This window comes from Derxia gummosa DSM 723 (assembly GCF_000482785.1).
In the GTDB taxonomy this organism is placed as follows: Bacteria; Pseudomonadota; Gammaproteobacteria; order Burkholderiales; family Burkholderiaceae_E; genus Derxia; species Derxia gummosa.
Genome location: NZ_AXWS01000013.1, coordinates 225,101 through 282,771 on the forward strand (window position 1 = coordinate 225,101; position 57,671 = coordinate 282,771).

Sequence of the window (57,671 nt, forward strand, 5' to 3'; positions counted from 1 at the left end):
GGACGGCCTCGCGCGGCTGCTGCATCGCGCGGCCGACGCGCTCGGCCGCCGCCCACGCGCCCTGACCGGGCCGGCGCCACACCGGCGCCCAGGCTGAGCCGCGCCGCCAAAGCCGCCTTCCCGATACCGCTTTCCCATCCCTCGACCGCCCGGCCATGACCGGCGCGGCAGGCCCCGCTCGTCCCTGCCACAGGCACCCAGGAGAACCGTCATGACCCGTCTCAACCGCATCGCCGCCGCGCTCGCGCTCGCCGGCAGCCTGCTCGCCGCCCAGGCGCCCGCCCAGGCCCAGGCGAAGGAACAGTACTTCCCGCTCCAGAGCTACCGCGTCGGCCCCTATGCCGCCGGCGGCAGCGGCTTCTTCGGCGGCTTCATCGACTATCTGCAACTCGTCAACGCGCGCGACGGCGGCGTGAACGGCGTGAAGCTGACCTGGAGCGAATGCGAGACCGAATACGTCGTCGAGAAGGGCGTCGAGTGCTACGAGCGCCTCAAGAAGGGCCTCAACGGCGCGCCCGCCGCCGCGACCAATCCGCTCAGCGTCGGCATCGCCTACGCTACGCTCGACCGCTCGACGGCCGACAAGCTCCCGCTCATCACGATCAACCACGGCCGCACCGACTCGACCGACGGCCGCGTCTTCCCCTACGTGTTCCCGCTCCAGCTCAACCCGTACAGCGAGGTGTCGGCGATCGTGAACTGGATCGGCGCGCAATCGGGCGGCCTCGACAAGCTCAAGGGCCGCAAGATCGTCACGCTCTACCACGGCTCGCCCTACGGCAAGGAGACGATCCCGGTGCTCGACCAGCTCGCGAAGAAGTACGGCTTCGAGCTGACCCAGATCGAGGTGCCGCACCCCGGCAACGAGCAGCAGTCGCAATGGCTCACGATCCGCCGCATCAAGCCCGACTGGGTCATCCTGCGCGGCTGGGGCGTGATGAACCCGGTCGCGCTCAAGACCGCCAAGAAGACCGGCTTCCCGGTCGATCACATCATCGGCAACATCTGGAGCAACTCCGAGGATGACGCCGCGCCGGCCGGCGATGCCGCCAAGGGCTTCATCTCGATCACGACGCATCCGTCGGGCACGAACTTCCCGGTGCTCAAGGACATCGACAAGTTCGTCGTGCAGCCCGGTCACGGCAACCTGTCGGACGCGAAGCGCTTCGGCACCGTGTACTACAACCTCGGCGTCGTGAACGGCATCCTCAATGTCGAGGCGTTGCGCGTCGCCCAGGCGCGCTTCGGCAAGCGGCCCCTCACGGGCGAGGAAGTGCGCTGGGGCTTCGAGAACATCAATCTCGACGACAAGCGTCTGGCCGAACTCGGCGCCACCGGCCTCGTGCAGCGCCTCAAGCTCAGCTGCGCCGACCATGAAGGCGGCGGCGCGGTGCGCTTCCAGCAATGGGACGGCCAGAAGTGGAACGTCATCAGCGACTGGGTCCAGGCTGACCGCGCGCTGCTGCGCCCGATCATCGAGGCGTCGGCCGCGAAGTACGCCGCCGAGACCGGCACCAAGGTGCGCGATTGCGCGAAGGAGGCGCAAACGCTTGCAAGCACCGGGGGCAAGTGATGGCCGCGCCGCGTGATGCCGTGCCGGCCGACCCGGCGCCGGACGCAGCGGGTGCGCCGGACGCTCCAACGGCCCGCGACCGGCCCGCGCCGCCGCTGCTGCGCGTGCGGGACCTCGAAGCCGCCTACGGCGGCGCGATCGTCGCGCTGCACGGCGTGAGCTTCGATGTGGCGGCGGGCAGCATCGTCGCCCTGCTCGGCGCCAACGGCGCGGGCAAGAGCACGACGCTCAAGGCGATCTCGCGCCTGCTGCCCGCGAGCCGGGGCGAGCTGACGGCCGGCCGCATCGAGCTGCGCGGCGAGGACATCGCGCGGCTCGCGCCCGACGCGCTTGTGGCGCGCGGCGTGTCGCAGGTGCTCGAAGGCCGGCGCTGCTTCGCCCACCTGAGCGTCGAGGAGAACCTGCTCGTCGGCGGCTTCGTGCGGCATGCGTCGCGCGGCCGGCTGCGCGAGGCGCTCGCGCGCATCTACGAGCTGTTCCCGCGCCTGAAGGAGCGGCGCCGCTCGCTCGCGGGCGTGACCTCGGGCGGCGAGCAGCAGATGGTCGCGATCGGCCGCGCGCTGATGGCCGAGCCCACGCTCGTGCTGCTCGACGAGCCGTCGATGGGCCTCGCGCCGCTCATCGTCCACGAGATCTTCGAGGCGGTCGGCCGGCTCAACCGCGAGGCCGGCACGACCGTCGTGCTGGCCGAGCAGAACGCCACCATCGCGCTGCAATACGCCCACGCCGGCCATGTGCTGGAGACCGGCCGCGTCGTCGCCTCGGGCAGCGCGGCCGAGCTGTCGGCACGCGCCGACGTGCGCGAGTTCTACCTCGGGCGCGCCGGCGGCGAAGGCGGCCTGCTGCCCGAGCACCTCAAGCGGCGCGCGCCCTTCGGCGGCGTCGCGGCCTGAAACCGGAGCCATTCCAATGACCTCTCTCCTCCGTCCGGGGACGCGCCTGCGCGTCCTCGCGGCCGCGCTCGCCCTCGCGGGCCTCGCGGCCACCGCCCCCGTCCATGCCGCCGGCGAGCAGTTCGTGCCGATCCCGATCTACCGCGTCGGCCCCTATGCCGCCGGCGGGACCGGCCAGGGCGGCGGCTTCATGGACTACTTCGAGCTCATCAACCGCCGCGACGGCGGCGTGAACGGCGTGAAGATCACCTTCGAGGAATGCGAAACGCAGTACGAGGTCGAGCGCGGCGTCGAGTGCTACGAGAAGCTCAAGGGCAAGGGGCCGACCGGCGCCACCACCTTCAACCCCTTCAGCGTCGGCATCGCCTACGCGGTCATCGACCGCGCGACGAAGGACAAGATTCCGGTCATCACGCCCAACCACGGCCGCACCGACTCGACCGACGGCCGCGTCTTCCCCTACGTGTTCCCGGTCATCCTCAACCCGTGGAGCGAGACCTCGGCCATCGTCAACTACCTCGGCCAGCGCGCCGGCGGGCTCGACCGGCTCAAGGGCAGCAAGCTCGTCGTGCTGTACCACGGCTCGCCCTACGGCAAGGAGACGATCCCGATCTACGAGCTGCTCGCGAAGAAGTACGGCTTCGAGGTGACGCAGATCGAGATTCCGCATCCGGGCAACGAGCAGCAGTCGCAATGGCTCCAGGTGCGCCGCATCAAGCCCGACTGGGTGGTGCTGCGCGGCTGGGGCGTGATGAATCCGGTCGCGCTCAAGACCGCCAAGAAGACCGGCTTCCCGGTCGATCACATCATCGGCAACGTCTGGAGCAATTCCGAGGAGGACGCCCAGCCGGCCGGCGACGCCGCCATCGGCTACATCGCCGCGACCACACATCCCTCGGGCCAGCAGTTCCCGCTGGTGCAGGACATCCGCAAGTTCGTCTATGGCGCGAAGGCCGGCCATCTCGACGACCCGGCGCGCGTCGGCACGACCTACTACAACATGGGTCTGCTCGACGGCATCCTGCATGTGGAGGCGATCCGCGTGGCGCAGGCGCGCTTCGGCAAGCGGCCCCTGACGGGCGAGGAGGTGCGCTGGGGCTTCGAGAACCTCAATCTCGACGACAAGCGCATCGCCGAACTCGGCGCGACCGGCCTCATGCAGCCGATCAAGCTGAGCTGCGAGGACCACGAAGGCGGCGGCGCGCTGAAGTTCACGCAATGGGACGGCAGGCAATGGAAGGTCATCAGCGACTGGGTCGCGGCCGACCGCAAGCTGCTGCGCCCGCTCATCGAGGCCTCGTCCACCGAGTACGCGAAGAGCAAGGGCATCCCGATCCGCGATTGCGCGAAGGAGGCGGCCCAGGTTGCGACGAAGGGAGAACGGCAATGACGCTCGCCCTGCCGCCTCATCTCGAACCGGTGCGCTTCGCCTACTGGGTGTCCAACCTCAGCGGCGGCCAGGTCGTGAGCCGCATCGAGCAGCGCACCGGCTGGGACTTCGACTACAACGTGAAGCTCGCGCGGCTGGCCGAACAGGCCGGCTATGAATTCGCGCTGACCGCGACGCGCTTCGTCGGCGGCTACCGCGCCGACGGCCAGCACGAATCGACGACCTTCGCGACCGCGTTGCTCGGCGCGACCACGAAGCTCAACGTGATCGTCGCGATCCTGACCGGGCTCTGGCATCCGGCCGTCGTGGCCAAGCTCGGCGCCACGGCCGACCTGATCTCGGGCGGGCGCTGGCACATCAACATCGTGAGCGGCTGGTTCCGGCGCGAGTTCGAGGCGCTGGGCCTGCCCTGGCCCGACCATGACGCGCGCTACCGCCGCAGCGAGGAATTCATCCGAGTGCTGCGCGGCATCTGGACCGAGGACGAGTTCAGCTTCGACGGCGAGCATTTCCGCATCGACCGCTACCACCTCAATCCGCGCCCGAGCTTCCAGCCGCATCCGCTCATCTTCCAGGGCGGCTCGTCCACCGCCGCGCGCGAGATGGCGGGCCGTGTGTCGGACTGGTACTTCACCAACGGCGGCGCGCTCGACGAACTCGCGGCCCAGGCCGCGCAGGTGAAGGCGCTGGCCGCCGCCAACGGCCGCACGCTGCGCGTCGGCGCCAACGCCTTCGTGATCGCGCGCGACACCGAGGCCGAAGCGCGCGAGCTGCATGCCGAGATCGTGCGCCAGGCCGATGCGGACGCGGTCGCGGGCTTCCATGCCGCGACCCGCGAGGCCGGCGCCGCGACACGCGATGGCGTGGGCAACTGGGCGAAGTCGGGCGCGGCCGACCTCGTGCAGCCCAATGACGGCTTCCGCACCAACCTCATCGGCACGCCCGAGCAGGTGGCCGAGCGCATCGTCGCGCTCAAGCGCGCGGGCATCGACCTGATCCTCACCGGCTTCCTGCACTTCCAGGACGACATTGAGTACTTCGGGCGCAAGGTGGTGCCGATCGTGCGCGAGCTGGAGCGGGAGCAGGGTCCGCGCTGACGCGGCGCGGGCGGTCGTTCCGGCACCCGCCGGTCTCCCAGGCGTCCGCAAGACGGGAACACGACCGCGGCACCGCGCCGGCCTCAGCGACAGGGCCGGCACCCTTCTCCACTGCCGCAGCCTCTCAACGATCCATGGTCGCGGCATGCGCCGGACACCCTCCGGAGCCGAAGCGGACGCAGGCTCCTCGCCCGCGCGACCTCGCTGCCCCCCACGCCGACGCCCCCCTTTCCTCTCCGCATGCTTTGTCGCAAACGCATCAACTTTGTTATATACTCTACAACATAGCGACAAATCGTCCCGAGCCCGCGGCTCTTGCATCGACGTCCAGCCCGATCTCTTCCCTAGTAAAGAAGCAGCAATCTCCCGGCTCGCCCCGGCCTTGGCACCTTGCTTGCTGTATTCACAACTACATAAGGCTTTCTGCGTCGTGACATGCGGCGCGGACCCCGTCACACACACGGGCTGCGATCCATTCCTTCCATGACCAAGCGTGGCGCCCCCTCCGGCGACACGAGGGAATCTGGTCCCGCCCGGCAACAACAGGCCGCGCCCATGAAACGACCGTCGTTGAACCACTGCTTCCGCCTGATTTGGAGCGAGAGCCACGCCGCCTGGATGGCGGTGCCCGAGGTCTGTCGCGGTCGCGGCAAGGCCGGCCGCGGCCTGCTGGCGGCGGTGCTGCTGGCGCCGGCGCTTGCCCTGGCCGCCCCCTCCGGCGGCACCGTCACCAGCGGCAGCGCGTCCATCACGCAGTCCGGCCCGGTCACCGACGTCAACCAGGCCAGCCAGCGCGCCGTCATCAACTGGCAGGGCTTCTCCGTCGCCGGCGGCGAGACGGTCAACTTCCATCAGCCGGGGCGCTCGGCCGTCACGCTCAACCGCGTCATCGGCAACGAGCGCAGCGTCATCAACGGGGCGCTCAACGCGGACGGGCAGGTCTTCCTCGTCAACTCGAACGGCGTGCTCTTCGGCCAGGGCAGCAGCGTCAATGTCGGCGGGCTGGTGGCGAGCACGCGCGATCTGGGCGATGACGATTTCAATGCCGGGCGTTATGTCTTCCGGGGCAGCGGCACGGCGGCGGTCGTCAACCAGGGGGCGCTGCATGCACGGGACGGCGGCTATGTCGCGCTGCTCGGCGGCAGCGTGTCGAACCAGGGGGTGATCTCGGCGACCAGGGGGACGGTGGCGCTGGCCGCGGGTGACCGCATCACGCTCAGCTTCAACGGCGATTCGCTGCTGGGACTGACGCTCGATCAGGGGACGCTCGATGCGCTGGTCGAGAACCGGCAGGCGATCCAGGCCGATGGCGGGCAGGTGATCCTCACCGCGCTGGCGGCCGATCAGGTGCTGGGGGCGCAGGTGAACAACGGCGGCCTGATCCGCGCGCGCACCCTCGATGACCTGACGGGCAGCATCACGCTGTATGCCCACGGCGGCACGACCCGCGTGGACGGGACGCTCGATGCGAGCGCGCCGGTCTCGGGCAACGGCGGAGCGATCGAGACCAGCGGCAAGGTCGTGAAGGTGGCCGACGGCGCGCAGGTGACAACGCTTGCACACGAAGGCCGCAGCGGGACCTGGTTGATCGATCCGACGGACTTCACGATCGCGGCGTCGGGTGGCGACATCTCCGGCGCGACGCTGTCGAGCCAGCTGGCCCACGGGAATGTGGCGATCAGTTCGACGATGGGCGCCGGCGGCACCCAGGGCAACGTGAACGTCAACGACGCGGTCAGCTGGGATGCGCCGACGACCCTGACGCTGACGGCGGCCAACGACATCAACGTCAACCGCGCCGTCACCGCCGGCTACAGCGCCTACAGCAGCGCGGCCCCGGCCGCCGTCGCGGGCCTCGCGCTCGATGCGGGCCATGACATCAACATCAACAACGCCGTCAGCCTGACCAATGCCGCCCTGGTCATGAATTACGGCAATGACTACAACATCCGCACCAAGGCCAGCTATAGCGGCACGGTGCTCGATGCGAATGGCCTGCCGATTGCCAATACCGATACCAGCGGTGGCGTGTACGGCAGCATCAGTCTCCACGGCGGCACCGGCAGCGGCGATTCGCTCACCATCAAGGGCGATGCCTATACGCTGATCTACAGCATGGCCCAGTTCGATGCGCTGGATAACACCGATTCGGTCACCGGCAATGGCAGTTTCGATGCGGTGACCGGCCATTACGCGATTGCGCATGATCTGGAGGCAGGCGGCACCACCTATGCCTTTGCGCCCGTGTATTTCTTCAGCGGCACCCTCGCCGGGCTCGGCAACAAGATCGACCATTTCACGATGGACAGCCCGCAGTACAGCGTCGGGTTGATCGGCAATGGTAGCGATTATGGTTCGGTCAATATTCGTGATCTGGGCTTGGTGAATATCAGCTTCACCAATGTCAATACTTCCAATGTCGGGGCGTTTCTCGGGGAAGGCGCCGGCTCGATCACCAATGTCTATAGCACTGGAACAATCAGCGGGCCGTGGACGGCTTCAACCGGTGGCCTGGTCGGCCGCTTCTATACCGGCAGCGCGACCAGCAATGTGATTCAGTCATCATTCTCCAGCATCGACATCATTTCGGAGGGAGGAGGCAATATCGGCGGGCTGGCTGGTTGGATGAGCGGCAGCATCACCAATTCGCATGCGACAGGCAATATCACGATCACTTTCCCTCGCAATAACGGCACCACTCAAGAAATCGGTGGCCTGGCCGGTAATTTTGGAGGAACTGTATCTGGCACGTATGCCACCGGAAATATACTGGCACAGTATGCCAGCGACGCCATTGTCGTGACTGAAATCCAATATTTGAACTTCATTTCATCTCTCGGCGGATTGATCGGCAGTTATTCCGGACTTGGCACCGACAGTCTGACCAATTCATTCGCGACGGGCAATGTCACTGGCGGATCCGTACTGGGCGGACTGATCGGAAGTGCGTACGGCTCCAAAGGACTTCGTATTGATAACGTCTATGCAACTGGAAACGTCACCGGGACAATCAAGGCCAACACCAGTTATTCGGATGCATATATTGGCGGCCTGATTGGCAGGGTTGGCCAGACCTCCTCATATCGTGGCGAAGAATTCTCCATCGATATCAGCAATGCATTCGCGACCGGAAACGTGACGGCACTTGGTGGCGGAAATGCCGTCGGCGGCCTGATCGGCTACATGCGTAGCTATGGCCGCACTGGCAGCCTGACCAATGTCTATGCCACGGGCAAGGTGACCGTGGCTTCGGTGGACGGCGTTTATACCGACAGCGCAGGCGGCCTGGTTGGAGTGATTCATGGCTATGACGTTTCCAATGCATATGCCACCGGCGATGTCAGCGCAAATAGCCATGTCGGGGCTTTGATCGGCACGGCCATCGACTCGACCGTCACCAATTCCTATTCAACCGGGGCCGCCACCGCAGTTGATCAGACCCATTATGGGGCGGCTGGACTGATCGGCTATGCGAACAACACCAGCACTTCAAATACCTATTTCAACGCGGATCGCAATAGCCGAGGCATTTTCGACAGTTGGGGCAATGGCAGCCACGACACCACTGGCCTCAGCGGAACACAGTTGCCGGACTCGCAGTATTACGCCAACGGCACGATCAGCCAGGTGATTGCCGCCCGAAACGAAGCCGCAGCCGAGCAGCGAAGGCTCCAGGAATCGGCAATGACCAATGGCGCCAATCAAGCCGCGCGCAGCAGCGCCAACTCCGCACGGCAGAACCTCACCGGCAATTCGCCGTCCGTTTCCCCGATCGCGGCGGTGCTCGATCAGAACATCAGCTTTGCGGATACACGCTATTCCGCCGGCATCCGCAGCATCGAAGTCGATGACGACATGACGTCTCAGCCCGAGGAGGAAAACAAGACGAAAAGATAAGGATTCGAGCTTCATTCATCAGCAGTCCCAGTGGTTAGGCAATTTCCGTTTGTTCACCAGGAGAATCAGCATGAAGTTGAATTCGCAGTTGCGTGTATTAGGTATTGCGGCAATCTTGATGGCCTCGGCGGCCGCCCATGCGGCGCCCACCTGCACCACCGTGGGCTCCTCCGGCAGCGTCGGTTTCACGATGGCGGTTGCCTCGAATTTCTATGCTCCCGCCATTTCGCTGGCAACGCCGTATGCCAACAGCCAGGGCTACAAGATCCAGATCTGCCAGGATTCGTCGGGCAATCTGTACAACTCCATTGTTCCGAGCAATTCGCCGCAGTACGCCATCTTCATGTCGGCGGATACGACGCGACCGGCGAATCTCTCCAGCAGCTATCCGACACTCGTTGCCGCCGGCCCGACCAACTACGCAAAGGGCATTCCCGCCTTCCTCCTCTCGCCCAACGCCTATTCGGCGACGAGCGGGACCTATCGCGCGGTCAATTACCTGACGACCGGTCTGGCGGCCGGCGCCGGTGCAAACGGGGTCCGGTCGACTTCCAGCCTCCCTGCTGTTTCCAATCGGGTGAAACTGAAGCGCTCGCCCTCCACGCCCGCGGTCTCGACGCTCGCGATCGGTGATACGGGCCTGGCGCCCTATGGCTTGGCCGCAGCCTGGATCATGGGCAGCACCATCGGCGGTGCAAATCCTCCGACGGCGGCGTTCTCCGACAACATGAATCAGTGGAATACCAGCAATGTCTATTCCGCTACCACCAACGTCTCGGCCACTTGCTCGTCGATGGTGTCCGGCAGCCAATGGATCTGCTCGTACAGCAACATCGACTACACGCTCCAGGCGATCACGAACAACAAGGCCACGGCCGGCTTTGTGTCGTATGCGCAGGTCTGCCCGACGTGGGCCGGCAGCACCTATCAGGTCGACCAATACGTGCTGTTCCCGGACTACAACACCACCCAGTCCTATGTGCAGCTGAACGTCACCGACTCCACCGCGCAATCGCGTGCCGGCGCCTTCCTTTCCTATCTGGCCATCGGCACGAGCACCTGGAATACCTGGCTGAGCAGCAATTGCTACAAGTCGCTGTAATACCCTGCTGACAGCGTGAGCCTTCTCCGTCGGCAATCGACGGAGAAGGTTTTCAATGCCGGCGTCAGCCATCTGATCATTCGGGCAATAACGACAGCATTTCCATTCCTTCCGGCCGAGCATTCGCCGGCACTCCCCCGCATTTTTACGAATCCCGTCCTTTTTCATTCGCTCCGCATTTCGATCAAGCCGATACCGCGTCAGTAACGGACACGCCTTCTGTCCGCGACTCTCCTGACCAACTGAACAGCCGTCCCGCCGCGCTCATGCGGACGCCCCGGTGCGGCGCGCCTTCCCTGCATCACCCTCCATCCGCGACAGGGGCAGCGATCGCGAGCGCCTCTCGCCTCACAATTGCCTCCTCGGCTGGTCACGGCCGCGTTCCGCCGTTGCAAGCGATTGCAATCGACTCACGCCAGTCCCCGCCGCCTGCAACCGTCGCCCCAGCAAAGCGCTGATGCGCTGCTGCCATGACCGCAGCCGGACCGTCTTCACCCGGCGAAAAACCTGCCCGAGCCGGTCGCTCCGAACGGAATGGAGCTTGCGGAAGCTGCATCGGCAATGCCGCTTCCAAGACCATTCCATTCCTCAGGAGCAAGATCCCATGCAAGTCCTTCGTCCCGCCCGCATCGCCCTCGTCGTGGCCCTCGGCCTCGCCTTCCAGGGCAGCGCATCCGCCGAAACGTCCTCGGTCACCCTCTACGGCCGCGTGGTGGCCGGTCTCGACTACATCACCAAGGCCGACAGCCGCGCCGACGGCAGCGAGGCCGGCAAGTCGGTGTGGCGCGGCGCCTCGAACCAGTGGAATCCGAGCCTGCTCGGCTTTCGCGGCGAGGAACAGCTCGACGGCGATCTCAAGACCGTGTTCCTGCTCGAGAACGGCTTCCAGGCCACCAAGGGCACCGGCAACGCCGACGGCCTGTTCAACCGCCGCGCCTATGTCGGCTTCGACAGCCGGCAGTGGGGCCGCCTCACCATCGGCAAGAACCTCTCGATCAGCAACGACGTCTACTACATCGACCCGACCGGCCAGCAGTTCATCGGCACGGCGACGCTGGTGCGCGGCCGCAACTGGCAGATCCCGAACAACATCGTGGAGTACCAGAGCCCGACGCTCGCCGGCTTCCAGGTCGGCGTGCAGACCAGCCTCGGCGAACAGACCAGCTATCCCGCGCAACACCGCGACGCGGTGTCGGCCGTGTACCGCGCGGGCAGCGCCGAGCTGCGCGCGATCTGGGACACGAGCCGCGACGCCGACGGCCGCTACAGCGACCTCTTCCTCACCTCGCGCGAACTGACCCTCGGCGGCGCCGTCACCCTCGGCGACGTGAAGCTGCTCGCGGGCTGGCAGGACCTCGCCGCCCCCGATGCCGCGCCCGGCGCGCCGACGCGCGGCCGCCACGGCTGGATCGGCACGAACTGGCAGGCCACGCGCCGCGTCACCGTGATCGGCGCCGCCTACCGCGTCGTGCTCGACCGCGACAACGGCCACGCCAACCTGTTCGCGCTCGGCGCCAACTATGCGTTCTCGCCGCGCACGCTCGCCTACTTCACCGTCGGCACGGTGCGCAACAGTGATCGCGCGAACTTCTCGGTCGAGACCACCGACAACCGCCCGGGCTTCGGCGCGAGCCAGCTCGGCAGCTACGCAGGCTTCGCGCATTCGTTCTGACGCCTGCAAAGGCGAAGGGGCCGGCGCCCTGACGGCGGCCGGCCCCTCGCGGTCGGTGCGCGCTTCAGGCCGCCGCGCGCGCCGCCTCGGCGGCCTTCACCGCCTCGATGTCCCGATAGCCCGCCGCCGGATGACCGGCGCCCAGCGTCGGCCCCGCGCCGAACAGCTTCTCGCGCAGCGTGCCCGGCCGGTAGGCCGTCGGATAGACGCCCCGCCGCTGCAACTCGGGCACGAGCAGGCCGACGATGTTCTCGAAGGTCTCGGGCGTGACGGCGTAGGCGAGGTTGAAGCCGTCCACGTCGGTCTCCTCGACCCATTGCTGGAGCAGGTCGGCCACCGTCGCGGGCGAGCCGACCAGCACCGGCCCGAGACCGCCGATGCCGCCGAACACCGCAAGCTCCTCGATCGTCCAGCGCTTGTCGGGATCGCCTTCCGACAGCGCATCGACCGCCGAGACGATGGCGTTGGTCTCGACCTTGCGCACGAGGTCGGTCGGCGCATAGGTGCCGAAGTCGATGCCGGTCCAGCCCGACATGAACACCAGCGAGCCGTCGAGGCTCACATGGCGCCGGTAGTCCTCGAAGCGGGCCTGGGCCCTGGCGTCGGTCTCGTCCACGATGATCGTGAGCAGCGTGTACACGAGCAGGTCGTCGGGCTTGCGCCCGGCCGCGACGGCGAGCCGGCGCATGTCGCTCACGTAGTTGCGCAGCACGGTGCGGGTCGGCGCGGCGACGAACACGCATTCGGCATGCTGTGCCGCGAAGCGCCGCCCGCGCGACGAGGCGCCGGCCTGGTAGAGCACCGGCGTGCGCTGCGGCGACGGCTCGCAGAGGTGATAGCCCGGCACCTCGTAATGCCGGCCCTTGTGGCCGATCTCGTGCACCTTGTCCGGGTCGGTGAAGACGCGGCGCTCGCGGTCGCGCAGCACCGCGCCGTCCTCCCAGCTGCCTTCCCAGAGCTTGTAGAGCACCTCCAGGTACTCGTCCGCCACGTCGTAGCGGTCGTCATGCCGCGTCTGCGTGCCACCGAGGTTGCGCGAGCCGCTTTCGAGGTAGGAGGTGACGATGTTCCAGCCCACGCGCCCCTTGGTGAGGTGGTCGGCCGTGGAAAGCCGGCGCGCGAACGGATAGGGATGCTCGAAGAAGATCGACGAGGTGATGCCGAAGCCGAGATGCTCGGTCACGAGCGCCATCGGCGCCGCGAGCTGGAGCGGATCGTTCACCGGGATCTGCGCCGCCTGCTCGATCGCATGCCGGGCGCTGCCCTTGTACACGTCGTACACGCCCAGCACGTCGGCGATGAACACGCCGTCGAAGATGCCTTTTTCGAGCGTCTTCGCGAGGCCGGTCCAGTAGTCGAGGTCCTTGTACTGCCAGGACCGGTCGCGCGGATGGGTCCACAGCCCGGGCGACTGGTGGCCGACGCAGTTCATCTCGAAGGCGTTGAAGCGGATGGGCTTGCTCATGCCGGCCGCCTCAGTTCCACGGATGGCGTGGTGCGTTCACGCCGTTGAGCGCATGGTTGCCGAGGTGGAAGAACTTCCAGCGCACCGGGTCGTGCAGCGTGTGCGTGCGCGCATTGCGCCAGTAGCGGTCGAGGTTGTGCGACAGCAGCGTCGCGCGCGTGCCCGCCAGCTCGAACAGCCGGCTCGCGGCGTCGAGCGCGGCCTCGGTGGTGAGCACCTTGGCCTCGGACACCGCGAGCGTCGCGGCATTGACGTTGTGCTCGGTCGGCTCGGCCACGGCCGCGTCGATCAGGCGGCCGGCGCGTTCGAGCAGCGCATCGGCCGCATGCTGGTTGAGCACCAGCCGGCCGACGAGGGCGATCGTGAACGGGTCCTCGCTGGCCTTGTCCTTGCCGCTGTCGATCCACGGGCGGCTGCGTTCGCGCACGAAGGCGATTGTCTCGGCGAGGGCGCCGCGCGCGATGCCGCCGTCGATCGCGGCCTGGATGATCTGCGAGATCGCGCCGGCGGCGGTCGGCCGCTCGAAGGCCGCGATCGGCACCACGCGCGACTTCGGCACGCGCACGTTCACGATCTTCGTCGTGCCCGAGGCCGTGGTGCGCTGGCCGAAGCCCGACCAATCGTTGATGACCGTGAGGCCCGGCGCGGCGCGGTCGGCAAACACCAGCGCGCCCTGGCCGGCCTCGCCCACCGCGACGATCGGCACGTAATGCGCGAGCAGCGCGCCCGTGGTGTAGAACTTCTCGCCGTTGACGATCACGTCGTCGCCGTCCTCCACGAAGCGGGTCTCGAAGCTCGCGACATTCTTGCTGTGCAGCTCACTGAAGGCATTGCCGAAGCGATGGCCCGCGAGCGCGAGGCCGAACAGCTCGCGCTTCTGCGCCTCGCTGCCGTCGAGGTCGATGTGGGCGAGGATGGTCAGATGGTTCTGCGTGATCTGGGCGATGCTCGAATCGGCCGCCGCGAGCGTGGCGATCACCTCGGCCAGCGTCGCATAGCTCACGCCGGCGCCGCCGTATGCGCGCGGCACGTTGATGGCCCACAGGCCGCTCTGCGAATAGGCGTCGATCTCCTCGATCGGCAGCCAGCCTTCGCGGTCGCGCTCGGCGGCGCCGGCCGCGAAGCGGGCTGCAAGCGCTTGCGCGATCTCGATCGCCTCGGCGTCGCTGGTGATCACATGGGCCGGCGCGCTCGGGCGCGGCAGCGCGGGAAAGGGCTCGCGCGTGTTGACGCGGGGGCGGGCGTGGGGCGTGGTGTCGGGCATGTCGGACTCCTGGAGGATGTCGGAATTCAGTTCGCGCCCTTGCCGGCGCCGATCTGCCAGACATAGGGCGGCTCGGTGCCGTTGACGGCGTGGTCACCCGCGATGCGCGACTTGTAGATGAGCGGGTTGTGGCTCGCGACCGTGCGCGCGTTGCGCCAGTGGCGGTCGAGCGCCTTGGGGCCGCTCGCGGCCGAGGCGCCGAGGGCGTTAAACAGGTCGGTCGTCGCGCGCAGCACGAGGTCGGCCACCACCACCTGGGCCTTGCCCGATTCGAGTTCGGCGTCGATGTTGGCCTGCTTCTCGGCCGCCGCGTCGCCGCCGAAGCGCGCGAGATAGGCGCGCTGGGCCGGCTCGGCGGCGCGCACCGCCAGCACCTCGGCCGACCAGGCGCGCGCCGCGACCTCGCCCACCACCTGGAGGATCTGCGGATCGCGCGCGACCGAGTCGGCATTGCCGGTGCTGAAGATGCGCGTGCGGTTGCGCACCTCGTGCGCGATGTCGCGCTCGGCCGCGCGCGCGATGCCGGCGAGCGTGGCGAGCAGCACGAGCTGGTAGAAGGCGGTCTGGTACCTGAAGCGTTCGCCGAAGGGCGTGACATGGCCCGGCGCGACCTCGGCGTTCTCGTACACGGCCGTGCCGCTGCCCGTCGTGCGCTGGCCGAAGCCGTCCCAGTCGTCGGCGATGCTCACGCCGGGCTGGCGCGTGCTGACGGCTGCGATCACGTCGGCGCCGGTGTCGCTGCGCTGGGCGTAGGTGTCGATCCAGTCGGCGAAGATGCTGCCGGTCGTGTAGTACTTGCGGCCGCTGATGCGCCAGGCGTCGCCGTCGGGCGTCACCTTGGTGATGACCTCGCCGATCTTCACGCTGCCGACCTCGGTCCAGCCGTTGCCGACGAGCTGGCCCTCGACGAAGCGCGAGAACCACAGCGCGCGGTCGGCCGCGTCATGCGAATTGAGCTTGTCCTCGACGAAGGCGAAATGCCCGCGTAGCGCCTGCGGCAGGTTGGAATCGGCAGTGGCGAGTTCGACCAGCAGCTGGAACAGCTGGGGCAGCGAGGCGCCGTCGCCGCCGTGTTCCTTCGGCACGCGCACCGCGCCGAAGCCGGCCGCCTTGAGCCAGCCGATCGGTTCATACGGCAGGGTGCGGTTGCGCTCGCGGTCGAGCGCGCCCTCGGCGATGCGGGCGAAGACGGGCCGGAAACGCGCGGCCAGGCGGTCGTAGTCGGTACCGGTGGAAAGGGGAAGTTGCTGTGCCATGGTTGCCTGCAAGTGCTGGATTGACAGCGCTTGCAACGGCAGCATCCGTGCCACGGGCGATATGCGGCGCGCGGCCGGCCATCGCCGGCATTCCGGAGCGCCGACCCTGCTTCAGCAGCAGCGGCTGCTGCGTGCTTGCTGGCGCAGCAGCAACCGACAGCTTCCCGATGCCCGGAAACCGCCTTCAGGGGCTGGCACGGATGCCGCGTCTGCGCGGGCGGTGGCGTCGGCCCTGCCCGGCGCCTTCCGCCTCTCATCCGAACCGGAGCGCCCCATGTCCATCACCTTCATTTCCGGCAGCCCGCAGGCCCGTTCGCGCTCGAACGCGCTGCTCGATGTCATCCGCCATCAGGTCGTCGCGCGCGGCGCGACCGTCGAGGATGTGCGCGTGCGCGAACTGCCGGCCGACGCACTGTTCGGCCTCGACATCGAGCAACCGCCGCTCAAGGCCGCGCTCGGCCGCGTCGCGCGGGCGAGTGCCGTCGTCATCGCCACGCCGATCTACAAGGCCAGCTATACCGGCCTGCTCAAGAGCTTTCTCGACCTGCTGCCGCAGGACGGGCTGAAGGACAAGATCGTGCTGCCGATCGCCACCGGAGGCTCGCCCGCGCATCTGCTCGCGATCGACTACGCGATCAAGCCGATGCTCGCCGCGCTCGGCGCGCGCTGGATCGTCGGCAGCGTGTACGCGAGCGACGCCCAGATCGGCAAGCGCGACGACGGCGGCTACCAGCCCGACGCCGAGATCGCGGCGCGGCTCGACGAGGCGTCGCGCCAGCTGCTGCATGCGCTCGACTGGGCGCGCGAGCATCGGGTCGCGCCGGCGCGCGCCGTGCTGGCGGCCTGAACCGGCCCGAGGCGCCGGGGCGCGGACCACACGCCCGCGCTCAGGGCCGGCGCGCCCGCACCGCCTCCGGCCCCGCCGGCGGCGCATGCAGATCGAGCCGCCGCCCCGCCTTCGCCACCTGCCCCGGCGTCTCGCGCCCGATCAGCGCCGGCAACCGGCGCGACGCGGCGATCAGCCCTTCGAGGTCGATACCGGTGTCGTAGCCCATGAGCGCGAGCGCGTGCACGACATCCTCGCTGCACACATTGCCGGTCGCGCCCGGCGCGTAGGGGCAACCGCCGAGGCCGCCGAGCGCCATGTCGAAGCGCGTCGCGCCCGCGCCCGCCGCCGCGAGCAGATTGGCGAGGCCCAGCCCGCGCGTGTCGTGGAAGTGCAGCGTCAGCTCAAGCCCCGGCCAGCGCGTGAGCACCGCGCCCACCAGCGCCTCGACCTGCGGCGGAAAGGCCATGCCGGTCGTGTCGCAGAGCGCGACGCGCGTCACGCCCAGTTCGCCCGTGAAGCGCTCGACCCAGCCGAGCACCTCGGCCGCCGCCACCTCGCCCTCCATCGGGCAGCCGAAGCTGCAACTGAGCGACACATTCACCGCCCGCCCCGCCGCGCGCGCGAGCGCGACCACCGCGCCGAACTGCGCGAACGACTGCTCGCGCGTCATGCGCAGGTTGGCGAGGTTGTGCGTCTCGCTCGCCGACATGACAAGGTTCAGCTCGTCGGCGCCGGCCGCGATCGCCGCCTCGGCGCCGCGCGCGTTCGGCACCAGCGCGGCATAGACGACGCCCGGCGCGCGCCGGATGCCGCGCATGACCTCGGCCGCGTCGGCGAGCGCCGGCACCGCCTTCGGCGACACGAAGGCCGTCGCCTCGATCTTCGCGAAGCCGAGCGCCGACAGCGCGTCGATCAGCGCGATCTTGTCGGCCGTGGGCACGAACACCGGCTCGACCTGAAAGCCGTCGCGCGGGCCGACCTCGTTGAGCCACAGCCGCCGCCCCGCGACGTGCCAAGGCGAGGCCGGTTCTGCAAAGGTTTGCAATCCCGCGTCCGACGGTACAGGTGCCGGGCCGACGGTCGCCGCCACGCCCCGCGCCGCGCTCATGCGATCACCCCGCGCTCGCGCATCGCCGCGATCTGCGCCGGCGTGATGCCGAGGCCCGCGAGCACCGCGTCGGTGTCGTCGCCCAGCCCCGGCGCCGACGACCGCACACGCCCCGGCGTGCCGAGCAGCTTGGGCACGATGCCCGGCACCTCGACCTCGTAGCCGTCGCGCGTCGGCTGCCTGAGGATCATGCCGCGCGCGCGGTAGTGCGGGTCTTCGGCGATGTCCTTCGCGGTATAGACCTTGCCCGCCGGCACCTCGGCCGCCGCGAGCACCTCCAGCACGCCCGCGACCGTGCGTGGCGCGCACCAGTCGCCGATCGCGCCGTCGATCTCGTCCACGCGCGCGACGCGGCCGGTGTTGCTGCCGAGCGCCGGATCGTCGGCCAGGTCGGCGCGGCCGATCGCGGTCATCAGTCGTTTGAAGATGCTGTCGCCATTGCCCGCCACCAGCACCCAGCCGTCGGCGCAGCGATAGGCGTTCGACGGCGCGATGCCCGGCAGCGCGCTGCCCGCCGGCTCGCGCACCGCGCCGAAGGCGCTGTACTCGGGCAGCAGGCTTTCCATCACGTTGAACACCGCCTCGTGCAGCGCCACGTCGATCACCTGCCCCTTGCCGCCATTGGCCTGCCGGTGGTGCAGCGCGAGCAGCACGCCGATCACGCCGTGCAACGCCGCGAGCGTGTCGCCGATGCTGATGCCGCAGCGCACCGGCACCCGGCCCGGCTCGCCGGTGAGATGGCGCAGCCCGCCCATCGCCTCGCCGATCAGGCCGAAGCCCGGCTTGTCGCGGTAGGGCCCGGTCTGGCCGTAGCCCGAGATGCGCAGCATCACGAGCTTCGGGTTGAGGGCGCTCAGTTCGTCCCAGCCCATGCCCCAGGCTTCGAGGGTTCCGGGGCGGAAGTTCTCGACCAGCACATCGGCCTCGGCGACGAGCCGGCGCGCGATGTCGCGGCCCTCGTCCGTGCGCAGGTCGAGCGCGACGGACTTCTTGTTGCGCGACTGCACCTGCCACCACACCGAGGTGCCTTCCTTGATGAGGCGCCAGTTGCGCAGCGGGTCGCCGCCCTTCGGCGGCTCGATCTTGACGACCTCGGCGCCGAAGTCGGCGAGGGTCTTGGCGGCGAAGGGGCCGGCGATGAGCTGGCCCATCTCGACGACGCGCAGGCCGGCGAGGGCATCGGGCGCGACGGAAAGCGGAGTGGCGGCGGTCATGGGGCTTGCGGTCCTGTGTGCGGGCGTGCCGGGGCGCGCGAGGGCCGGATGATCGCGCAGGCCGCGCCTCAGGCGGCCGACGGCGGCAACACCAGCCAGCCGCGCCACAGCAGCCACCAGAACGCGCCCGTCACCAGCGAGGGCAGCAGCATCGCCGCGAGCGCCACCCAGCGCCACACGCCGTGCCCCGGCGGCAGCGGCAGCGCGCCCAGCTCGTGCGCGCGCCGCTGGTAATGCGCGAGCAGCTGCGACACCCGCCATTCAAGCAGGCCGAACAGCAGCGAGGTGAGCCCGCCCGCCACGCACAGCACCAGCAGGTTGCGCGGTCCGGCGTGCGCGAAGGCCGCGCCGCCCGCAGTGAAGGGCGCCGCGAGCAGCGCGCCGCTGATCGTCGTGAACACGGTGAACATCGTGAAGCGCATCGCGCCGTAATGCCGCGCGGTCTGCGCCGCCTCAGCGCGCTCGGGGGATTCGCTCATGTTCCGCCTCCTGTTCCCACGGCCGGCCGGGCAAACCCGCGGCGGTCGCGCAATCGCGCGCGGCCCCTCGCGCCGATGACCTGATATCGGCGGTTTATCTCACTCAATTCGGCGCCTGCCCTGTAGGACACATCGGGTTTCATACCTGTCGCCGGCAGCGCAAGCCGCCGCACCACGGAATCGCGCAGGCGCCGAAAGCGCTTGCACGGCCCGGCAGTGAACCGAGCTCACCCGTGCCTTGCCTGAGTCGCGATGTCGCCGGCCCGCCAGCCGCGCGGAATGCCGTCATCGCGCCTCATGCCGCGCACGACCTCGGGCCAGGATGGCCCGGCAACTCCTCTCCGAGAGGCATCGATGGCAGACAGTCTTCAGAAATGGGTCGGCAACAACCGCCCGCCCCGCGTGCAGATCACCTATGACGTCGAGATCGGCGACGCGGTCGAGAAGAAGGAACTGCCGCTCGTGGTGGGCCTGCTGGCCGACCTGAGCGGCCAGCCGCTGAACCCGCTTCCCAAGCTCAAGGAGCGTCGCTTCGTCGACATCGACCGCGACAACTTCAACGAGATCATGACCAAGATCGCGCCCCGGCTCGATCTGTCGGTGCCCGACACGCTCAAGGGCGAGGGCAACCTCAAGGTGGAACTCAACTTCACCGAGTTCGACCACTTCCGCCCCGAGGCCATCGTCAAGCAGGTGCCGCGTCTGGCGCGCCTGCTCGAAGCCCGCCAGCAGCTGCGCGATCTGCTCGCCAAGCTCGACGGCAACGACGAACTCGACGCCCTGCTCGAAGCCATCGTCAACAACAGCGCCGAGCTGCAATCGCTCAAGTCGCAGGCCGGCGAAGCCGCGCCCGTGGCCCAGTGATGCCCGCCTTCCGCCGTCCCGCCAACTCCCGAGTGTGAGCACCTATGGCCAACGAACTTGAACAAGAAGGCGGCGCCGCCGTCGCCACCGCAGAAACCAGCCTGCTCGACCGCATCGTCCAGGAAGGCCGCATGGCCGTCGATCCGTCGCAGGGCCAGTACGCCAAGAAGCTGCTGGGCCAACTGGCGACCCAGATCCTCGACGAAGGCATGAAGACCAGCCCCGACAAGGGCGTGGTCGCCGCGATCAACGAGCGCATCGCCGAGATCGACAAGATCCTGTCCGACCAGCTCAACGCGATCATCCACGACGATGCCTTCCAGGCACTCGAATCGTCGTGGCGCGGCCTGCACGACATGGTGCACGGCACCGACACCAGCTCGCGCCTCAAGCTGCGCCTGCTCAACGTGAGCAAGAAGGACCTGCTCAAGGATCTCGAATCGGCGGTCGATCATGACCAGAGCGTGCTGTTCAAGCATGTGTACGAGGCCGAGTACGGCACCTTCGGCGGCCAGCCCTATTCGCTGCTGATCGGCGATTACGAGTTCGGCCGTCATCCCCAGGACATGGCCCTGCTCGACCGCATGTCGAAGGTAGCCGCCGCCGCGCACGCGCCCTTCATCTCGGCCGCCGCCGCCTCGCTGTTCGACCTCAAGAGCTTTGCCGACCTCGGCGTGCCGCGCGATCTGGCCAAGGTGTTCGAGAGCCTCGAACTCGCCACCTGGCGCAGCCTGCGCGAGAGCGAGGACAGCCGCTATCTCGCGCTCGTCGTGCCGCGCTATGCCGCGCGCCTGCCCTACGGCGCCAAGACCTCGCCGGTCGAGGGCTTCAACTTCGAGGAAGACGTCGACGGCAGCGACCACGACAAGTACCTCTGGGCCAACGCCGCCTACCAGCTCGGCCTGTGCATCACCGACTCGTTCTCGAAGTACGGCTGGACCACCGCGATCCGTGGCGTCGAGGGTGGCGGCAAGGTTGACGGCATCGCCGCCCACACCTTCAAGACGGCCGAGGGCGACGTGGGCCTCAAGTGCCCGACCGAAGTCGCCATCACCGACCGCCGCGAGAAGGAGCTGAACGATCTCGGCTTCATCGGCCTGGTCAATGCCAAGGGCACGGACTACGCCGCCTTCTTCGGCGGCCAGACGGTCAACAAGCCCAAGGTGTACGCGAAGGACTCGGCCAACGCCAACGCCGCGCTGTCGGCCCGCCTACCCTATGTGCTCGCGGCCTCGCGCTTCGCGCACTACCTGAAGGTGATCATGCGCGACAAGGTGGGCAGCTTCCAGTCGCGCGGCGAGATCGAGACCTACCTCAACAACTGGATCGCCGACTACGTGCTGCTCAACGAGAGCGCGCCGCAGGCGACCAAGGCGCGCTTCCCGCTCGGCGAGGCGCGCGTGGACGTGACCGAGGTGCCCGGCAAGCCCGGCGCCTACCAGGCCACCGTCTTCCTCAAGCCCCACTTCCAGATGGAAGAACTGACCGCCTCCATCCGCCTCGTCGCCCAGCTGCCGGCCTGATCCGGACACGACACAGCGAACCGGCCGGCCCGCCGTGAGCGCGGCGCCGGCCCACTCCAACAAGCCAGGGAAACATCCAGATGGACGTGATCATTCTTGAAATCAAGGACGTGAAGGGCAACTGCCAGATCGACAAGTACCAGGGTCAGATCATCATCCAGTCCTTCAGCCACGGTGTGCATCTGCCGCTGCAGATGGACACCTCCAACACCGAGCGCACGGCCGGCCGCCCCGTCTTCACCGAGATGACCTTCTCGAAGATGAGCGACATGGCGACGCCGGTGCTCTACGCCGCCTGCGTGCAGGGCAAGAAGCTCGGCGACGCCAAGATCCACATCGGCCGCAACGAGAACGGCGTGTTCATGTCGGTGCTCGAATACGTGCTGACCAGCGCGATGGTTTCCAACATCACCACCTCCGGCGGCGCCGGCGGCGGCACGATCCCGATGGACACCTTCTCGCTCAACTTCACCAAGATCACGATGGACTTCACGCAGCAGAAGTCCGACTCGACCAAGAAGGGCACGGCCAACTTCGGCTGGGATCTGGAAACCAACAAGGCCGCCTGATCCCCCGCCGGCGCGGCCCGCGCGGCGGGCGGCGCCGGCACCGCCGAGGAAGCACCATGCCCGCCGCCCTGCCCGCCGCACCGATGCCGCTGTTCGACCGCCTCTGCTCCGATGACGAGACGGCCGACGGCGCGGTGCTCGATGCGCGGGGGCTGCGGCAATCGCTCGCGGGCGAACTTTCCCGCCTGCTCAACACCCGCTCGCGGCTCGGCCTGGCCGAGTACGCAGACAAGGCCGCGACCGTGCTCGACTACGGCCTTCCCGATTTCAGCGCGCTGTCGGCGCGCTCCGCCGACGACCTCGCCGCCCTGCGCGACGCCATCGCGCATGCGATCCGCCTGTTCGAGCCGCGCCTCATGCATGCCGAGGTGACGCTCACCGACGACCCCGCCTCGCCCCAGCGCGCGCGCGTCCACATCGACGCGGCCGTGCGCCTCGGCCACGAGCTGCGCCGCGTGCGCTTCGACCTCGACGCCGAGCCGGGCACTGCCAGCATCGGAGCCGCCTGATGCGCGTCAGCGACGATCTGCTCAGCTACTACGAACGCGAACTCGTCTATCTGCACGACCGTGGCGCCGAGTTCGCGCGCCGCTATCCGCGCGTCGCCGGCCGGCTCGGCCTCGGCGGCGCCGAATCGCCCGATCCGCATACCGAACGGCTGATCGAGGCCCAGGCCTTCCTCGCCGCGCGCGTGCACCGCGACCTCGACCGCGAGTTCCCACAGATCGCCGCCGCGCTGCTCGACAACCTCTGCCCCACGCTCGCCCAGCCGGTGCCGGCGATGAGCGTGGCCGCCTTCGCGCTCGATCCGTCGCAGGGCAAGATCACCGCCGGCCTGCCGGTGCCGCGCCATACCGTGCTCGTCGCCCACGGCGCGGGCGGCGAAGCCTGTCGCCTGCGCACCGCCTGGGACAGCCTGCTGTGGCCGGTGCAGATTGCCGAAACCCGCCTCGTCGATGGCCGCGAGCTGCGCCTGCGCCTGCGCTGCGACGCGGGCAACGATCTGGCCGAGCTTGAGCTGGACCGCCTGCGCCTGCATCTGCACGGCGACTGGACCCAGACCATGCCGCTCTACGACCTGCTCGCGAGCGGCGTCGCCGGCATCAGCCTGCACACCGCCGACGGCGTGCAACGGCTTGCGGCGCGCCACTGGCGCGAGCTGGGCTTCGGCGCCGACGAGACCGTGCTGCCCGTGCCGCCGCATGCCGACCCGGCCTATGCGCTGTTGCAGGAGTACTTCGCCTTCGCGCGCAAGTTCCATTTCTTCGAGATCGACGGGCTGCGCGGCCGGCTCGGCGCCGGAACGGAATGCGAGATCGGCCTGCATCTGCGCCCTGGCGTCGCGCTGCCCGCGCGCATCGACCCGGCCGTGCTGCGGACCGGCTGCGTGCCCGTGGTCAACCTGTTCCCGCGCACCAGCGAGCCGATGCGCACCGACGCGCGCCGGCACGACTACCTGCTCTGCGGCGACCGCGAGCGGCCCGAGGTCGAGGTGCATTCGATCGTCGCCGTGCATCTCAACGAGCCCGACGCGGCGCGCGACGTGGTGCTGCCGCCCTTCGCCGCGCTCGACGCCGACGCGGCCGAAGCGGGCCTGTACTGGTCGGCGCGACGCGAGCCGGCCGGCGCGCCCGAAGCGCGCGGCAGCGAGATGTGGCTCAGCTTCGTCGATGCGCGCCACGGCCTCGCCAACCCCGGCCATGCGGTGCTGCATGCCGATCTGCTGTGCAGCTCGCCGCGCCTGGCCGAGCAGCTGCCGCCCGGCGCACGCCTCCAGGCCGAAGGGCTGTCGAGCGCGCTGCATGCGAACAACCTCTACCTGCCGTCGGCCCAGCGGCCCGCGCCGCTCGCCGCCCAGGCGATGTGGCAGCTCGTCTCGCTGCTGCGGCTCAACCACGGCTCGCTGTTCGACGGCGATGACGACGGCGAGCGCCTGCGCGCGCTGCTGCGCCTGTTCGGCGACGGCAGCGCCCATGACCTCGCCCAGGTGCGCGGCCTGCGCCGCCTGTGCGCGCGGCCCGGCATCGCCCACGTCGGCCACGACGCCTGGCGCGGCCATCGGCGCGGCACCGACATCGAGATCGAGTTCGACGAGGAAGCCTTCGTGGGCGGCTCGCCGCTGCTGCTGTCGGCGGTGCTCGCGCGCTTCTTCGGCCTCTACACCACCATCAATTCCTTCGCGCGCCTGACCGTGCGGCGCCGTGACGAGGTCTGGCAGCAATGGCCACCGATCAGCGGACGACAAGCCCTGCTCTGACGCCGGACGCCCGGCGTCTGCTGCTCGGCGCCGAGCTGTTCCAGGCGATCAGCCTGCTCGAACGCGCCGCGCCCGAGGCGACGCCGCTCGGCCACGGCAACGGGCGCGGCGAGGCGATCGCGCTCGCGGGGCAGGTGACGCTCGCCTTCGCGCCGAGCGATGTGGCGGCGGTGCGGGCGCTGGGCGCGGAGGCGGAATCCGGCGCCGATGCATCGCCGCGCGCCGGCGCGCCCGCCACCGGCGCCGAGACTTCGTCGAGTACCGGCGCGGCTTCGACCGCCAGTGACGAGCTCCCGCGCTGGAAGCTCACAACGCCGGTCATGGCGCTCGCCGGCGCGACCGGCCCGCTGCCGCTGCCCATGGCCGAGCTGCTGCTGCAACGCCGCGCCCAGCGCGACATGGCACCGCTCGACTTCCTCGACATCTTTCATCACCGCTGGCTCAGCTTCCTGTACCGGGGCCGCAAGCAGCATCGCGCCGGCCTGCAATGGGAGCCGCCCGCGCAGCGCCCGCTCGCGCGCGTACTCGACGCGGTGGCCGGACTCGGCCTCGCGCGCGGCGCCGCCGGCCCGGCCGGCGAGACGATGTGGCTGCGCGACGGCGCGCTGCTCGGCCCGGCACCGCGTTCGCTCGCGCGGCTCGAAGGGCTGCTCGCCGACCGGCTCGGTCTCGCGGTGCGCGGGCGCGGCTTCGTCGGCGGCTGGCTCGATCTCGGTGATGCGCAGGTGTCGGTGCTCGGTCGGCCCGGTCGCGCGGGCATGGCGGGCGCGGCCGACGGCGACGGCCGGCGCCACGCCACCGGCATGCGCGGCCTCGGGCGCCAGGCCGTGCTCGGCCAGGGCGCGGTGCTCGGCCGCCGCGCCTGGAATGACGACGCCGGCATCGCGCTGCGGGTCGGCCCGATCCCCGCCGACCGCTGGGACGGCTTCCTGCCCGGCGGCGCCGAACTCGCGCGCCTGCAATGGCTTGCAGGTCGCCATGTCCAGCAGCAGCTCGACCTCACCGTCGAACTCCAGCCCGCCGCCGAAGGCCGCGCCCGCGCCGCCACGCTCGGCCGCAGCCGCCTCGGCTGGCACGGCTGGCTCGCCGGCGGCGCCGCGAAGCGCGAGCTGCCGCCCGTCACGCTGCGCCTCGGCCCGGCCGCGAGCACGCCGGCGCACGCCGCCGCCGCGAGCACCGCCGCGCATCCGAACGCCACCGCCCCGACCGCCACCTGAGGACCGAACCGCGATGGACATCGACATCCGCACCCTGCTCTCGCGACTGAACGCCGAGTGCAAGACCGCGATGACCCGCGCCGCCGAGCTGTGCGTGCGCGAGACGCATTTCAATGTCGATCCCGAGCATCTGCTCGTGAACCTGCTCGATCCGATCGCGCCCGACCTCGCGCTGATCCTGCCCGCCTTCGGCATCCAGCCCGAGCTGATCCAGGGCCAGCTGCGCAAGGCGCTCGAAGGCTTCAAGCGCGGCAACGGCCGCACGCCGGCGCTGTCGGCCCACCTCGCGCCGCTGCTGCAGGAAGCCTGGCTCATGAGCTCGATGCTGCTCGGCCAGCAGCAGGTGCGCTCGGGCACGCTGATGCTCGCGCTGCTGGAGGTGGACAGCCTGCGCGGCCTGCTGCTCGACAGCGCGCCCGGCCTGCTCGTGATCCCGCGCGGCCAGTTGCGAGAGCGCCTCGCCGCGCTGCTCGCCGAGTCCACCGAGTCCGGCGGGCTGCCGGCGGCGGTCGCCGCAAGCGCTGTCAGTCCGGTAGCGCCGGGCGCCGTCGCCGAGGGCGCGCGCATGCCGAGCCTCGCGGCCGGCGCCGCGACGCCCGCGCTCGACCAGTACACGGTGGACGTGACGCGTCAGGCGCGCGAGGGCCGGCTCGACCCGGTGCGCGGCCGCGACGGCGAGATCCGCCAGATCATCGACGTGCTGCTGCGCCGCCGCCAGAACAACCCGATCCTCGCGGGCGAGGCCGGCGTGGGCAAGACGGCGGTGGTCGAGGGCTTTGCCCAGCGCGTGATCGCGGGCGACGTGCCGCCGGCGCTGCGCGAGGTGTCGGTGCGCGCGCTCGATCTGGCGCTGCTCCAGGCCGGCGCGGGCGTGAAGGGCGAGTTCGAGAACCGGCTCAAGTCGGTCATCGCCGAGGTCAAGGCCTCGGCCACGCCGGTGATCCTGTTCATCGACGAGGCGCACCAGCTCATCGGCGCGGGCGGCGCCGAGGGCCAGGGCGACGCGGCCAACCTGCTCAAGCCGGCGCTCGCGCGCGGCGAGCTGCGCACCATCGCCGCGACCACCTGGGCCGAATACAAGCGCTATGTCGAGCGCGATCCGGCGCTCGCGCGCCGCTTCCAGGTCGTGAAGGTGGACGAGCCCGAACCCGAGGCGGCGATGGAAATGCTGCGCGGCGTCGTGCCCACGCTCCAGAAGCATCACGGCGTCGAGATCATCGACGAGGCGGTGCGCGAGGCGGTGCTGCTGTCGCACCGCTACATCTCGGGCCGGCAACTGCCCGACAAGGCGGTGAGCGTGCTCGACACCGCGTGCGCCCGCGTCGCGCTCGGCCAATGCGGCACGCCCGCGCCGATCGAGGCGCTCGCGCGCCAGATCGAGAGCCTGCGCGGCAGGCTCGGCGTGCTGCGCCGCGAGCGCGCGACCGGCGCCGACCACGCCGCCGCCATCACCGACGCCGAAGCCGAACTCGCCGACCTCGTCGCCCGCCGCGACACGCTCCAGGCCAAGCTCGACCAGGAACGCGCCGCCGTCGCCGAGATCGTCGCGCTGCGACGCCAGGCGCAGGAACAGGCGGACGCGGCCAGCGGCGCGGCCACGGGCGCGGGCCGCGCCGGCATCGCCCAGCCATCGCGCGCCGCCGCACCCGCCGACGACGACAGCCCCGACTACGCCGCCCGCCTCGGCCGTCTCATGAAGGGCCTCGAAGCCCTGCAGGAAGACGACCCGCTCATCCCCGTCAATGTCGATGCGGCCCAGGTCGCCGAGGTCATCTCGGGCTGGACCGGCATCCCCGTCGGCAAGATGCTCGCCGACGAGCTGCACACCGTGCTCCACCTCAAGGACCGCCTCGCCGAGCGCGTCGTCGGCCAGGACCCGGGGCTGGACGCGATCGCGCGCCGCGTGCGCACCTTCCGCGCCGAGCTGGACGATCCGGTCAAGCCCGTGGGCGTGTTCATGCTCGTGGGGCCGAGCGGCGTCGGCAAGACCGAGACCGCCTGCGCCCTCGCCGACCTGCTCTACGGCGGCGAACGCAACATGGTCACGGTCAACATGAGCGAGTTCCAGGAGGCGCATTCGGTGTCGAGCCTCAAGGGCGCGCCGCCGGGCTATGTCGGCTACGGACGCGGCGGCGTGCTGACCGAGGCGGTGCGGCGCCGGCCCTATTCGGTCGTGCTGCTCGACGAGATGGAGAAGGCCCATCCCGACGTGCTGGAGCTGTTCTTCCAGGTGTTCGACAAGGGCACGATGGACGACGGCGAGGGCGTGTCGGTGGACTTCCGCAACACGCTCATCGTGCTCACGTCCAACGCGGCGCAGGACGTCATCACCGATGCCTGCGCCGGCGGCCGCCGGCCCGCGCCCGAAGAACTCGTGGCGAAGCTGCGGCCCGCGCTGCTGCGCCAGTTCAGCCCGGCTTTCCTCGCGCGGCTGGTGCTCGTGCCCTACTACCCGCTCGCCGACGCGCAGATCCGCCGCATCGTCGGCCTCAAGCTCGGCCGGCTGGCCGAGCGCTTCGACGCCAACCATCACGCGCGCTTCAGCTGGGACGAGGCCGTGACCGACGCGATCACGCGCCGCTGCACCGAAGTCGATTCGGGCGCGCGCAATGTCGATGACATCCTCACCCAGTCGGTGCTGCCCGAACTCTCGACGCTCGTGCTCGAACGGCTGTCGATGGCCGAGCCCTTCGACCAGATCCACATGAGCCTCGGCGCCGACGGCCGATTCGCCTTCCGCTTCGGCGCGCGCGGCGCGGGAGTCCGGGCATGAGGGACGGCTTCGTTCAGACCGGCAACTTCCTGCAGGTGACGACGCCCTTCGGCAAGGACGTGCTCATGCTCGACGCGCTGGAGGCGAGCGAGGGCATCTCGGAACTGTTCAGCATCAACCTCCAGATGCGCTCGTCCAACACCGCGCTCGACGCCAGCAAGATCATCGGCAAGAGCGTGACCGTCACGCTCAAGGCAGCCGACGGGCCGGCGCGCTACTTCAACGGCATCGCGAGCCGCTTCGTGCACACCGGCGGCGACCGCGACTTCGCCCACTACTCGGCCGAGATCGTGCCGACGGCCTATCTGCTCACGCTGGACCGCGACCGCGCGGTCTGGCAGAACAAGTCGGCGGCCGACATCGTCAAGGCGGTGCTCGGCGACTTCGGCGTCACCTTCAGCAGCAAGCTCACCGGCACCTACACCGCGATCGAGTACTGCGTGCAGTACGACGAGACCGCCTTCGAGTTCATCTCGCGGCTCATGGAATCGGCCGGCATCTGCTACTGGTTCACCTTCGCCAACGGCAGCCACACGATGGTGCTGGCCGACGCGTCGACCGCGCACCAGCCCTGCACCGACGCGGCGACGATGCGCTTCCTGCCCGAGACCGGCACCCTGAGCCAGACCGACACCATCACGAGCTTCGCGGTCGAGGACCGCCTCGTGCCGCAGAAGCATGTGCTGAGCGATTTCGACCCGCTCAAGCCGAGCACCGCGCTCAAGGCCGAGGCCAGCGGCACGACCGGCAAGGGCGAGCTGTTCGAATGGCCGGGGCGGCATGCGAGCAGCTCGGCCGGCACGGCGCTGGCCAAGCTGCGGCTCCAGGCCAGCCAGGCCGACAGCCATGTGCTGCGCGGCCAGGGCTATGCCTACAGCTTCGCGGCCGGCACCAAGTTCACGCTCAAGGATCACTTCCGCAGCGCGCTCAACACCTCGCATGTGCTGCGCCGCGTGCATCACTCGGCGCGCGACCAGCGCTACTGCAACAGCTTCGAGGCCTTCCCGGCCACGACCACCTTCCGCCCGCCGCTCGTCACGCCGCGCCCGCGCGTGCACGGCAGCCAGACCGCCACGGTGGTCGGCCCCAAGGGCGAGGAGATCTGGACCGACAAGTACGGCCGCATCAAGCTCCAGTTCCACTGGGACCGCGTCGGCAAGAAGGACGACACCAGCTCCTGCTGGGTGCGCGTCGCGCAATCGACCGCCGGCTCGGGCTTCGGCTCGCTGTTCCTGCCGCGCATCGGCCAGGAGGTGGTGGTGACGCATGTGGACGGCGATCCCGACCGGCCGCTCGTGACCGGCGCGGTCTACAACGGCGAGCACCTGCCGCCCGTGACGCTGCCGACCAACCAGACCCAGACGGTCATCAAGACGCGCTCGTCCAAGCAGGGCAAGGCCGGCAACGAGATCCGGCTGGAGGACAAGAAGGACGCCGAGGAGTTCTACCTGCATGCCCAGAAGGACATGAAGGTCGAGATCGAGAACGGCCTGACCGTCACGCTCACCGAGGGCGCCGAGAAGCACACCCTCACCAAGGGCGACCGCACGGTCGATGTGCAGAAGGGCAAGGAGACGCACAACGTCAAGGGCACGCGCACGCTCACGATCACCGGCGACGAGTCGCACACCAACAAGGGCGACTTCAAGCAGACGGTGTCGGGCAAGTACACGCTCAAGGTGACGGGCGACCTCACGCTCGACGTGACGGGCGGCATCACGATCAAGGCCGGCAAGGCGATCACGATGACGGCCGGTACCTCGCTCACGGCCAAGGCCGGCTCGGCGCTCACGAACCAGGCCGGCACCTCGCTCACCAACAAGGCGGGCACGGCGCTGACCAACCAGGCCGGCACCTCGCTGACGAACAAGGCCAGCATGGGCCTCGTCAATCAGGCCGGCACGACGCTCGATAACAAGGGCGCGATGATCAACAACAAGGCCTCCGGAATGCAGACCGTGGACGGCGGCGGCATGCTCACCCTCAAGGGCGGGCTGGTGAAGATCAACTGAGGCGCGCGATGGACGAGACGCTTCCGCAACCCGTCACCGCCGCGCCGCCGGCCGACGCCGGCCTGTCCGGCGCCGCGCCCGCCGACGCCGTGGCCGACGCCCCCGACGCACCCGAGGCCGACGACCTCGACCCGCCGCCGCCGAGCGGCGTGTTCGACGAACATGACGACGCCGGCAACCTCGTCGCGCGCACCACGCTCGTCGATGGCCTGCCGCACGGCCGCATGCAGCGCTTCGCCCCCGGCGGCCTGCCGCAGATGGACGCCAACTACGAGCGCGGCCGGCTCCAGGGCCGGCTCACGCTCTACGACGACGCCGGCAAGCCCGCCCAGGTCGCCGAGTACCGCGACGGCCTCCAGCACGGCATGACGCGCATCTACGCCAACGGCCGGCTGATCCAGGAGCAGCCCTATGCGAAGGGCCAGCTGCACGGCGAAAGCGTGAGCTACGACGAGGCCGGCGAGCCGAGCGCGCGCCTGCCCTTCCGCGCCGGCCAGCTGCAAGGGCTTGCAAGCTTTTACCTGCAAGGCCGGCTCGTGCGCGAGGCCGGCTATGTGAAGGGGCTGCTCGACGGCCCGTCCACCGACTACGACGCCGAGGGCACGGTGGTGCAGGTCGCGCACTTCCGCGCCAACCTGCTGCACGGCGTGCTGCGGCGCTACTGGCCCAACGGCGAGCTGATGGAAGAAAGCAGCTACCGCAACGGCAAGCTCGCCGGCCCGCCCGCGCGCTTCGACATGAAGGGCCGCCCGCTCGGCGCCGACGAATCCACGCCGGGCGTCATCGCCCGGCTCGAAAAGCTCATCCGGGGGTAATGCCATGGGACAGCAGGTCTGCACCGGCGCACTCACCAAGTGCACCTTCGGCGTGGCGCCCGCCGCGCTCATGGTGCTGCCGATCAGCCGCACGATGACCGGCGCGCCGGCCGCCAACATCATGGACGGCAAGCCGATGGTGAACGTGCTGCCCTTCGGCATGTGCCAGTCGATGGCCAATCCGATGGTGGCCGCCGCGAGCGCCGCCGCGATGGGCGCGCTCGTGCCCATGCCCTGCATCCCGATGACGATGGCGCCCTGGGTGCCCGGCGCGCCGACGGTGCTCATCGGCAACATGCCCGCGCTCAACAACAGCTCCAAGCTCATGTGCATGTGGGGCGGCGTCATCGGCATCAACATGGCGGGGCAGTTCACCGTCATGGTCCCCTGAACGGAGCCGACCATGAGCTACCGCCTCTCGCTCACGCCGCGCATGCTCGCGGTCGCGGTTGCAAGCCTTTGCGCGCTGCTGCTGCTGCTCTTCCTGCTCGGCGTCGAGACCGGCCGCCGGCTCGCCGCGCCCGAGGGCGCGCCGGGCTCGCCGGCCGCCGTGGCCGAGGCGCTGCGCGGGCTGCCGTCATCGGCGCCTGCGCTGCCGTCGGCAGCCTCGCTGCCTTCGCTGCCGCCGCTGTCGGCCACGCCCGCCAGCCAGGCTCCCGCCACGCCCGCGCCGTCGAACATCGCGCCCTCGCGCGCCGATGCCCTGCCCTACGTCCCGCCGCCCCTGCCGCGCGCGCCGATCTACACCGCGCCCGCCACGGCCACCGCGCTCGCGCGCTGACCCGGCCCGCGCCTCTTCCTCCCGAGCCATGAACAAGACGACAACCGCCACTGCCCGACTGCCCCTGCGGCGCTGGATCGCCGCCGCCCTGCTCGCCTGCGGCATGAGCGCCGCCATCGCCGCGCCACCGGGCGCCGGCCCGGCCAGCGCCGGCGCCACCGCCACGGCGCCGGCCGTCACCGCGCTCGCCGCCGCGCCAGCCACCACGAGCGGAGGCGCGGTCGCGGCCACGACCACCGGCCCGGCCGCGATGGCCATCGCCCCGGCCGCGGTCGCGACACCCGCGCAGCCGGCCGCCCCCGCCGGCCTCGTGCGCGTCGCCGACGGCCGCCTGCTCGCGCCCGAGATCGCCCGCATCGTCGAGCGCGGCGAGCTGGTCGTGGCCATGCTCGGCACCGACCAGCCGCCCTTCTTCGAGGAGCGCGACGGCGAGCTCGTCGGCGTCGAGGTGGACATGGCGCACGAGATCGCGCGCGAACTCAAGGTGCCGAAGGTGCGCTTCAACCGCGAAGCGAAGACCTTCAACCAGGTGGTGGACGTGGTCGCGCGGCGCGAGGCCGACCTCGGCATCAGCAAGCTGTCGCGCACGCTGGCGCGGGCCCAGGTCATCCGCTTCTCGGAGCCCTATCTGCGCCTGAACCATGCGCTCGTGCTCAACCGCGTCGCCTTCGCGCGGCTCGCGCTCGACCGGCCGGTGACGGCCGTGGTGCGCGACTTCGGCGGCACGCTCGGCGTGATCGAGAAGTCGTCCTTCGCCGATTACGCGACGCGCAACTTCAGCCACGCCACGCTCAAGACCTACCCCAAGTGGGATGACGTCGTGACCGCCGTGCGCAAGGGCGAGGTCGTGGGCGCCTACCGCGACGAGTTCGAGATCAAGCGCCTGCTCAAGGCCGACCCCACGGCCTCGCTCACCCTGCGCACCGTCACCCTCAAGGACCTCGAAGACACGCTCGGCATCGCCGTGAACATGCAGGACCCGGTCCTGCTCGCCTTCGTCAACCAGTACCTCGAACAACGCCCGGCCAAGCTCGACATCGACAAGGTGTTGCAGGCCGTGACCGACGCCCGCTGACGCCAAGGACCACCCACAACATGAGCCTCTCCGTCAAGACCCTGCAATCGCTTGCACTCAACCCCTGGGTGGTGCTCGCGAGCCTCGTCACCGGCTTTGCCGTCGGCAGCCTCGCGCCGTCGTTCGCGCTCCAGGTCGGCTTCATCGGCGACATCTATGTCGATCTCATGAAGATGATCGTCCTGCCCTTCATGGTGTCGGCCATCATCTTCAGCCTCCAGCGCCTGTTCCAGGAGGGCGGCGCGGCCCAGCTGCTCGGTCGCGTCACGGTGGTGTTCCTCGCCTTCGCGGGCGTGGCGGCGGTGGTCGGCACCGTGGTGCTGCTCGCGATGCAGCCGGGCGCCGACCTGCCCCAGCACACGCTAGAAACCTTCGGCCGCATCGTCGGCACCGACATCTCGTCGAACGACACGGTCATGGAGCTGCGCGGCGTCGATCAGGCGGTCAAGCGCACCGGCGCGGCCGACATCCTCGTGAGCCTCGTGCCGTCCAACGTGTTCGCGGCGCTTGCCAGCGGCGACACGCTCAAGTCGCTGGTGTTCGCGCTGCTGTTCGGCTTCGCGGTCGGCCAGGTGCCGACGCGCGTGTCGGAAGGCCTCACCACCGCGCTCGAAACCGTCTACCGCAGCTGCCAGACGCTCACCCACTGGCTCAACCTTCCGCTGCCGATCGTGATCGCCTGCATGAGCGCCTCGCAGCTCGCCAAGACCGGGCAGGAGCCGCTGATCGCGATGACCCAGTTCGTGCTCGCCTTCTTCGTCGCGAGCCTGCTCGCGCTGCTGCTCGCGCTCGCCATCCTGTGGCGCCGCAGCGGCCTGGGCCTGGCCGAGATCATCGGCGCGCTGCGCGGCCCCTTCGCGCTCGCGATCGCCACGCGCAGCAGCGCCACCTGCATGCCGGCGATGATCGAATCGCTGGCCGACCGGCTCGGCTATCCGCGCCTGCGCGTCGAGCTGCTGGTGCCGCTCACCACCTCGCTGCTGCGCATCGGGCCGGTGCTGTACTACGTGTGCGCGACGCTGTTCATCGCCCAGCTGTATGGCCGGCCGCTCGGCGCGGGCGAGCTGGCGCTCGTCATCGCCGCCTCGGTGCTCGCGGGCTTCGCGTCGGCAGGCATGTCGGGGCTGGTGACGGTGTCGCTCACGGGCATGGCCTGCGGCTATCTGGGCCTGCCCTTCGAGGCGGCCTTCATCCTGTTCGTCGCGGTCGATCCGCTGTGCGACATCCTGCGCACGCTGGTGATCGTGATCGGCAACACGGCGGCGGTCGCGCTCATCTGCCCGCAGCCGCTGCGCCTCGGCGCCGGGAGCGTGCAATGACCTGCATCGGCGTGCTCGGCGGCATGGGCCCTGCCGCGACGGTGGACTTCATGTCCAAGCTCGTCGAACTCACGCCCGCGAGCTGCGACCAGGAGCATCTGCCCGTGGTCGTGGCCAACCTGCCCCAGGTGCCTGACCGCAGCGCCGCCATCCTCGGGCGCGGCGCCGATCCGCTGCCCGGCCTGCGCCGCAGCGTCGAGATCCTCAACGAGGCCGGCGCGGGCGTCATCGCCATCCCCTGCAACTCGTCGCACCACTGGTACCGCGAGCTGTGCGAGCTGAGCCTCGCGCCGATCATCCACATCGTGCATGCCTGCATCGAGCGCATCCCGGCCGGGGCGCGCCGCACGATGGTGCTGGCCACGCGCGGCACGCTGGCCTCGGGCTTCTACCAGCGCGAGCTGGAGGCGCACGGCCAGCATTGCGTCGCGCCCGATCCGGTGCGCGACCAGCCCTTCGTCGATGACTGCATCCGCCGCGTCAAGGCCGGCGACCGCGCCGGCGCCGCCGCGAGCCTTCAGGTCATGCTCGACCACGCGAAGGCCGAGGGCGCCGACGTCGTCATCCTCGGCTGCACCGAGCTGCCGCTCGCGGCCGCCGCCGGCACCGATGCCCACGGCATGCTGCTCATCGACAGCTCGCTCGAACTGGCGCGCGCGGTCGTCGAGTACGGCCTGCGCAGCGGCTGGAACCACGGCTGAACCGGGCGCCCGCGTGACCTGGACCCGCCATCCGCTGGTGCTGCTCGCGAGCCTCGCGGCCGGCGCCCTGCTCGGCGCGCTGAGCCCGGCGGGCAGCGACATCGCGGCCTTCATCGGCCGGCTGTTCGGCAACCTCATGGAGCTGGCCGCGCTGCCGCTGCTGGGCGTGGCGACGGTGTTCGGCGTGCGCAACGTGGTGGCGCTGCCGCAGCGCGGCCGGCGGCTCGCGGGCGTGCTCGCGATGGCGGCGCTGGCGCTGCTCGGCTGCGGGCTGCTCGGCGCCTTCGCGGCCGGCGGCGCCGGGCTCGGCGGGCATTTCGACGCGGCGGGGCTGCGCGCGCTCGGCGAGCTGGTGCAGCAGGCCGGCGGCGACGCGGGCCGCGACGTGATGCGGCTGCGGCCGTCGGCGGCCGAGCTGGCGGCGCAGGCGCGCGGCGCGGGCGGCCTGGGCGCAGGCGCGGCTGTCCTCGCCCCCAGCCTCGGCGCCGGCCTCGACGCCCTCGACGCCGGCCCGCCCGAAGCCGCGCGCGGCCATCTCGACAACCTCTTCGCCCTGCTCATCGACGGCCGGCCGGCGGCGCTGATCGCGGCGGCCTTCGTGTTCGGCCTCGCCTTCGCGAGCCTCGGGCGCGAGCGCAACCGCGTGCTCGCGGGCCAGCTCGAAGCCGTCTATCGCGCCTGCGAGCGGCTGATCGCGCTCGCGCTGCATCTGCTGCCGCTGCTCACCTTCGGCCTCGCGGCGCAGATCGCCGCCACCGCCGACGCGCGCACCGTGGGCCTGCTCGGCGGGCCGCTGCTGGTGCTGCTCGCCGCCGGCCTGCCGGTGGGCGCGGTCGCGCTCGCGGTCATCTGCCGCGCCGCCGGCTGCACGCCCTGGCAGGCGCTCGACGCGCTCAAGGCGCCGCTGTTCGTGAGCCTGGTGGCGCCATCGCCGGTCGCGGCCATCCCCGCGACGATCGAGGCGCTCGGCGCGCGCCTGGGCTTCGCGCGCGGGCTGACCGAGCTGCTCGTGCCGGCCGGCGCGGTGCTGCTGCGCGCCGGCACCGCGCTGCACACGGCGGCCATCGTCGTGTTCGTCGCCACGCTCTACGGCGAGGCGCCCGCGCCGCTGATGCTGGCGTGGATCGGCCTGCTCGCGGCGGTGGCCTCGGTCGTGGCCGGGCCGGGCCAGCCCTTCGGCGCGCTGGGCGCGGCGGCGCTGGTGCTCGGCTGGTTGCATCTGCCGGCCGAAGGGCTGCTGCCGTTACTCCTGCTGACCGACCGTATTTGCTCGGGACTACGGCAAATGCTGGGTCTGTTCTGCCTTTCGGGAATCGTGGCCCATGCAAATCTCGGTCTGCCGGCGGAACGGCGGGCCTTCGTGCCCGGCGCTCCGTCTGCGCCCCTCGGCCTGGTGGTGACACGTCGCGGTCTGGCGCTGGCGCTTGCATGCGTCGCGCTGGCCGGCGTCCTGAGCTTTGTCGTGGGGGTGGGCATCGGTCTGCGGTTCGCCGCCTGACCGCACAAACACGAACAACATCGGGATTCCGGACATGACCCAACGCAGCGGTCCTCGCCTGCGCACGTCACGACGGGACTGGCTCCGCCTCGCGGCCCTGAGCGGCCTGCTGGGCGGATGCAGCACCGTCGGCGACATGGCCTCGGTCGTCGCCTCATCGACGGCCAACGCCTTTTCCGGCGGCGCCTCGCCCGCCTTCCTGCGCTGGAAGGGGCTGCTCGTGGTGGCCGATCCCGATGCCAACGACAACTCCGCCGTCGCGCTCGACATCGTGTTCGCGGCCGACGCCGGCACGCTCGACCGCCTGCTCGCCCTGCCCGCGAACAAGTGGTTCGCCACCCGCGCCGAGCTGCTGCGCAGCTTTCCCGCCGCCCTGGCGGTGCGCAGCTACGAATTCGTCCCCGGCCAGACGCGCCGCCTCACCGAACAGGAACTCGGCTCGCCGCGCGTGGCGGGCGTCGTCCTGTTTGCCGACTACCGCGGCCCCGGCGAACACCGCCAGCGCCTGCCCGCCGTGCGCGAGGGCGGGCTGGTGGCGCTCGGGGCGCGCGATTTCAACATCACCGCAACCCGGCTCTGACACCGACCATGACCACCGGCCTGCCCGTGATTCCCGACCGTATCCAGTGGCATGAAGGCATGCTGCTGGCCCCCCAGCACTTCCAGCAGTTGCAGGCCCGCGTCGATGGACTGGCGGCCTGGCATCTGCTGGCCGCCGCGCCGCTTGCCTGGGGCGTGGCGCGCTGCGACATCGACCCCAACCTGCTCGCCACCGGCCTGCTGCGCGTGCTGAAGCTGGAGGCCGTGCTGGCCGACGGCAGCGCCGTCTGGCACGACGCCGCCGACGCGCTCGACGCGCCGCTCGAACTCGACCTCGCCGGGCTGCACGGCGACGCGCTCGACGCCGGCGCGGTGGACGTTTGGCTCACGCTCCCGGCCGCGCGCTCGATGCGCAATCCCAGCGCGCCGGCCCGCTTCCGGGGCGTGAACGCGCCGCCGGCCGACGACGAGGTGTCCGACGCCGAACCGGCCGACCTGCCGCGCCTGCGCCCGCGCCTCGGCCTCGCCGCCGGCGCCGTGCCGCCCGCGCTCTGGCAGCACCTGCGCCTGTGCACCGTCGTGCGCGACAACGGCCAGCTGCGCATCACCGACGAACTGCCGCCGCTGCTGCGGCTCGGCGCCGACCATCCGCTGCGCCAGCGCGCCTGGGCCGTCTGCCGCGAGCTGCGCGCCAAGGCGGCCTGGCTCGCGCGCCAGGGCCAGCTGCCGTCGTCGCGGCTGGAAGACCGGCTCGCGATGCTGGAGGACCGCGCCCGGCTGTCGGCGCTGCTCGCGCCGCTCACCGCGCTGGAGGCCGTGTTGCAGACCGAGCCGCTGCATCCGCATGCGCTCTGGCTCGCGCTGTGCGCCGCGCTCGGGCCGCTGGCCACGCTGCGGCCGGGCGCCATGCCCGTGATGCCGCCGGCCTGGCGCCATGACGCGCCGCGCGAAGGCTTCGACCTCGTGCTCGCGGCCTTGCAGGACGCGCTGGCCGAGGTAAGCCAGGACTACCGCCTGCTGCCCTTCGGCCTCGCGGGCGGCGTGTTCGCGCGCGCCGTCGAGGGCGGTTGGCTCGGCAAGCGGCTCGTCGTCGGCCTGCGCGGCCAGCCCGAGCGCGATCTCGCGGCGTGGATGGAATCGGCCGTGATCGGCGCCGACAGCGCCTGGAATTCGCTGCGCGAGCGCCGCGTGCTCGGCGCGGCGCGCGCACGCATCGAGGCCGCGCCCGAGCTGGGCCTGCGCGGAGGCGGCGGCTACACGCTGTTCGAGATCGACCCGGCCGGCGCCGGGCTCGCCACCGGCGGCACGCTGCGCATCGCCAACGCCAACGAGGCCGGCGACGCGCGCCGGCCGCACGAAATCGTCCTGTTCGTGAAGGGGGCCGCATGAGCAGCGCGATCGAGATGGTCGGCGACGAGCTCGACGCCGATTTCCGCCGCTTCTATGAAGAAGTCGAACTCGCGCGCCAGCAGGCGCCCGAGAGCGACGACCCCGCCACCTGCGAACTCGCGGCGCGCCAGGTCCAGCACCACCTGCGCGGCCTCATCGAATTGCAGGACATGCAAGCGCGCCGCGCCAGCGGCCGCGCGGGCGCCAGCGCCGCCGAGCAGGTGCGCTATCTCAAGTCCGCGCTGGCCGACGAGCTGCTGCTCAACCGGCCTTGGGCCGGGCGCGCGCTCTGGCCCTCGCATCTGCTGGAGGCGGCGCTGTTCCGCAGCAGCGTCGCGGGCGACCGCGTGCTCGACACCATCGAGCAGCTGCTGAGCGACCGCGAGCCGGCCGCGCGCCCGCTCGCGCGGCTCTACCTGTTCGCGCTCGCGCTCGGCTTCCAGGGCCGGCTGCGCGGCACGCCCGATGCCGACATCACGCTGCGCGGCCTGCGCGGCGAGCTGTTCCAGTTCGTCTATCAACGCCCGCCCGGCATCGGCGAGCGCGGTCAGCTGCTCGCGCCGCAGTGCTATGCCAACACGCCGTCGCATCTCGCGCCGCAGCGCCAGCGCCGGGTCGCGCGCTGGGCCGTCGTGGCGCTGGCCGGCGCGGTCGGGCTGCTCGCGCTGTCGGAGCTGGTCTGGCTCTGGCAGACCTGGCCGCTGCGCCAGGCCATGAGCGGCGCGGTCGCGCTGCTGGAGGTGACGCGATGAGCGCGCTGCTCTTCCTCAAGGACCAGCTGGTGCTCATCACGCTGCTGGCGCTCGTCGCGGTCGTGCTGCTGGTGCTGGTGATCGTGGTGCGCGCCGCGACGCGCGACGGCGAGGCCGGCGGCAAGCGCCGCGCCACGCCGCGCCTGCGCTCGGACACGCTGCGCAATTCCTTCCGCCAGTCGGTCGAGCTGATCGAGGCCCATCTGGCCACGCGCGCCCAGCGCTACAACCTGCCCTGGGTGCTGGTGCTCGACGAGGGCGACGGCCAGGCGATGCTGCCGCTCGGCGAGGCCGGCATCGCCAGCGCGCTCGGCACCGACGCCTCGGGCGCGGTCGGCACCGAAGGACTGCACTGGCATTTCTTCGACAAGGGCGTCGTCGTGGACGTGCTCGGCGCCTGCCTCGGCAGCGGCGACGGCGACGACGAAGCCGACAAGCCCTGGGACGAATTCCTCGGCCTGTGCCGCGACTACCGGCCCGAGCGCCCGTTCGACGCCTTCGTGCTCACGGTGCCGGCGGCCCTGCTCGCCGACACCCATCCCGACGCGCGGCTCGAACTCGCGCGCCTCGCCAAGCGCGCCAACCGCCGGCTGTGGCTGGCGCAGAACCGCTTCGCGATGCGCTTCGGCCTGTACGTGGTGGTGTCGGGCTGCGAGGGCATTCCGGGCTTCGCGGCGTGGTCGCGCGCCCTGCCCGAGCTGCTGCGCGGCGGCATGCTCGGCTGGTCGTCGCCCTACGACCTCGCCACCAACTACCGCCCCGACTGGGTGGACGAGGCGATGCGCCAGACCGTGCGCACCCTCACCGATTCGTCGGCCGAACTGTTCGCGGGCGCGGCCGACGGCGTCGCCGCCGACTGCTTCCTGCTGCCGGCGCGCATGGCCGCGCTCAAGGGCCAGGTCCAGCTCTATCTCGACGAGCTGATGCGCCCGAGCAGCTATCACGAGCCCTTCCTGCTGCGCGGCCTGTACTTCACCGGCGACGCGAGCGAGGCGGCCCAGATCGTCGCGCGCGGCCTCGCCGCCGACGGCGCCGACGAGCTTGACGCCGCCCCGGCCGCCGATGCCGCCGCCACCGACGACGCCGGCATCCCCATCGTGAGCGACGCCCTGCCCGCCGCCGAACTGCCGGCCGGCACGCGCCAGCCCGTGTTCCTGCGCGACCTGTTCGAGCAGAAGGTGTTTGCCGAGATCGGCCTCACGCGCCCCTCGGGCACGCAGGCGCTCGGCCGGCCCGCGCTCGGGCGCGGCCTGCGCTGGGCCGCGATCGGCCTCGCCGCCACCTGGAGCGTCGGCCTCGTCGCGGGCGGCGTGGTGCTGCATGCGCAGAGCACCCGCCTGCAGGAAGTGCTGGCCCAGCTCCAGGCCGGCGCCCAGGCGCGCTACCTCGCCGCGCGCGACGGCCGCGCGCTCGACGCCGACACCCGCCGCGCCCAGGCGCTCGGCCTGCTCCAGCTCATGGGCCAGATGGACGACCGCCGGTTGTGGTCGCTGTTCATGCCCGGCTCCTGGCCGGTGTTCGACCCGCTGTCGCACCACCTGCGCGCGCATTTCGAGGACACCTTCGCCGACGTGGCCGTCGCAAGCCTGCGTCAGACCCTCTACGACCAGGGCGCGCGCCTGAGCGGCGTGGCCCAGGACCCGGGCACCGGCGAGCTGATCGTCGGCGCGCCCTGCAACAGCTCGCCCTGGCTCGCGGCGCGCGCCACGCGGCCGTCGCAGGCCACGCTGGGTTTCGAGGATCTGCGCGAATTCGGCGACTGGCTCGACTACCTCAGCGCCGTCGAGCAGCTCGACCAGGCCGCGCTCGCGCTGCACCGCCTGTTCGACGCCCAGCGCCCGGCCGAGGGCCGCGACCTCGCGCTGGCGATCCGCGTGCTCTACGGCGTGGACCTGCCCGGCGCCTCCGACCACACGGCGGCGCTGTTCCGCAGCAACGCGGCCGGACGCGGCGGCCTCGGCGTGCAATCGCTTGCAGCCGCGCTGCAATGCGGCCAGCGCCGGCTGGTGACGGCGCTGCGCGAACGCGCCTTCGAGCACAACGACCTCGTGACGCGGCTCGACGATCTCAACACCCGTATCGCCGCGCTCGACGGCAGCCGCGCCCGGCCCGACGAGGCGCTGGCCGACTGGCGCGCGCTCCAGTCCACGCTCGACGAGCTCAACGCCCTCGCCACGCGCGGCGGCGGCGACTGGATGCTCAAGCCCGCCTTCCAGCCCGGCGCCGGCTACGACCGCGCCCTCGCCCGCGCCGGCGCCTCCTGGCTGCTGGGCGCCGACAGCGCCCGCGCGGCGCGCGACGAACTCGACGCCGGCTTCCGCACCTTCGCGCCGGTGCTCGGCCGGGCCGTGCATGCCGACAACTTCGCCGACGTGGCCTGGAACGCCAAGGACGCGCGCTGGGAACTGGCGCCGTCGTCGCTGGCGCTGCGCGGCGCGCTCGCCGAGCTGCTGGCCCAGCCCTGGATCGGCCAGTCGGCCGACCTCGCGCTCGGCTCGCGCGGCGAGGCGCTCGTCGCCTGGGATGCGCAACGGCTCGACCAGGCGCTCGCCGCCGGCGATCTGCGCAAGCGCGCCCAGGCCGAACTGCTGCCGCGCTTCCCGGCCGAGCTGCGCCCGGCCGCCGAACGCCTCGTCGATCAGCAGCTCGCCGCGCTCGTCGGCCAGCAGCTCGACGCGGCGTTGATCCCGGGCGGTCTCGGCGATGCCGACGCCGCCGTGGCCGACGCCGAGCGCGGCCGGCTCGCGCGCGTGCAGGCCCTGCTTGACGACCTCGGCGCGCGCCCGCTGTCCGACCAGCTGCGCATGGTCATGGCGCGCGACGGCGCCGCCCGCCTGCGCCGGCTCGACACCCTGCTCGACCGCGCCGAGCTGTACACGCCGGCCGACGGCGGCCTGCGCGCCTGGCAGGGCGAGAAGGGCCCGGCGCTCGCCGCCTTCGCGATGCCCGACGCGACCGCGCTCGCCGGCTATCTCGCGCAGCAGCGCGGCCGCGTCGAGGCGCTGGCCCGCGAGGCCGACGCCCTGCTCGCGCGCGGCGGCGCCAGCGACGGCGCGGCCGGCTGGCAGTCGATCGCGCGCGACCTGGAGCGCTACAAGCTGCACAACCCCAACAGCAGCCTGCTCGCGCTGGAGAACTTCCTCACCGCGATGGCCGGCGACGTGGACGCCGCCAATTGCGCCGACCGCCTCGCGCGGCCCGGCATGCTCGCGCGCGGCAGCGACTTCTTCGCGCAGCGCCAGCTCCAGCTCGCCGCGCAACTGCGCCAGCGCTGCGGCGAACTCGCGCGCGGCGAACAGCGCGGTGCGTGGCAGGCCTTCGCCGGCGGCTTCAACCGCACGGCGGCCGGCCGCCCGCCCTTCGCCGCCGGCCCCGGCGGCCCGGAGACGCCCGCGCTCGACACCGACGAGATGCTGGCCCTGCTCGCGTCCTACGACCGCTCGGCGCGCGCGCTGCGGGGCATGGCCGTCGCCGGCACCAGCCCGTCGAGCGTGAGCTTCGGCGCGCCGGCGGGCGCGGCCTACGCGGCCGCCAGCGGCGGCTACGGCGACGACGCCCGCAACGCCACGAACGCGCGCCGCTTCCTCGACCAGTTCGAGCGCGTGCGCGCCTTCCTGCAACCGCTCATGCCGGCCGACGACGCCCCGCCCGGCTACGACATCAATGTCGAGTTCCGCGCCAATCCGGCCGGCGAGGCCGAGGGCAACAAGCTCATCGACTGGAGCCTCGACATCGGCAGCCAGCACCTCGGCTGGCGCGATGCCGCGCGCCCGCTGCGCTGGGAGCCGGGCCAGCCCATCACGCTCAGCTGGCGCTTCGCCAAGGACGGCCCGGTGCAGCCGGTGGCCGACGAGCGCCAGCCCGCCTACGTCGTCGCCAACCGCGCCGTCACGCTGCGCCAGGCCGATCCCTGGGCGCTCATCAGCCTCGTGAGCCAGTACCGCGAGCCGGGCGCCGGCCGGGCCGATCCGCGCGGCCAGCTGCTGCGCTTCGAGTTCCCGCTGCGCGTCGCCAGCGCCGACACGCCCGGCGCGCCGCCAGCCGACAGCCGCGCCCGCGTCTATCTGCGCATGACGATCAGCCCCGCCGGCAAGCGCGCGCCGCTCGCCTGGCCCGGCGCCTTCCCGACCCGCGCCCCCGAGGACTACCTGCCATGACCGAGCTGCTGCTCAGCCCGCACGCCGACGACATCGACGCCGCCATCGCCGCCGACACCGACGCCTTCATGGGCCTCGGCGCCCTGCTCGCGCCGCTGCCCGACGGCGACGGCTGCGGCCCCTCGCTGCGCTACGACGCGGTGATGGCGCGTATCCGCACCGCGCGCGAGGAAGAAGACCCGAGCCTGCCGATGGGCGACTGGGAACGCCCGCTCAAGGTGGCCGACTGGCAGCTCGTGCGGCTGCTGTCGGCCGAGGTGCTCGCGCGCCGCAGCAAGGACGCGCAGGTGGCCGCGTGGTGGCTCGAAGCCTCGCTGCATCTGCGCCAGGGCGAGGGGCTGGTGGACGGCATCGCGCTCGTCTGCGGGCTGGTCGAGCGCTTCTGGGACGGCATGCATCCCGCCATCGACGACGGCGATCTCGACCTGCGCCGCGCGCCCTTCGCCTGGCTGGCCGACCTGCTGCCGCTCGCGCTGCGGCTGCATCTCACGCTGCTGCCGCTGCCCGGCCGCAAGCCGCCGCGCCTGTCGCTCGACGACTGGGAGCGGCAGTCGCAAGGCATCGCCGAGGAAATCGACCTGCCCGAAGACCGCGTGCTGCCGCCGCGCGAGACGCTGCTGCAACTCGCCGCCCGGCCCGACAACGCGGCCTGGCTCGCGGCGCTGCGCGGCCAGCTCGAACGCGCCTCGGCGCTGTGGGCGCGGCTCGGCATGCGGCTGGACGAACGCATGGGCCTCGACAGCCCCAACCTGCAACGCACGGCCGACACGCTGATGGCGCTGCGCCGCGCGGTCGACGCGCTCGCGCCACGCCCGGTCGCCGCGCCGGTATCGGCCGCGACCGACGCGGCGCGGCTTGCCGCGCTGGGCGTGGGCGCGCCGCTCGACGGCGCGGGCGGCTGGCCGGTCTCGGCCACGCTCGCCGCGATGGGCATCGGCGCGCCGGTCGCGCCGGCCGGCTTCGGCGCCGACGCGGCCGGCGCCGCCGACCCGACCGATCCCGCCCCGCAATTCGCGGCCGCGCCGGCCTCGGGCGGCGCCCCGCCCGACCCCGCCGCGCTCGCCGCCCTGCCCGCCGCCGCCGAACTCGCGGGCTGGCAGCCCGGCTCGCCCGGCTGGCCCTCGCGCGCGGCGGCCTACCGCACGCTTGAAGCCATCGCCGACTACCTCCAGGACATCGAGCCGCACAGCCCGACGCCCTATCTCATCCGCCGCGCCGTCAACTGGGGCCGCATGCCCCTGCCGCAACTCATGCAGGAAATGCTGCGCGAGGAAGGCGACATCGGCCGGCTGTTCCGCCTGCTCGGCGTCGAGCAGGAATGACCGCCCAAGCACGACAACACATCAGCACCGCCCCCTGAGAGGAACGCCCATGCCCCTGCCCGGCCAAGACCCGATGAGCATCGCCATCGCCGCGATGAACGAAGCCCGCAACGGCGGCGACTTCAACGCCCTGTTCCGCGGCCGCAAGCTGGCCTTCAAGCTCACCAGCCTGCGCGACTCGGTCTGCGATCTGCGCGAAGCCGCCAACGACGCCGCCACCAACGTGGGCGCGGTGCTCGTGCCCGGCAGCAACCAGGTGGTGGACGCGCTGCTCGGGCTGGCCCGGCTCATCCGCGACGGCGGCAAGGCGATGATGGCCGGCCTCAAGAGCGCCTTCCACAAGCTGCTCGACGTGTTCGACGAGCTGCGCACCGCGCTCGCCGACGCCTTCCAGCCGCTGCTCGGCGTGATGAACATGGCGATCGACGCGCTCGTGAATCTGCTGTTCGACCTGCTGCCGAACGTGTTCATCGAATTCGTGAAGGGCATCGTCGCGGCGGTGCTGCCCTTCGTGGGCCAGATCAAGGCCGTGGGCGGCATGCTGCTCGCGGTGGGCGGCCTGGTGCGCAACGCGATTGAGCGGCGCCAGCTGGTGAAGTCGGCCGCCGCGCTCGACCTCAACAACCGTTTCTCGTCGGCCGCGCGCGGCTCGATCATGACCATGATCGACGACGAGCTGCGCCGCGCCGCCGCCGATGCCGCGATCGAGACCGTGAACGCGGGTTCCAGCGTCGCCGGCCTCGTGTTCACGGGCAACGTGGCGGGCATGGTGTCGGGCATCGCGACGTCGGTTGCAAAGCTTTGCATCAAGGTCGGCGTGCTGGTGTCCGACCTGCTGAAGATGCGCAGAGGCAACGAGCTGCTCGACCGCATGGCCGCCGACCCGCGCCATGACGTGAACCCGGCCGCACTGTTCGCGGCCGCGCCCATCCTCGGCTGCCACTACCTCGTGAGCGCGACCCAGAGCAGCCTGATCGCCAACACCGGCTTCTCCACCTCCTTCCGCACCCGCATCACCACCTCGTCGCAGGCCTGGCTCGCGGCCTATCAGGCCAAGGCGGCCCAGCTCACGCCGCTGCGCACCAAGGCCTTCGAGCTGGTGCGCGCGAGCCGCATGGAGCTGACGGCGGAATCGCGCTTCGGCATCAGCCTCGACATCAGCCTCGTGGATGAGGCGAAGGATGCGATCACGGGGGCGATCGGCGATGCGGTGACGGGGCGCGCGGGGGCGGCGGTGATGGCGCGGATGGCCTGAGCGGGCGGCGGGTGAAGTGAGGGGATCGGCCGGCGAATGCCGGCCGGTTTGCTTTTGGGTGGGGGAAGTGTTGCGGGGGTCAGGGCTTGGGGGCCGGATCGGCCGTGGCGGCTGCTTCGGTTGCGAGGGATTGCAGGGCGTCGAGCGGCGAGGCCGGGGGCTTGCCGGCGTGAGCGGGCGAGGCGTCGTCCCCGGACGGCGTGGCCTCGGCAGTCTTGGCGGTGGTGGCAGCCTCGCCGGCAGCGGCGGCGAGCGCGGCGGGATCGGCCTTGGCAGCGGAGGCCGTTGCGGCGGAGGCAGCCACCATTGCCGCAGCGGCCGGATCGGCAGCCGCGTCGGCGTCGGCCGGCACCGCGTCGGTCGCTGCAGCGGCTGCGCCGCTGATCACGGCGGAGGCATTTGCTCCGGCGTCGTCGGCCGCGTCTGACGGCAGGCCGTCGGGCAGGCGGGGCTTGCGCGCCTTGCCGGCCGGAGTCGCGGCGCGGGCGAGGTCGGCGAGGGAAGACTGGTCTTCGTCGTCCGCGTCGTGGTCGGCGGTCGGAACGGGAGACCCGGGCAGGTCGCGCTTGCCGGGCAGGCCGGTGGCGCGTGCGGGCTTGCGGCCGTCCGTGGCCGGCGACTTGCCGCTGACGGCGTCCGGCGTGTCGGCCTGCGGGATCTCGCGGTCCTTGCTGGCCGCGTGGCCGGCGATCGCGGGGGCGGCCTGATCGCCGTCGCGCGCCTGACGCTGGTTCTCGGAGTCGCCGTCTTCGTGGGCGAGGCCGGTGCCGGTCCGATCGGCGGCGGCGTGTTGCTCGGTGTCCTTCGCGTCCGGAGCCGTGGCGGTCCGGCTCGGGTCGGCGCTGCCCGCACTGTCGGCCGCGACGCGGGTGCCGGGTGCTTCGGCAGTCGGCGCCGGCGAGCCGTCGGCGGACGTGGCGTCGGCCTTCGCGCTGGTGCCTGCCGGCTCGGCGTTGGCACCAGCGGCCGGCGACCTGTCCTGGTCCTGAGCCGCCGCGCCGCCGTGCCTGTCGCCTGCACTTTCCGTGGCAGCCGTGGCCGCGCCGGCTTCCGCCGCCTTGCCTTGGCCGTCGGCGCCGCCCCGACCGTCCGCCGGGCTGGCGCCCGTGCTGGCCGAACCCTGGGTCGCGGCGCCTGCCGGGCCATCAGCCCGATTCGCCGCCGCGTCCGCCGACACGCCCGCCGCCGACGCTCCGCCCTTCCCGCCCGCCGCCGCGCCCGCCCGCGCCTGCTCGCGCGCGGCTGCCTGTTCCGCCGCCTTGCGCTCCTCCTCGGCCCGCTTCTCCAGCAGCGATTCGCCGCCGGCCTTGACCACCTCGGCATCGACGATGGCCTCGGCCTTCGCCAGATCGCCGCGCGCGACCTCGGTCTGGGCGCGTACCGATTCGATCTCCGCCGACGCGGCATCGACCTCGGCCTGCGCCCGGTCGCGCAGCGTGCAGACCTCGGCGTGGCGCGCGTCGCAATCGGCGGCGAGCGCGGCGTCGGCGGCGGCGCTCGCGGCGGCGACGGCGGCGGCCGCGTCAGCGATTCCGGCGAGGTCGGCGCGCAGAGAATCGCGCGTCTCGTTGGCGCCGGCCTCCGCCTGATGCATCGCGGCGTCGGCCTCGTCGGGCAGCGGGCGCCAGGGCGCGCCGGCTTCGGCCAGATCGGCGCTCGCGGCGTCGGCGGCAGCCTGGGCCTGCTCGGCCGAGGTGCGGGCGTCGGCGCGCGCGGCGACGAGGTCGGCGTCGGCGCGGTCGGTCAGCTCGGACTCGCCGGGCAGCGCGACCGCGTGGGCCTCGGCTTCGGCGCGCGCGGATTGCTGCGCGGCGGCGAGCGTGGCGGTGCTCGCGGCCTGGGCGGCGGCGGCCGCATCGGCGCTGTCGCAGGCGGCGGCGAGCGGCGCGGCCTCGGGCGACCAGCCGTCGAGCGCGGCGGCGGGCGCGGAGAGGTCGGCGGCGTCGGCGCGGGCGCGCGCGGCATCGGCGGCCTGGGCATGGTCGGCGACGGGGGCGATCAGAGCGGAGGGATCAGCGTCTTCGCTTTCGGGCCGGCGAGCGTTCGGGTCATTGGTGGCAGCGTCCTCGGAGACCTCGTCCGGCGCGTCGGTCGCCGACTCGCCCTCGCCTGCCGCTTCGGCCGCCGGCAACCCGAGCTTCTCGCGCAGCTTCGCGAGCATCTCGTCCACCGCATCATCGCCGGCCTGCACCGCCGCGAGCGCCTGGTCGCAAGCGCTTGCAAGCGCGTCCTGCGCCTGCGCGAGCACGCCGTCCAACTCGGCCTGCACGCGCGCGAGCAGCGCAGCCAGTTCATCGCGCGGCGTCGGCACCACGGCCGCGACCGCGCCGATCTGGCCATCGACCCACGCCAGCGCGTCGCCCGCCGCCGCGACCGGCTTGTCGAACTGCGCCAGCACGCTGTCGAGCAGCCCGTGGGTGCGCGCGCTGCCGTCGTCGATCGCGCCCTGCACCGGCGCGACGAACTTCGGCTCCAGCCCGCGCACCGCCTCGGCCGCGCGCGCCACGGCCGGGCGCGCATCCATCGCCGCGATCGCCTCGGTCACCTTCGCGCGCACCTGCTCGACCACGCCGTCGAGCTTCGCCGCGATGCCCGCGATCTGCTCGCGCAGCATGGCCGACACCTGCTCCAGCTTGGCCATCGCCGTCGCGAGCGCGCCCTTGAGCTGCGCCAGCAGCCCGACCAGTTGCGCGATCACGCCCTTCACCTGCGCGATCGCCTGATCGAGCATGCCGCGCAACCCGACCGCGACCGCGAGCGCCTGATTCAGCAGGCCGGAGGCGGTCGCGCCCGCGCGCTGCACCGTCGCGCGCGCGGTGGCGATCGCCTTGCGCACCGTCGGCAGCATCGCCTTCACGCCCATGAACAGCGCGCGCGCCGCGATCAGCGGCGGCACCCGCATCATGTAGCGCGTGCAGATCGCGATCGCATCGTTGCAGCGCGCATCGGCCTGATCGATCTCCACCGACGCCTGCGCCAGCGTCGCGTCGGCCTCGGCCACGAAGGCCGCGATCGTCGCCTGGATGTCGGCGATCTGCGCCTGCGCCTCGTCGATGAGCGCAGCCACCGGCGCGAAGCGCTCGGGCAACGCCTCCAGCTTCGCGATCAGCCCGTCGATCTCGGCCGACAGCTCGGCCAGCGCCTCGCGGAAGCCCGCGAGCGCGATCTCCACGCCCTCGGCCGCGCCGTCGAGCGCGCCCTTCACCGTGTCGATCATGGCCTGGAGGTTGGCGATCTGCCCCTCGATCGCCGTGACCACCGAATCGATCGCCGCGCCCACCGCCTCGACCTCGGCCGCGATGCCCTCGATGACCGCGCGCGCCTGTTCCAGCGGCACGCCGAGCGCCGCCGCCGCCTCGTCGATGCGCCCGTGCAGCGCGCCCAGCCCTTCGCGGATCGCCTCGATCTCGGCCACCAGCGCAGCGACCACCGCCGCGAGCCGAGCGCGCAGGCTCTCGATCGCGCCGAGCACCGCCTGCGTCAGCGCATCGGCCGCCGCGAGCGCCGCGCCCGACAGCTTGCCGAACTGCTCGCCGATGCCCGCGATCTCGCCCGCCACGAAGGCCTGGCCGCCGAGCACCGCCGTGCGCAGCAGACTGATCTCGCCATGCATGCGCGCGCCGGCCGAGTCGATGAGCGCGACCGCCTGCGGGCCGCTGCGCACGGCGGCGATCTCGTCTGCGAAGGCTTGCAGGCACTGCGGCAGCCGGCCCGCGTCGGCGACGAGTTCACCGGCCCGCGCGCGCGCCGCGTCGAGCCGGCCGACGAAGGCGCCGAGGTCGGGCAAGCCCGCCGATGCCACCTGCGCCGGCAGGCCGCGCGCGAGGTCGAGCAGGCCGGTCACGTCGGCGCGCACCGCGCCGAGGTCGGCCAGCACCGGCGTGAGGCGGTCGCCGACCTTCGCCGCCGAGCCGGCCACGGCCGTGAGGTCGGCCTGCATGCCCGCGAGCGCCGAGCCGAGCGGCGCGAGGCTCGCGCGCGGATCGAGCAGGCCGGGCAGCGTCGCGAGACGCGGCGGTATCGCGCCGAGCTGGCGCGCCGTGTCGGCGATCGCGGTCTGGCCGTCGGCGAGGCCGGTCTGGAGCTGGCCCACGAGCGTCGTGCCGGCGGTGCGCACCGCCGCGGCGACGCGCGCGGCGCCGGTCGTGAGCGCGTCCTGGGCGCGGGTGACGAACTTCATCGCGGGCGGCGCGGCACGGCGGGCCGGCGCGTGACGGCGGAGCGGCGCGCGGCGTTCACAGCTCGTCGAGCTGGCTGCGCAGCTCGGCCGACGCCGCGCTCATGCTGTCCTTCACGGGCGGCAGCTTGTCGGGCGTGGGCGCGAGCGAGGCCGACGCGCCCGCCACGCTGCCGAGCGAAGCCTGGATGTTGTCGATCGACTGCTTGATCTCGGGCAGCACGTCCACGCCCTCGATGCGCACGTCCTCCAGCGCCGGCAGCAGCGGCGGCAGCTTGGGCAGCGACGGCACCTTCATCATCGACATCAGCCCACCGCCCGACTTCGAGCCGCCCCCCGCGCCCGCGAGCGCCGCCGACGGGCTCGCATTGGTGACGACCGACTTGAGCCGCGCGAGCGGCAGGCCGCGCGCGTCGGCATCGACGAGTTGCAGCCGGCCATGGGCAAGCAGCCGTGCAAGCGAATGCAGCACTGCGTCGTCATCGGTCGGTACCGGCCCGGCCCCACCGGCCGAACGCAGCGCGCCGCGCAGGCCCGCGAGCGCCGACGCATCGGCGCGCCAGCCGCGCAGGAAGGCAAGCGCATCGGCCGGACTGGCGAAGCGGCATTCGCCGGCAAGCGCCGGCATGCCCGGCAGCGCGGCGGGCAGGAGCAGGAAGCGCGCGCCATGGCGGCGCAGCGTGGCGAGGGGCGAGGCGTGCATCGCGCGGTCCGGAGGCGGAATGGGCGATGCGCAGGCTATCGGCCGCGCGCGCCGGCCGATCGCGCGAAAAGCCGGCTGACCGGCCGGACCGGCCGGCCCTCGGCCGCAGCCACGCGGGGGACCGCGCGGCTTCGGGCGCTCAGCCCGGGATTTCGGGCTCGACCAGTTGCGCCAACTGCCCCAGCGATTCCTGCCAGCCGAGGTAGCACATTTCCAGCGGAATCGCGTCCGGAATGCCGCTCTGGGCAATGCTCAATTCGGTTCCGCAAATCACCGGCGTGAGGAGAACGCTCACCTCAAGCTGGCCCGGCAGATTCAGATCATCGAAACGATCGGTATAGCGTAGGCGCTCGCCCGGAACGAGTTCGAGATATTCGCCGCCGAAGGAATGGCTGCCGCCATTCGAGAAATTGTGAAAAGACATCCGGAACGAGCCGCCGACGCGCGCATCCATTTCATGCACGGTGCAGGTGAATCCGTGCGGCGGAAGCCATTTGGCAAGCGCGCCCGGCTCGACAAAGGCGCGATAGATGCGCTCGGCCGGAGCGCGAAGCACGCGGTGAAGCCTGACGGTACGGTCGGACATGACGGTCTCCTTGCTGATGATGGGCAGCGGCGCCGAATGGAATTGCTGCCGCCCATTCAAAAATGGCGCTTCATGGCTTCGGCTCAGTCACCGGACGTCCGGTCCGCCGGATGATTCGCACCATCGGTCACCGGAACCTCGGGAATGAGCAACGGATCAACGTCATCCAGACAACCGAGATTGAATCCGTATTCCTCCGGATTCGACCGCCGTTGATGATGGGTGTGAATGCCGCAATTGCCGCAGAAATAATGCTTTGCGACATGGGTGTTGAATTGATACACCCGGAGCTGATCCTCGCCTTGCAGCACCCGGATTGCTGAACGGTTGATCATGCCCATGATGAAGCCCTTGCGGCGGCAGATCGAGCAATTGCAGCGGCGGGCGCCTTCGATGCCGTTCGGCAAGTCGAGTTCCAGCACGACGCGGCCGCAATGGCAGGAAGCTCGGTGCGTGCGTTGGATGACGGTTTCGCCGATCTGTTTCAGCGGCATGATTTCTCCCTGTCCGACGGCGATGCGCTGCGCAGGAACCGCCTTTCGCACGACACCGAATTGCACAATTCACGGTTCATACGGCCCCGCCACCAGCCGCTGCGATATCCACCAGATATTGCCGTGCGAATCCCGCGCGCCGCCCTGACGATCGCCATAGGGCATGTCGGCCACCGGCATTTCCTCGATGGCGCCGTGCGCAAGCGCCCGCCCCATTGCCGCATCCGCATCGTCCACATACAGATAGAAGGCCGAGCACATCGGCGGATAGCGACCGGTCGCCTCGCTGACCATCACTGTCGAATCGCCGATGCGAACCTGCACATTCGCGATTCCGCCGTCCGGGCGCATCGTGCGGCAGGTTTCGGCTCCGCCGAGGCCTTGCACGAGAAAGCCGACAAAGGCCTCGGCATTCCGGACGAAGAAATACGGTGCGATGGTGTTGAAGCCGGGCGGGATGTGCATGGCGGTCCTCCGAGATGGCAATCCGATACACGAACGCGGGGGCAGACCGATGAACGTCGAGCCTGACGGTCAGCGCCGGCTGTACTCGTCAAGCGCGAGCAACAGACTCGTCCGGTGCTCGCGCGCAACCGTCTGCCAGGGCTGATCGGAAATTGCCCCCTCCAGCGCCCAAAGCAAATTGAGGCTCGCGTTCATTCCCGCTCGCTTGACGCGCACATAGCTTGCGACGGAACCAAGGGCGCGGATTTCTGAAACGGATGTGATGCCGGCGGCGATCAACCAGGCTGCCGACTTCGGGCCGAGATTGGCGAGCTGGCTCAATTCCCGGAGGGCTGATTCATTCGCCGCAGAAGATTGCAACGGAGAGTCACCGTCTTTCATGTTGTCACCGCTCGGGCTCATGAGTCGGCTCCATTCCGACCAGCAGGGTTCAATTTCAGCGATCCGGCATGCAGGCGCATTTGGACGATTCGCTTCAAAACTCAAGGCACATATGTCGAAACTTCGATGAGATTGCTGTCCGGATCGCGAAAATAGACCGACATGATCGGCCCGCAGGCGCCGGTTCTCCTTATCGGTCCGCCAACAATCGCGACACCCGCAAGATGGAGCCCGTCAACGATTTCGTCGATCGTGGCATCGGCAATCAGGCAGATGTCGGTGGCGCCCGGCGTGGGCCTGTGAGCCTTGGGTTCAAACTCCTTTCCGACCTCATGCAGGTTGAACTTCTGATTTCCGAAAGACAAGGCTTTTCGGCCCTCGCCGAAAGTCACCACTTCCATGCCGAGAACGCGCACATAGAAGTCTGTCGTCACCTCGATGTTCTTGACGGTGAGCACGATGTGATCGATACGGGAGATTTTCATGAAGTCCTTCGTGAGCGTCACAAACCCGGGCAAACTCATTCTGTTTTGGTCATTGCGTTGGAACAGCAAGTGCAGCGATTTCAACACGCCCAACATTTGTCATGAGAGACCGGCGGTAGTCGGTCCCTCTTGATGGAAAGGTTGGATTGCACGCGCCGCCTCGGCCAGCCCACAGCCCGGAGCATTGCCGACATGAAAAGTGGCCAGGCCGAGTGCTTGTGCTGGCTGTATGTCGTGTTCGTGGCTATCGCCAATCATCATGCAATCGGACGCAGGTAAACCAAGTACTTGCAGGGCATACCTGAAGATCTGGGGGTTTGGCTTGGGAGCGCCAGCGACTTCTGGTGTGACGAGTCCAATGAAATGACTGCCGATACTGAGTAGCGCGACCTTCCGTGCCGCTTGTTTGGCTTCGGAGTTCGTAACAATCACCTTGGGAAGCCTCGCCGTTGCCGCGAGGAACTCCGTAGCTCCGGCCACTAGCGTCCAGCTTCTTTCGTAGTGGTACAGGTATTCATCGAAGAGCTGATCTGCCTGAGCTTCAGTGAACTTCTGATCAAAAAGCTCTGCCAGCCGATTTCGCCGTTGGCCCTGCAAAGTGGTTTCGCCGGATCGGAATCGACGCCAATGCTTATCGGTGATTGACAGCCAACGCAAAGAGAGATTCGAGGCGTCGCGCTCCGGTGCCCGAGATTGCCAAAGAGCGGCAATCGCTTTCTCGGTTGCAAGCCGATCATCGGCAAGCGTGTCATCCAGATCTATGAGAATTCCGCGAATCATTCGTCGCGCAGCTTAGTGAAGAAAGGGACTTTCCCGTCCCGAAGCTGCGGCGCAGAAGCCGCTGAACGGCACTGACGTGCCACGAGGAGTTTCTCACGACTCATCACGTTTATTTTCGAAGGTAGCGAAGTCCATATGCGAGTTGGTATCGATCTTGCGCTGCAAGTTTTAGCACTCCATGCCGTCAATGAATCCTGCAAGGCGATTCTGGTGAGGCCGAAGGTCAGCAGGAAGGAACTGCTCGGCGCGATTGCAGCTCTCCCGCCGTGCGTGATCGGCATGGAAGCCTGCTCGGGCGCGCATTTCTGGGCACGACAGTTCGAGCGGTTCGGTCATACGGTCAGATTGATGGCGCCGAGGCTGGTTGCGTCTTGTCGAATGTCGGGCAAACGCCGAAAGAATGGCGCCGCCGATGCGGCAGCCATTTGCGAGGCGGTCAGTCGGCCGAACATGCGTTTCGTACCGATCAAATCCGAGCATGCGCAGGCGGTGCTTTGTCTGCATCGGGTGTGCACACGATTGGTCGAGAAAAGAACCGCGACGATCAATCGTCTGCGCGGATTGCTCAGCGAATTCGGCGTGGTGCTGGCGCTCAAGGCACAAACCGTTCGCCGGGAAGCCGGGGCTGCGCTTGATGGCTTGCCGGGCTACGCGCAACGGGCCATCGGCGATCTGCTGTCGCATCTGCATTTCCTCGACGATCGCGTCGGTGAAGCGACGTACTGATCCGGGGGGCGGCCCGTGCCGATGCACGCAGCAAGCGCCTGATGGAAATGCCCGGCATTGGTCCGACGACAACCAGTGCGCTTCTCGCCAGCATTGGCAATGGTCATGATTTAAGGGCGGGGCGGCAATTCGCGGCCTGGCTGGGATTGACGCCGGGGCAATACAGTTCGGGTGGCAAAGCCCGGCTCGGAAGAATCACGAAGGCCGGTGATGCCTATTTGCGAACGCTGCTCATTCTGGGTGCCCGCGCCGTATTGGCGAGTGCGAAAGAAAAGACTGACCGAATCAGTCGTTGGGCCATGTCGATTGCTGAGCGACGCGGCTATTGGCGCGCGGTGGTGGCAATCGCGGCGAAAAACGCGCGCATGGCCTGGGCGATGCTGGCAAAAGGTGAATCCTTTGCACCAGTTGCCTGACACGATTTCCACATCGGCCTCGATCCACATTTGATTGAGCAGTACTGGCTTGTTCGTTCGCGTGACTGCACGCGTTGATGTGCAAGGTTGGGCCTGCGCAGGGATGGCCTGTTTAATTCTGGGGGATGACGCAATTGCCAAGCCCGGCTAACGATCGAGGCCCCTGCGCGCGTCTTTCATCAGGGTCTGAAGTGATTCGATTGCGTCGCAAAGGCCGGTTGTAGTTTCGCAGTCTTTTCCTTACCGATTCGACGCTGCCAGTCTTTATTGAGCAATTGGCCGAATGCCGTGATTCAATGGCTGGCTTCTTGTGCGCCTGAAATCATTCAGGCAGGGCCGGCTTTTTCTTGACAGACGGGGAAGCCCTTGCAGTTTAGCTTGAGGGGTGCAGAAACAGGCGGCGAAGCCGGCTGTTGGAGCGTCCCGCTCGAAGCGTTTGTTAGGCGTCACGGTATAATATTTCCGTAAGTCAATTCGAATTCTGCCTTCGTAAAACGATAGGGGGCACTGCCATTCAACCAGCGTTGCAAAGGCTCCCCCCGGGTACCCGTAGCACGCTCAGATTCGATCATTTCCAAGACCCCCTGCTGAAGCTGCTCACGTGAAGCAGGGCCTGGATACATATCAATTGCGACCAACCAAACACCAGCTTCCCCTGGATCTCTAACGATCAGCACGTCATTTTTCCAAATGAGTTGCCCCGCAACATTACGATGACCAGATTGTCGATAGGCATCCATGAAGTCGTTTCTCTTTTTCTCGGCATCACTTTCAGAGTTCGCCCTTGCAATTATTAACCCCCATTCTTCTTGATCTAACAGATCTTTTTCGTCTTGAGACAGATGCGTTTCTTTAGAGTGAAAGTAAGGCGCAATTTTAGCGAAGAGTTCTTGGTAGGACTTTACGAATCCGCCAAGTGCCGGCAGGAGCACGAAGACCAGTAATAATGGGATTGAGAGCCACGATCGCCTGCCTTTGGTAGCCCAATTCCAAAGAGCAACAAGCTTTTCCTCCCACGGTTTCATCTGCATTCCTCACTCGTTGGCAAATTTGGAAGACGCCCAACGTTTTAATTCACCGGCCGCCGGAGGCGGTCCGGTGGAATGATGGGTTGGGCTTCGTATTATTCGCCCCACCCTCAGATTGCGACCTGCACGCCTGGAATTTTCTGGAATGTCTCTGCCTGTGCGCGGGGAATCAATATGGCAGTCCGGAAAAACTCACAGTCCTCAACCGTGCAATTCATAAGAACAGTAATTCCGGAAACGAATGTGTTGTCTGGTATGATAAGAATGTGGCCTATTTCGTAGAAGCCGCTACGAACAAACGTGCCACCTATTAACGCGATTGCTCCTGGACCAACAAACTTGCAACGACGAAATTGCTTATGTTCATGCACTTGCCTTCCAGGCAAATGCAAGTCAGCCAGATGAATTACAACGTCGGAGAAACTCGATAGAAGTGGGTTTATCTGCGAGGATTTCGCGGCAATAGCGGAGGCAACCGCTGCTTCGGCTGAGGCAAGCTGACTGGCTCGAACAAGATAGATAATAAGGGCTGTAATCAAAGCAGCGAGCAAGGCCACACCGAACCATGCTAGCCACCCGTAACTATTAAAAACCTCTAATCCCGACGCTAGCAAGCCTGCAGTGGTTCCGCCTGCCGCAACAATCAAAAATGTGACGATCTTCCAAGCAAACTCCGCAGTCCACACGGTTAGTTTTATGAAATCAATGATTTTTTTCATTGGTAAAAGTCTCTCCAAGCCCAACTGGTTTTATCGTGCACATCGCGCCGGATAACACCGAGCCCAACGGGACACCTACGCGCAACCATAACCGCGACTCAATGATTGCACTAACAATTCCGTGGCAAGGACAATGCTGTCCGAGTACTAAAACTCACGCCAAAGGCAGCATTCCACACCAGCGACCTTAAGTCGCGCGTGATAACACCGTCCATGCGTGATAACGCCACCGACAGGACCAAAGGAAGATTCATGCAATCAATGACTTGCAGTGAAGCATAAGTGTATTCACGGATACCAACTGCCAATGCATAGCGCTTTCGAACGACGCTGCCTATCACGCTCGATATCAGCCAGCCGAACCGAATGCACGCGTTTGAAATTGACGATGATTCCACCGATTCATTTATAAGATTGAACACCTACAACAACCGCAATCCCTCGAACGTACTGCATACGGCAAATCAACTGACACCGCCAATTCCTGCAATTTGATCCATTACATCACAGCAATACGCCCTACCAATTTTCCACAATCCCAATCCCGCCGGTCGCGGGCACTCACCAGCCGCGCCGCCGCACAGCGCATGCACCGGACTCTTCCCCACGCGCTCGACCACCAACTTCTCGCGCACCGTGCCCCAGACCCTCGT

The 57,671-nt window shown here is 69.7% G+C and carries 46 protein-coding genes and 1 pseudogene (1 of these 47 cut by a window edge); 31 read left to right on the forward strand and 16 right to left on the reverse strand.

Annotated features, from left to right (window positions below):
• From H566_RS24645 to H566_RS0111760, 8 genes are all read left to right on the forward strand, one after another.
• Positions 1-97: the end of a branched-chain amino acid ABC transporter permease gene (locus H566_RS24645; RefSeq protein ID WP_084545016.1), read on the forward strand. It extends 1,004 nt beyond the left edge of the window; only the last 97 of its 1,101 coding nucleotides appear in the window; its start codon lies beyond the left edge, outside the window; its stop codon occupies positions 95-97.
• Between the two features lie 114 nt (positions 98-211).
• Positions 212-1,573 (forward strand): ABC transporter substrate-binding protein, encoded by a 1,362-nt coding sequence (locus H566_RS0111730; protein ID WP_028311584.1) that lies wholly within the window; start codon positions 212-214, stop codon positions 1,571-1,573.
• The gene (locus tag H566_RS24650) at positions 1,573-2,466 is read left to right on the forward strand and encodes an ABC transporter ATP-binding protein (protein ID WP_084545017.1); all 894 of its coding nucleotides are present in this window, start codon (positions 1,573-1,575) and stop codon (positions 2,464-2,466) included. Before H566_RS0111730 ends, H566_RS24650 begins: the two co-directional genes overlap by 1 nt.
• A 16-nt stretch (positions 2,467-2,482) precedes the next feature.
• A complete protein-coding gene (locus H566_RS0111740) occupies positions 2,483-3,856 on the forward strand; it encodes an ABC transporter substrate-binding protein (protein ID WP_034411496.1) in 1,374 nt (457 codons plus the stop codon).
• Complete coding sequence (gene sfnG / locus H566_RS0111745) at positions 3,853-4,953, forward strand: dimethylsulfone monooxygenase SfnG (protein WP_028311586.1); 1,101 nt, start codon at positions 3,853-3,855, stop codon at positions 4,951-4,953. The genes H566_RS0111740 and sfnG overlap by 4 nt, the downstream gene beginning before the upstream one ends.
• Before the next feature lie 483 nt (positions 4,954-5,436).
• The gene (locus H566_RS24655; protein ID WP_169732524.1) at positions 5,437-8,850 is read left to right on the forward strand and encodes a two-partner secretion domain-containing protein; all 3,414 of its coding nucleotides are present in this window, start codon (positions 5,437-5,439) and stop codon (positions 8,848-8,850) included.
• A 70-nt stretch (positions 8,851-8,920) separates the two neighbouring features.
• Positions 8,921-9,952 (forward strand): substrate-binding domain-containing protein, encoded by a 1,032-nt coding sequence (locus tag H566_RS0111755; protein ID WP_084545019.1) that lies wholly within the window; start codon positions 8,921-8,923, stop codon positions 9,950-9,952.
• A gap of 604 nt (positions 9,953-10,556) precedes the next feature.
• Positions 10,557-11,624, forward strand: a complete 1,068-nt coding sequence (locus tag H566_RS0111760; protein ID WP_028311588.1) for a porin — start codon at positions 10,557-10,559, stop codon at positions 11,622-11,624.
• Positions 11,625-11,688: 64 nt separating this feature from the next.
• On the opposite strand, the gene H566_RS0111765 is transcribed toward H566_RS0111760, so the two are convergent.
• Genes H566_RS0111765 through H566_RS0111775 form a run of 3 tightly spaced genes read right to left on the reverse strand, consistent with a single transcriptional unit; the run spans position 11,689 to position 15,609 of the window.
• Complete coding sequence (locus H566_RS0111765) at positions 11,689-13,089, reverse strand: LLM class flavin-dependent oxidoreductase (protein WP_028311589.1); 1,401 nt, start codon at positions 13,087-13,089, stop codon at positions 11,689-11,691.
• Between the two features lie 10 nt (positions 13,090-13,099).
• Complete coding sequence (locus tag H566_RS0111770) at positions 13,100-14,353, reverse strand: SfnB family sulfur acquisition oxidoreductase (RefSeq protein ID WP_028311590.1); 1,254 nt, start codon at positions 14,351-14,353, stop codon at positions 13,100-13,102.
• Between the two features lie 26 nt (positions 14,354-14,379).
• Positions 14,380-15,609: an acyl-CoA dehydrogenase family protein gene (locus H566_RS0111775; RefSeq protein ID WP_028311591.1), complete on the reverse strand. Its 1,230-nt coding sequence runs from the start codon at positions 15,607-15,609 to the stop codon at positions 14,380-14,382.
• Positions 15,610-15,883: 274 nt separating this feature from the next.
• On the opposite strand from H566_RS0111775, the gene ssuE reads away from it, so the two are divergent.
• Complete coding sequence (ssuE, locus tag H566_RS24660) at positions 15,884-16,456, forward strand: NADPH-dependent FMN reductase (protein WP_034411499.1); 573 nt, start codon at positions 15,884-15,886, stop codon at positions 16,454-16,456.
• A 40-nt stretch (positions 16,457-16,496) separates the two neighbouring features.
• Here the strand turns inward: ssuE and H566_RS0111785 are convergent, their stop codons facing one another.
• The 3 genes from H566_RS0111785 to H566_RS0111795 form a co-directional block, all read right to left on the reverse strand.
• Positions 16,497-17,483 carry a hydroxymethylglutaryl-CoA lyase gene (locus H566_RS0111785; protein WP_028311592.1) on the reverse strand — a complete coding sequence of 329 codons (987 nt, stop codon included), beginning with the start codon at positions 17,481-17,483 and terminating at the stop codon, positions 16,497-16,499.
• Positions 17,484-17,542: 59 nt separating this feature from the next.
• A complete protein-coding gene (locus H566_RS0111790) occupies positions 17,543-18,760 on the reverse strand; it encodes a CaiB/BaiF CoA transferase family protein (RefSeq protein ID WP_028311593.1) in 1,218 nt (405 codons plus the stop codon).
• A 68-nt stretch (positions 18,761-18,828) separates the two neighbouring features.
• Positions 18,829-19,239 (reverse strand): hypothetical protein, encoded by a 411-nt coding sequence (locus tag H566_RS0111795; protein WP_028311594.1) that lies wholly within the window; start codon positions 19,237-19,239, stop codon positions 18,829-18,831.
• Between the two features lie 354 nt (positions 19,240-19,593).
• Between H566_RS0111795 and tssB the strand changes: the two genes are divergently transcribed.
• The 21 genes from tssB (at position 19,594) to H566_RS0111900 (ending at position 46,058) form a co-directional block, all read left to right on the forward strand.
• Positions 19,594-20,103, forward strand: coding sequence for a type VI secretion system contractile sheath small subunit (tssB, locus tag H566_RS0111800; RefSeq protein WP_028311595.1), 510 nt, complete (start codon positions 19,594-19,596; stop codon positions 20,101-20,103).
• A 44-nt stretch (positions 20,104-20,147) separates the two neighbouring features.
• Entirely contained in the window at positions 20,148-21,626 is a 1,479-nt protein-coding gene (tssC, locus tag H566_RS0111805) for a type VI secretion system contractile sheath large subunit (RefSeq protein ID WP_028311596.1), read from the forward strand.
• Between the two features lie 80 nt (positions 21,627-21,706).
• Complete coding sequence (locus H566_RS0111810; protein WP_028311597.1) at positions 21,707-22,195, forward strand: Hcp family type VI secretion system effector; 489 nt, start codon at positions 21,707-21,709, stop codon at positions 22,193-22,195.
• 56 nt (positions 22,196-22,251) lie between these two features.
• Entirely contained in the window at positions 22,252-22,704 is a 453-nt protein-coding gene (gene tssE, locus H566_RS0111815; protein ID WP_028311598.1) for a type VI secretion system baseplate subunit TssE, read from the forward strand.
• A complete protein-coding gene (gene tssF, locus H566_RS0111820) occupies positions 22,704-24,452 on the forward strand; it encodes a type VI secretion system baseplate subunit TssF (RefSeq protein ID WP_028311599.1) in 1,749 nt (582 codons plus the stop codon). Before tssE ends, tssF begins: the two co-directional genes overlap by 1 nt.
• Positions 24,416-25,669 carry a type VI secretion system baseplate subunit TssG gene (tssG, locus tag H566_RS24665; protein WP_051378676.1) on the forward strand — a complete coding sequence of 418 codons (1,254 nt, stop codon included), beginning with the start codon at positions 24,416-24,418 and terminating at the stop codon, positions 25,667-25,669. Before tssF ends, tssG begins: the two co-directional genes overlap by 37 nt.
• 13 nt (positions 25,670-25,682) lie before the next feature.
• A complete protein-coding gene (gene tssH / locus H566_RS0111830; protein WP_028311600.1) occupies positions 25,683-28,442 on the forward strand; it encodes a type VI secretion system ATPase TssH in 2,760 nt (919 codons plus the stop codon).
• Positions 28,439-30,454 carry a type VI secretion system Vgr family protein gene (locus H566_RS0111835; protein ID WP_028311601.1) on the forward strand — a complete coding sequence of 672 codons (2,016 nt, stop codon included), beginning with the start codon at positions 28,439-28,441 and terminating at the stop codon, positions 30,452-30,454. Before tssH ends, H566_RS0111835 begins: the two co-directional genes overlap by 4 nt.
• 8 nt (positions 30,455-30,462) lie before the next feature.
• Positions 30,463-31,269: a toxin-antitoxin system YwqK family antitoxin gene (locus H566_RS24670; RefSeq protein WP_051378677.1), complete on the forward strand. Its 807-nt coding sequence runs from the start codon at positions 30,463-30,465 to the stop codon at positions 31,267-31,269.
• Positions 31,270-31,273: 4 nt separating this feature from the next.
• On the forward strand, positions 31,274-31,660 hold the full coding sequence (locus tag H566_RS0111845; RefSeq protein WP_028311602.1) for a DUF4280 domain-containing protein: 387 nt from the start codon (positions 31,274-31,276) through the stop codon (positions 31,658-31,660).
• Between the two features lie 12 nt (positions 31,661-31,672).
• Positions 31,673-32,050: a hypothetical protein gene (locus H566_RS0111850; protein ID WP_028311603.1), complete on the forward strand. Its 378-nt coding sequence runs from the start codon at positions 31,673-31,675 to the stop codon at positions 32,048-32,050.
• Between the two features lie 28 nt (positions 32,051-32,078).
• Positions 32,079-33,125: an ABC transporter substrate-binding protein gene (locus tag H566_RS24675; protein ID WP_028311604.1), complete on the forward strand. Its 1,047-nt coding sequence runs from the start codon at positions 32,079-32,081 to the stop codon at positions 33,123-33,125.
• A 20-nt stretch (positions 33,126-33,145) separates the two neighbouring features.
• Positions 33,146-34,444: a dicarboxylate/amino acid:cation symporter gene (locus H566_RS0111860; RefSeq protein ID WP_028311605.1), complete on the forward strand. Its 1,299-nt coding sequence runs from the start codon at positions 33,146-33,148 to the stop codon at positions 34,442-34,444.
• On the forward strand, positions 34,441-35,145 hold the full coding sequence (gene cuyB, locus H566_RS0111865) for a cysteate racemase (RefSeq protein WP_028311606.1): 705 nt from the start codon (positions 34,441-34,443) through the stop codon (positions 35,143-35,145). The genes H566_RS0111860 and cuyB overlap by 4 nt, the downstream gene beginning before the upstream one ends.
• A gap of 13 nt (positions 35,146-35,158) precedes the next feature.
• Entirely contained in the window at positions 35,159-36,643 is a 1,485-nt protein-coding gene (locus H566_RS0111870; protein WP_028311607.1) for a cation:dicarboxylate symporter family transporter, read from the forward strand.
• Between the two features lie 34 nt (positions 36,644-36,677).
• Positions 36,678-37,223, forward strand: coding sequence for a hypothetical protein (locus H566_RS24680; RefSeq protein ID WP_051378678.1), 546 nt, complete (start codon positions 36,678-36,680; stop codon positions 37,221-37,223).
• An 8-nt stretch (positions 37,224-37,231) separates the two neighbouring features.
• Positions 37,232-38,572 (forward strand): type VI secretion system baseplate subunit TssK, encoded by a 1,341-nt coding sequence (gene tssK, locus H566_RS0111880; protein WP_028311608.1) that lies wholly within the window; start codon positions 37,232-37,234, stop codon positions 38,570-38,572.
• On the forward strand, positions 38,569-39,324 hold the full coding sequence (locus tag H566_RS0111885; protein ID WP_051378679.1) for a DotU family type IV/VI secretion system protein: 756 nt from the start codon (positions 38,569-38,571) through the stop codon (positions 39,322-39,324). The genes tssK and H566_RS0111885 overlap by 4 nt, the downstream gene beginning before the upstream one ends.
• Complete coding sequence (locus H566_RS0111890; RefSeq protein WP_028311610.1) at positions 39,321-43,481, forward strand: type VI secretion system protein; 4,161 nt, start codon at positions 39,321-39,323, stop codon at positions 43,479-43,481. Before H566_RS0111885 ends, H566_RS0111890 begins: the two co-directional genes overlap by 4 nt.
• A complete protein-coding gene (tssA, locus tag H566_RS0111895; RefSeq protein WP_051378680.1) occupies positions 43,478-44,803 on the forward strand; it encodes a type VI secretion system protein TssA in 1,326 nt (441 codons plus the stop codon). The genes H566_RS0111890 and tssA overlap by 4 nt, the downstream gene beginning before the upstream one ends.
• Positions 44,804-44,852: 49 nt before the next feature.
• Entirely contained in the window at positions 44,853-46,058 is a 1,206-nt protein-coding gene (locus H566_RS0111900; RefSeq protein ID WP_028311612.1) for a hypothetical protein, read from the forward strand.
• A 79-nt stretch (positions 46,059-46,137) separates the two neighbouring features.
• Here the strand turns inward: H566_RS0111900 and H566_RS0111905 are convergent, their stop codons facing one another.
• The 8 genes from H566_RS0111905 to H566_RS28315 form a co-directional block, all read right to left on the reverse strand.
• Positions 46,138-50,238: a hypothetical protein gene (locus H566_RS0111905; RefSeq protein WP_028311613.1), complete on the reverse strand. Its 4,101-nt coding sequence runs from the start codon at positions 50,236-50,238 to the stop codon at positions 46,138-46,140.
• A gap of 55 nt (positions 50,239-50,293) precedes the next feature.
• A complete protein-coding gene (locus H566_RS0111910) occupies positions 50,294-50,938 on the reverse strand; it encodes a hypothetical protein (RefSeq protein WP_028311614.1) in 645 nt (214 codons plus the stop codon).
• Between the two features lie 139 nt (positions 50,939-51,077).
• Positions 51,078-51,524 carry an SRPBCC family protein gene (locus H566_RS0111915; protein ID WP_028311615.1) on the reverse strand — a complete coding sequence of 149 codons (447 nt, stop codon included), beginning with the start codon at positions 51,522-51,524 and terminating at the stop codon, positions 51,078-51,080.
• An 83-nt stretch (positions 51,525-51,607) separates the two neighbouring features.
• Positions 51,608-52,018, reverse strand: a complete 411-nt coding sequence (locus H566_RS0111920) for a GFA family protein (protein WP_034411502.1) — start codon at positions 52,016-52,018, stop codon at positions 51,608-51,610.
• A 69-nt stretch (positions 52,019-52,087) separates the two neighbouring features.
• Positions 52,088-52,483, reverse strand: a complete 396-nt coding sequence (locus tag H566_RS0111925; RefSeq protein WP_028311617.1) for a VOC family protein — start codon at positions 52,481-52,483, stop codon at positions 52,088-52,090.
• 69 nt (positions 52,484-52,552) lie between these two features.
• A complete protein-coding gene (locus H566_RS0111930) occupies positions 52,553-52,885 on the reverse strand; it encodes a TfoX/Sxy family protein (protein ID WP_211238080.1) in 333 nt (110 codons plus the stop codon).
• An 80-nt stretch (positions 52,886-52,965) separates the two neighbouring features.
• On the reverse strand, positions 52,966-53,349 hold the full coding sequence (locus H566_RS0111935; protein ID WP_028311619.1) for a VOC family protein: 384 nt from the start codon (positions 53,347-53,349) through the stop codon (positions 52,966-52,968).
• A 99-nt stretch (positions 53,350-53,448) separates the two neighbouring features.
• Positions 53,449-54,129 (reverse strand): HAD family hydrolase, encoded by a 681-nt coding sequence (locus H566_RS28315; protein ID WP_084545023.1) that lies wholly within the window; start codon positions 54,127-54,129, stop codon positions 53,449-53,451.
• Between the two features lie 135 nt (positions 54,130-54,264).
• Between H566_RS28315 and H566_RS24685 the strand changes: the two are divergent.
• Positions 54,265-55,271: pseudogene (locus H566_RS24685) on the forward strand (IS110 family RNA-guided transposase).
• A gap of 446 nt (positions 55,272-55,717) precedes the next feature.
• Here the strand turns inward: H566_RS24685 and H566_RS28985 are convergent.
• Together H566_RS28985 and H566_RS28990 are read right to left on the reverse strand one after the other, a co-directional pair.
• On the reverse strand, positions 55,718-56,302 hold the full coding sequence (locus tag H566_RS28985; protein ID WP_156924404.1) for a hypothetical protein: 585 nt from the start codon (positions 56,300-56,302) through the stop codon (positions 55,718-55,720).
• Positions 56,303-56,409: 107 nt separating this feature from the next.
• Entirely contained in the window at positions 56,410-57,018 is a 609-nt protein-coding gene (locus H566_RS28990; RefSeq protein WP_156924405.1) for a hypothetical protein, read from the reverse strand.
• Positions 57,019-57,671 lie beyond the last annotated feature (653 nt).

Excerpts from the sequence above, each read along its gene's own strand:
- H566_RS0111730 (WP_028311584.1), top strand. The coding sequence starts at position 212 with ATGACCCGTCTCAACCGCATCGCCGCCGCGCTCGCGCTCGCCGGCAGC.
- H566_RS24650 (WP_084545017.1), top strand. The coding sequence starts at position 1,573 with ATGGCCGCGCCGCGTGATGCCGTGCCGGCCGACCCGGCGCCGGACGCA.
- H566_RS0111740 (WP_034411496.1), top strand. The coding sequence starts at position 2,483 with ATGACCTCTCTCCTCCGTCCGGGGACGCGCCTGCGCGTCCTCGCGGCC.
- sfnG (WP_028311586.1), top strand. The coding sequence starts at position 3,853 with ATGACGCTCGCCCTGCCGCCTCATCTCGAACCGGTGCGCTTCGCCTAC.
- H566_RS24655 (WP_169732524.1), top strand. The coding sequence starts at position 5,437 with ATGACCAAGCGTGGCGCCCCCTCCGGCGACACGAGGGAATCTGGTCCC.
- H566_RS0111755 (WP_084545019.1), top strand. The coding sequence starts at position 8,921 with ATGAAGTTGAATTCGCAGTTGCGTGTATTAGGTATTGCGGCAATCTTG.
- H566_RS0111760 (WP_028311588.1), top strand. The coding sequence starts at position 10,557 with ATGCAAGTCCTTCGTCCCGCCCGCATCGCCCTCGTCGTGGCCCTCGGC.
- H566_RS0111765 (WP_028311589.1), bottom strand. The coding sequence starts at position 13,089 with ATGAGCAAGCCCATCCGCTTCAACGCCTTCGAGATGAACTGCGTCGGC.
- H566_RS0111770 (WP_028311590.1), bottom strand. The coding sequence starts at position 14,353 with ATGCCCGACACCACGCCCCACGCCCGCCCCCGCGTCAACACGCGCGAG.
- H566_RS0111775 (WP_028311591.1), bottom strand. The coding sequence starts at position 15,609 with ATGGCACAGCAACTTCCCCTTTCCACCGGTACCGACTACGACCGCCTG.
- ssuE (WP_034411499.1), top strand. The coding sequence starts at position 15,884 with ATGTCCATCACCTTCATTTCCGGCAGCCCGCAGGCCCGTTCGCGCTCG.
- H566_RS0111790 (WP_028311593.1), bottom strand. The coding sequence starts at position 18,760 with ATGACCGCCGCCACTCCGCTTTCCGTCGCGCCCGATGCCCTCGCCGGC.
- H566_RS0111795 (WP_028311594.1), bottom strand. The coding sequence starts at position 19,239 with ATGAGCGAATCCCCCGAGCGCGCTGAGGCGGCGCAGACCGCGCGGCAT.
- tssB (WP_028311595.1), top strand. The coding sequence starts at position 19,594 with ATGGCAGACAGTCTTCAGAAATGGGTCGGCAACAACCGCCCGCCCCGC.
- tssC (WP_028311596.1), top strand. The coding sequence starts at position 20,148 with ATGGCCAACGAACTTGAACAAGAAGGCGGCGCCGCCGTCGCCACCGCA.
- H566_RS0111810 (WP_028311597.1), top strand. The coding sequence starts at position 21,707 with ATGGACGTGATCATTCTTGAAATCAAGGACGTGAAGGGCAACTGCCAG.
- tssE (WP_028311598.1), top strand. The coding sequence starts at position 22,252 with ATGCCCGCCGCCCTGCCCGCCGCACCGATGCCGCTGTTCGACCGCCTC.
- tssF (WP_028311599.1), top strand. The coding sequence starts at position 22,704 with ATGCGCGTCAGCGACGATCTGCTCAGCTACTACGAACGCGAACTCGTC.
- tssG (WP_051378676.1), top strand. The coding sequence starts at position 24,416 with ATGGCCACCGATCAGCGGACGACAAGCCCTGCTCTGACGCCGGACGCC.
- tssH (WP_028311600.1), top strand. The coding sequence starts at position 25,683 with ATGGACATCGACATCCGCACCCTGCTCTCGCGACTGAACGCCGAGTGC.
- H566_RS0111835 (WP_028311601.1), top strand. The coding sequence starts at position 28,439 with ATGAGGGACGGCTTCGTTCAGACCGGCAACTTCCTGCAGGTGACGACG.
- H566_RS24670 (WP_051378677.1), top strand. The coding sequence starts at position 30,463 with ATGGACGAGACGCTTCCGCAACCCGTCACCGCCGCGCCGCCGGCCGAC.
- H566_RS0111845 (WP_028311602.1), top strand. The coding sequence starts at position 31,274 with ATGGGACAGCAGGTCTGCACCGGCGCACTCACCAAGTGCACCTTCGGC.
- H566_RS0111850 (WP_028311603.1), top strand. The coding sequence starts at position 31,673 with ATGAGCTACCGCCTCTCGCTCACGCCGCGCATGCTCGCGGTCGCGGTT.
- H566_RS24675 (WP_028311604.1), top strand. The coding sequence starts at position 32,079 with ATGAACAAGACGACAACCGCCACTGCCCGACTGCCCCTGCGGCGCTGG.
- H566_RS0111860 (WP_028311605.1), top strand. The coding sequence starts at position 33,146 with ATGAGCCTCTCCGTCAAGACCCTGCAATCGCTTGCACTCAACCCCTGG.
- cuyB (WP_028311606.1), top strand. The coding sequence starts at position 34,441 with ATGACCTGCATCGGCGTGCTCGGCGGCATGGGCCCTGCCGCGACGGTG.
- H566_RS24680 (WP_051378678.1), top strand. The coding sequence starts at position 36,678 with ATGACCCAACGCAGCGGTCCTCGCCTGCGCACGTCACGACGGGACTGG.
- tssK (WP_028311608.1), top strand. The coding sequence starts at position 37,232 with ATGACCACCGGCCTGCCCGTGATTCCCGACCGTATCCAGTGGCATGAA.
- H566_RS0111885 (WP_051378679.1), top strand. The coding sequence starts at position 38,569 with ATGAGCAGCGCGATCGAGATGGTCGGCGACGAGCTCGACGCCGATTTC.
- H566_RS0111890 (WP_028311610.1), top strand. The coding sequence starts at position 39,321 with ATGAGCGCGCTGCTCTTCCTCAAGGACCAGCTGGTGCTCATCACGCTG.
- tssA (WP_051378680.1), top strand. The coding sequence starts at position 43,478 with ATGACCGAGCTGCTGCTCAGCCCGCACGCCGACGACATCGACGCCGCC.
- H566_RS0111900 (WP_028311612.1), top strand. The coding sequence starts at position 44,853 with ATGCCCCTGCCCGGCCAAGACCCGATGAGCATCGCCATCGCCGCGATG.
- H566_RS0111905 (WP_028311613.1), bottom strand. The coding sequence starts at position 50,238 with ATGAAGTTCGTCACCCGCGCCCAGGACGCGCTCACGACCGGCGCCGCG.
- H566_RS0111910 (WP_028311614.1), bottom strand. The coding sequence starts at position 50,938 with ATGCACGCCTCGCCCCTCGCCACGCTGCGCCGCCATGGCGCGCGCTTC.
- H566_RS0111915 (WP_028311615.1), bottom strand. The coding sequence starts at position 51,524 with ATGTCCGACCGTACCGTCAGGCTTCACCGCGTGCTTCGCGCTCCGGCC.
- H566_RS0111920 (WP_034411502.1), bottom strand. The coding sequence starts at position 52,018 with ATGCCGCTGAAACAGATCGGCGAAACCGTCATCCAACGCACGCACCGA.
- H566_RS0111925 (WP_028311617.1), bottom strand. The coding sequence starts at position 52,483 with ATGCACATCCCGCCCGGCTTCAACACCATCGCACCGTATTTCTTCGTC.
- H566_RS0111930 (WP_211238080.1), bottom strand. The coding sequence starts at position 52,885 with ATGAGCCCGAGCGGTGACAACATGAAAGACGGTGACTCTCCGTTGCAA.
- H566_RS0111935 (WP_028311619.1), bottom strand. The coding sequence starts at position 53,349 with ATGAAAATCTCCCGTATCGATCACATCGTGCTCACCGTCAAGAACATC.
- H566_RS28315 (WP_084545023.1), bottom strand. The coding sequence starts at position 54,129 with ATGATTCGCGGAATTCTCATAGATCTGGATGACACGCTTGCCGATGAT.
- H566_RS28985 (WP_156924404.1), bottom strand. The coding sequence starts at position 56,302 with ATGCAGATGAAACCGTGGGAGGAAAAGCTTGTTGCTCTTTGGAATTGG.
- H566_RS28990 (WP_156924405.1), bottom strand. The coding sequence starts at position 57,018 with ATGAAAAAAATCATTGATTTCATAAAACTAACCGTGTGGACTGCGGAG.